The organism is Streptomyces longispororuber, from assembly GCF_014656095.1.
Classification (GTDB): domain Bacteria; phylum Actinomycetota; class Actinomycetes; order Streptomycetales; family Streptomycetaceae; genus Streptomyces; species Streptomyces longispororuber.
On record NZ_BNBT01000020.1, the window covers coordinates 1 to 56152 of the forward strand.

The following is a 56152-nucleotide window of genomic DNA, read 5'->3' on the forward strand; positions in this document are numbered from 1 at the left end:
GTGACGGCGCCGACCAGGTGACGGCGATCTCCCCGGCCGGGGCCACCGGGTCGCGGGCCCGGCTGCGGCAGGGGCGGCGCGGCGTACGACGGCGGCGGCAGGCGGTGGGCGCGGGCGCCGGGGTCACGGCCATCGCCGCGCTGCTCGGTGCCATGCAGCTCGCCGACGACTCCCCCGACTCCTCCGACAAGGGCTCGGCGGTGGCGCTGAAGTCGGACGAGTCCTCGCTGGCGCCGTCGGCCGAGGACGGGTCGAGCCCGTCGGCGTCGGCCTCCGCGTCGCCCTCGAAGTCCAAGAAGTCCGATAGGTCGGACAAGTCCGAGAAGTCGAAGAAGGCGGAGAAGGGCCCGAAGGGCGACAAGGGCGAGAAGGCGAAGAAGTCCGAGCCGGCCGAGGGTCCCTCGCGCGCGGACCGGAAGAAGGCGGGGAAGCCCGCGCGGCCCGCCCCCGCCACGACGTCCACCGCGCCCCGCCCCACCCGGAAGGCGCCCGTCCCCGCGGCACCGTCCGGGTCGAAGGCCCGGCAGGTCCTGAGCCTGGTGAACGCCGAACGGGCCAAGGCCGGATGCGGTCCGCTCACGCACAACAGCAAGCTCGCCACCGCCGCGCAGCGGCACTCGGCGGACATGCGGGCGCGCAACTACTTCGACCACACGTCGCCCGACGGCACCGACCCCGGTCGGCGGATCACGGCGGCGGGCTACAAGTGGAGCACCTACGGCGAGAACATCGCCCGGGGCCAGCAGTCCGCCGCCGCGGTGATGAAGTCCTGGATGAACAGCGACGGCCACCGCGCGAACATCCTCAACTGCTCCTTCAAGGAGCTCGGCGTGGGGATCGAGGAGGGTTCCGGGGGGCCTTGGTGGACGCAGAACTTCGGGGCGCGCTGACCGGACGGCCTCGCTGACCGGCCGGGCCCGACCGACCGGCCGGGCCTGGCCGACGGACTGGGCCCGGTCGACGTGCTGGGCCCGGCCGACGTGCTGGGCCCGGCCGACGTGCTGGGCCCGGCCGACGGGCTGGGCCCGGCCGACCGGTCGGCCTCGGTGAACGGACGACTTCGCCGACCGGCGGGCCTGCTGACCGGCAGGCCTCGCTGACCGGCAGGGCCGCACCCCTGGCAGGGCCGCACCCCCGGCAAGGCCGCACCCCCGGCAGGGCGCGGGCGTCGCCCCGGCCGCACCGCTCCACCGCACCAGGCAGAACCGTCCCGAAAGGCTGTTGACTCCCCAGAGGTACCGGGCGGAGGGTACCGCTGAACGGCTTGTCATGTTCTTGTCCACCCCCATCAGGCAAGAGGTGACCCTTGTTCCTCCGTCGTCCGCACCCCTCGCGCTCCGCGCTCCCGCGCACCGCGCCCCCGCGCCGCGCCCGAGCGCGCCGTGTCCCGGCCCGCCGCCTCGGCCTCCTCGCGGCACTCGTGGGCCTCGCCGTCCCCGCCCTGGCCACCGGCGGCCCCGCCCAGGCGGCCCCCGAGCCCACGCGCCGTCCGCCCCTCGTGCAGCCCATCGACCCGCAGCGCTGGCAGAACCCCGACGACATGACGTGGGCCGACCACCGGTCCGTGCCCGGCACCGACTGGGCGAACCCCGACCTGAAGCCCACGCAGCGCACCTTCAAGGGCGCCCTGGTGCTCCTCGACTACCCCGACGAGGAGTTCACGGTCAGCAAACCGGCTGGATCCAGCCTCTTCGGCAATCCGCAGCCGAGCGCCTCCGGCGTGCCGCGCTCCCGACTGCCCGCCTTCTACCGGGACCTGCTCAACAAGCCCGGCAAGCTGAACCACGGCCACACCATCAACGAGTACTGGATGGAGGACTCCGGCGGCCGCATCGGCGTCGACCTGACCGCGTTCGGCGTCTACCGCATGCCGCACAAGTCCTTCCAGTACGGCATCGAGGACCAGATGAACCCGGGCGCGTGTCCGCTCCGCGCGAGCTGCGGCAAGGACATCCGCGCCGACGGCAAGGCCGCCTGGACCGCCGACGTGGGCGGCGGCGAGACCGCCAAGTACGACTTCGTCTTCTTCCTCACCGCCGGGCAGGACGAGTCGTCCGTGTGGCAGGAGTTCGGGCAGATGAAGTTCGCCTCGCCGCAGGCCGTGCCGCCCGCCTGGGGCCCGCCCTCGCCCATCGCCTCCGGCGCCAACTGGGCGGAGACCCGGTACGTGCCGTGGACCTCATGGGCGGCGGCGGCCCGCATCTGGCCCAACGCCACGTCCGGCTCCTCGACGCAGGCCGAGAGCTCCGGGATGGGCGTGTACGCGCACGAACTCAGCCACATCCTGGGGATCGGCGACAACTACAACAACCCGTACGCCAAGCCGCTGCGCCGCGCCTACACCGGCATCTGGAGCATGCTCTCGCGCGGCTCCTTCAACGGACCCGGCGGCCCGCACACCCGCTGGCAGATCCCGGCCACCAACGGCGGGTCCATGGGCTCCCAGCACATCCTGCGCGACAAGCTCAAGCTCGGCATCGTCGACGAGAAGAACGTGCTGCGCCTGGACCGCGACGCGCTCAAGGACTCCGGCACGGTCGTGGCCCGCGTGACGGCGCGGTCGGCGCCGCCCGGCGCGAAGGGGCTGAGCGGCGTCAACATCGCCATGGGCCGCGACCTGTCCCCCGCCTGCTCCCCGGACCGGGACCCGCTGTGCGACGGCGGCGGCTACGAGAACTACACCGTCGAGGTCGTGGACCGCATGGGCATGGACTCCTTCACGCCCGACCACGGGGTGCTGCTGGCCAAGACCAAGAACCAGGACCGGGCGCCGTTCGCGTGGGTGGTCGACGCGCACCCCGAGGACATCGACATGGTCGACTTCAAGCGGCCCGACGGCACCCTCCAGAAGATCACCATGGGTGACTACCGGCAGCTCAGCGACGCCCTGCTGCACGCCGGAGCCGACTCCGGCAGCTCGTACGAGTACGTCGACAGGGCCAACCGGCTGCACTTCTACGTCCTCGACATCGACCGCCGCCGCGACGGGGTGCTCTCGTACACCCTCGCCGTCAAGTCGCTCGACGGCGCGGGCCCGCAGCGCCGGGGCGTCGCGCTCGACCGCGGGCACGCCACGGGCACGGCCGAACGCCGGGCCGTGTGCTCCTTCGACCTCACCAACACCGGGCGCGGGGCGCCGTCGGGCTCCGGGCACCCCGAGAAGGTGGACCGCTACCTGCGCTCCGACGTCTACCGCCTCTCCGCCCAGGCGTCCGGGCACGGCTGGTCCGCCTGGCTGCCCAACCGCCTCGCCACCGCACGGGCCGGCCACTCCGCGGAGGTCGACGTCGCCGTGAGCGCGCGGCGCGACGCCGACCGGCACGGCCGGGTGACGCTCACCGCCCGGTCGGAGAGCGACCCGCGCAAGTCCGCGAAGGCCGTCTGCACGCTGAAGAAGCGCGGCCACCACTAGAGCCGCGTCCGCCGGGCCCCGGCCGACGCCGCGCGGCCCGGCACGCCCACCCGCCGCTTCGACCGGGGCGTCCCGCGCGACGCACCGCGACGCGGCGGCCCTCGTACCGGATCGACGTCCGGTACGAGGGCCGCCGCGGCACGAGGCCACCCCGCGCGGCCGCCCGCGCACACCTCTCGGCGGCCGCGCGGACGCCTCACGAGGCCGTCCGCGGGCGTCTCACGGGGCCGTCGCAGAACGGCCGACCGCACGCATTGACAGGTACACCACACGCTCCTAGCGTGCCCCACCGACAGGAAGGGTTCCTAACTGCCAGGGCCGTCGATCCCCTCCCCCACGCCCCCACGTACCGATCGATCCCCCACTCCCTGGAGGACACCGTGTCATTCACCCGACGCCACCCGTCCCGTACGTCCAGCGTGCTGGTGGCCGCGGCCACCGCCCTCGCGCTCGGTGCCGCCCTGCCCGCGGCCGACGCGGCTCCGGCCCCCGAGCCGGGCACCCCCGAGCCCGGCAAGGTCACCGCCCTCACGAGCGGCGCCGACGTGCCGTGGGGCCTGGCGTTCCTGCCGGACGGATCGGGGGTCTACACCGAGCGCAACACCGCCAACGTCTACCGCCTGACCAAGTCCGGCCAGCGCACGCTCCTCGGCAAGGTCCCGCAGTCCCAGGCCACGGGCGGCGAGGGCGGCCTGATGGGCCTGGAGGTCTCGCCGACCTTCGCCACCGACCACTACCTGTACTTCCTGCACACCTCCACCGAGGGCAACCGCATCGCCCGTATGAAGCTGGAGAACGACAGGCTCAGCGGGTACACCGTGCTCCTCAGGGGCATGGCCAAGAACCGCTACCACAACGGCGGCCGGCTGCGGTTCGGCCCCGACGGCAAGCTGTACGCCGGCATGGGCGACGCGCAGAACACCTCGCTGGCGCAGGACCGCACCTCCCTCAACGGCAAGATCCTGCGCATCAACCCGGACGGCTCGATCCCCGCGGACAACCCCTTCGGCAACGCCGTGTGGTCCATCGGCCACCGCAATCCGCAGGGCCTTGACTTCGACTCGCAGGGCCGCCTGTGGCAGGCGGAGTTCGGCAACAACGTCATGGACGAGGTCAACCTGGTCCATAAGGGCGGCAACTACGGCTGGCCGAACTGCGAGGGAACCAACGGCAGTTGCGCCGGGTACATCGCGCCGAAGAAGACCTGGCCGGTGTCCGCGGGCTCGCCCAGCGGCCTGACGGTCGTCAACGACCACGTGTTCGTGGCGACCACGCGGGGCCAGCGCCTGTACCGCATGCGCATCGACGCCGGCTCCAACCTGGTCGACGAGAGGACGTACTTCTCGGGCACGTACGGCCGTCTGCGCACCCCGGAGGTCGACCGTGACGGCGACATCTGGCTGACCACGTCCGCGGACCGGGACACCACGCCGGGCAACGACCGGGTCCTGCTGGTCGACGTCGTGTACTCGGGCACCGCCCGGCCCACGGGCACGGCCGCCCCGCGCTGACCGTCGGCGCACACGCCCCGGGGACGCGGTCGACCCCGTCCCCCCTGCCGCGCCGCCGGGGCGTGCAGCGGAGCCCGGCCCTTCCGGCCCCGGGGCGGACGACGGCATCAGGGCCACCAGCGCACCACGTCCTCGACCGCGCTGACGCACTCCTGGGCGGCCGCCATGCCGCCGTGGTGGCCCACGTGCGGCGCGGCGGCCCGCACCACCGCGAGCAGACCGGGCCGGGTGAGGTCCGCGAGGAGTTCGCGTACCGGGGGGAGGCCGTTCGCGGTGCTCCCGTTCCACGACACCGCGTGCGGAGCCGCCGAGGGGGAGTCCAGCGCCGCGGCGACCGCGTGGGCCCTGTGCACGGGCCGGTACCGGGCCTCCTCGACGAGGGCCCGGAGGAACGGCTGGTCCGCGTGGGCCGCCACGGCGGTGAAGTCCTCCCCCGGCAGCTTGAGTCGCTCGGGCAGCAGCGCGGCCCCCGCCGCCAGGGCGCGGGCGCGCTGCCGCTCCGACAGGGAGGGGAGCATCCTGGCGAGGAGGTCGTACGGCCACTGAGCCCGTTCCAGCCGGGGCAGGACGGCGTCGAGGAGCCCGTCACGTTCGGGTGCGGTCATCACCTGGGCGAGCGCGCCGACGGCGTGGGCGTCCACCCGCGTGGCGGAGCGGAGGTCGGCGAGGACCTGGCGGACGACACGCGCGCGGTCGGGCCCGGTGAGCCGGTGCGCCAGCGCGGCCAGCGGAAGGGCCCGTACCGCCTCGTGCCGCCGCTCGGCCGCTGACGACATCGCGGCGACGGCCTTCGCGGGTACGTGCGGTGCGAGCAGGGCGATGCACTGGGCGATCTCGTGCTCCCCGCCGCGCCGGAGCCCCTTGTACGCGGCCTTCTGCGGCTTCTTCAGGAGCCGGTGGCCCGTGCGGCCCGGCGGTGCCAGCGCGGCCCAGACGTCGAGGCCCTCCCAGCCCCGGCCCGGGGTCCAGCGGGCGGCGTCCACCAGCCGGTCGCGGACCTCCCGGTCGGTGAGGACGGGCCGTACCGCGCGCAGCCTGTCGAGGAAGCCGTGGTCGCCGGGTTCGCCTCTCGCGGGGACGAGGTCGGCGGCGCGGCGCAGCACCTCGTCGTGTTCCCTGGCCGGGAGCGCGGCGGCCAGGGTGATCAGCGGGCCGGCCCGGTCCTGCGGGGCGAGCGACGTCAGGAGCTCCTCGACGCGGCGGCGCAGGCGGGGCCGCTCACCCGTGGGGACCTGGCCCGCCAGCGCGGCGAGCGCGGCCGCCTGGGGCAGGTGGTCGTGGATCCGCCCGGCGGCGCGCAGGGCGTGGCACAGCTCCTCCTCGTGCCCGGCGCCGACGGCGAGGGCGTCGAGCGCGGCGTCCCGGTACTCCTGGTCCGCCTTGTCGTGGCCGACGCCCGCCACCAGCTCGAACGCCCGCAGGCGGGTCCGGTGGTCCAGGTGCGGGGCGACCTCGATGAGGATGTCCGCGCGCCGTCGGCCGTGGTGTCGGGCGGCGATCGCGAGGGCCTCCTCGCGCAGCCGTACGCCCGCGTGCCCCGGCCCGCGGCCGGCCAGCAGGGCGAGCGGCCCCGCCCGTTCGGTCTCCGCCAGGTCCCGGACCAGGTCCTCCACCCGGGAGGTGTGCTCCTCGTCGACGTGGCCGGCCAGCGCACGGAGCGTCTCCCCGCGTCGGTGGTCGTCGGCGGAGCCCCGGGCGGGCAGCGTCCGGAGCACCTCGGCGACCAGGTCCGGCCGGTGCCGATCCGGGACCGCGGGCAGCAGCGCGGCCAGCGCCCCGGCCCTGGCGCCGGGGTGGTGGACCGGGGAGAGGGAGCGGGCCGTCGCGAGCGCCCGGTCCACCGGTGGCCCGGACAGGAACCCGCCGATCCCGGCGAGCATCCCGGTGATCCCCCAGTGCCGCTGCTCGGCGATCCGGTCCAGCACGGTGTCCAGCACCCGGGTGCGGCGGGAGGCGTCCAGGGCCGTCAGCAGCGCCCGGATCGGGCCGGTGTCGGGCACGGGGCGAGCGGCCGTGACGGTGACCAGCCCCAGGCCGTCGTGCATCAGCGCGAACAGCTCGGCCGTGACGTGTGCGGCCACCCGGTCCGGGTGGAGGTCCTCGGCGGCCAGGCGCAGCGCGAGCGCCCGGTGCGTGAGTCCCCATCCGGGCGCCTGCGGGGGCCGGCCGTCGACGGCGGGGAGGATCCGCTCCAGGGCGGCCCGCGGGACGTGGGGCAGCAGCGCGGTCAGCGCGGCGGCGGTGTGCCGCTCGTCGTCGCCCGCCGCCAGCACCGCGTCCACGGCGGCGTCGAGGTCCGCCTCGCCCGGGCAGCCCGCGAGCGTGCCGAGGACCAGCGTCCGCCCGGGGGTCGAGGGGTCGAGCCCGCGGCGCAGATGTTCCGCGGCGATCGCGGCCCGGCGCGGTCCGGGCAGGCGGGGCAGCAGCTCGCCCGCCACCGTGTACGCCCGCGGGGTGTCCAGGGGCTGGAGCAGGTCCCACGCGGCCACGGCGTCCTCCCCGGACAGGCAGGGGCCGCCGTCGTCGCGCCGCGCCCGCACCAGCGCGGCGAGGAGGTTGAGCGGGGTTCGCGGATCGCGCACCGCCTGGACGCGGTCGAGGGCCTTCGCGGGGTCCCATACGCGTTCCTCGACCAGCCTGCACAGCACGGCCTGCGTGACGTTGGCGTCGCTCGCCCGGACGATCGACGCCACGCCGGCGTCCATGAGCGCGTACCGGACCTCCCGGCCGATCGACGTGGCGCGCCTGCCGCGGGCCAGGTCGTGGTCGGTCGTGCGGGCCGCCAGCCGGCGCGCGAGGGCCACGTCGTTCCGGTACGCGCCCAGGGAGTCGTGCCGCTCGTGGGCGGCGAACCAGATGTTCGTGGGGGCGCCGGGCCCGTCCCCCGGGAGCACGGCCTCGGCCGCGAGCAGTCGGTGGAGCGCCTCGGTCTTTCCGGCGGTCTCCAGGTGCCGGGCGAGGTTGCGCAGCCCGTAGCCGCCGTCCATCCGGCCCAGCTCGGCCGGGTGCGCCGCCAGGGCGCGCGGGAAGTCGTCCCAGGTGCCGAACAGCGCCAGCACGTAGCGGTCGACGATCCGGTGCCGTGCCCGGTCGACCGCGTCCCGGAGCAGGTCGAGCCGCGGCTCGTCGCCGGTCATGGCGCGGTCCGGGAGCCGGCCCGTGAAGTAGTCGCGCACGCTGCCGTGGTCGGGGGCGTAGCGGGTGGCCTCCCCGTCGCCCTCGGTCACGACGAACTGCCGGAGCCGTCCCGCCACCATGGCCCGCAGCTCGCGCCGGTGCCGGGCGGTGTCCTCGATGCCCGCCAGCGCCACCACGGTGTCCAGCGGCAGCGGCTCCTCGGCGCAGGCGAGGGTGCTCAGCGCCGGCAGGGCCAGGTCGAGCTCCTCGGGTGTCAGCTCGTCGAGCTTGTGGCTGTAGTGGGTCCACAGGCGCCCGGGCAGCGTGGGCAGGGCCTCGGGCCGGATCAGCCCGGCGCGGAGCTCGTCGAGCAGGTGCCGCAGCAGGATCCACAGGCCCGCGCAGTGCCGTGCGAGCACCTCGCGGAACGCGGCGGGCGGCATGGGCCTGATCCGGTCGCGCAGCACCTCGTCGGACTCCAGGGCCCGGTCGATGTGGCGGCGCATGTCGTCCAGGGACTGCTCGGCATGCGCGCCGATGTGGACGTGGTCGCGCGGGGGCCTGCGGCCGTGCAGGGGGAAGCCGTCGGCGAGGGTGGCGATCACGTAGGCGTTGTCGGGCAGCTCGTCGGGCAGGCCGAGGGGCATCGGCCGGTGCTCGTCAGCGAGTTCGAGGCCGTCGACGAGCAGCACCGCCTTCCGTCCCCGCTGCCTCGCCGCCTCGGCGGCCGCGCACAGGACCCTGCGGAAGGCGACCGGGTGGCCGGCCCCGACGAGGTCGCCGAGGTCGCCGGACTCCTCCAGGCCGTACCGTGCGGCCAGTTGGCCGCCGAGGCTGCGCAGCGCGTCCTCGGTCCTGCGGCGGCTACTGTGGCCCGCGGTGAAGTGGTGCGGATGGCCGCGGTCCGCGGCGAGCCGGGCGATCAGCGTGGTCTTGCCCACCCCGGTCCCGCCCTCGACGAAGAAGTAGCCGCGCGGCCGGTCCGCGACGAAGGCGTCGATCCGGTCGGTCAGCCAGGGCCGCTCGGTGAACGGGGTGCCGTCCAGCCGGTCGAACACGTCGCCGTACGCGCCGTGGCCGCCGGGGCGGTTCCGCGGTGGGGACGGCGTCCCCTGCCGGCCGCGCGATCGCTGGGCCCGGCCGACCAGGTCCAGCCAGGCCCGCTTGTCCGGTGTCTCCCCGGCCCAGTCGCTCCATAGGCGCACCAGTTGCCACACGGTCTGCTCGCTGCCCTCGGCGGGGACCTGTGCCTTGGCGAATTCCTCGGGGATCCAGGCGCTGATCCGCTGGCCGTTGAAGTCCGGGTGGTCGTACGGCGGTCGCGCCAGGGCCTTCTCCACGGCGCGTTGCGAGAAGGGCTCGCCCCTCGCCTTCCGGGCCGTGGTGGCTCTCTGCCGCAGTACGCGCAGCGCGTCGTAGAGCGCGCGGGCGTCCCTCGTCATGCGTCGGCTCCCTCGTTGCTGCCCGTGCCGGGGACGTGCCCGTTGCGGGCACCGGCCGGGCAGGCGCTGAGCAGCAACGTAGGAGAGTTCCGCCCGGTGTGCCCGGTGTCCTGGCATGCCCGTGGGCACCGCCGACAAGGTGGCGCCCACACCCCGGCAGCGGGCCGGGCGCCACAGAGGGGGCTCCTCGTGCGGAACGCCAGGAACACCACGATCCGGCGGCTCGGCCGCACTGCCGCGCACGGCGCGGTCCGCGGTTTCGCGACGGCGGCCGGGGCCGCGGTCGTCACTTTGTTCACCTGGTGGGTACGGAACCGGTGAGGGGACGTTGTCGGCCGGGCGCCGTGTCCGTCAGCGCTGCGGCGCCGGGAACGCCACCGGGCTGCGCAGGCCCGCGCGGTTCACCGCGCGGACGCCGAAGAACACGTTGTCCTTGGACAGGTCGACGGTGTGGCGGGTGGTGTCGCCGACCGGCGTGGCGTGGGTCCACTCCGGCGAGGTCGTCTCGCGCCACACGACCTCGTAGCCCGCCAGGTCCGGCTCGGTGCCCCGCTCCCAGACCAGTTCCGTCTCGTTGGTCAGCGCCGCCGTCAGGATCCTGGCGCCGCGCGGGGTGCCCGGCGCCTGGGCCAGGCTCCACAGGGTCGCGGCGTTCACCCGGGCGACGCGCGCGATGAACGGGAAGTCGCAGAACTCGGGCAGGTCCCCGTACTGCTTGCCGTCGACGACGCGGACGTCCTGGTGCTGGTGGGCGTAGTCCTCGGCGGGCTCGGTGAACCGGGCGGCCGGGTAGGCGCGTTCGAGGAACGGGATGTGGTCGCCGCCGCGCAGGTAGCGGTCGCGGCGGTGGATCACGCGGACCTCCATCCCGGTCGCACGGGGGTCGGCGACGTCCCGGACGAACCGGGCGAGCTGACGTGCGGGCGAGTCGTTCTCGCCGCCGACGGAGCGCCGGACCTCGGCTTCCTGCGGGGTCTCGGAGGTGGGCACGCCCTCGGCGAACAGCCGGATCGTGTGCGGGTCGCGGGTGCCGTCGTCGGCGGTGGAGCTGCCCACGATGTCGTTGGTGAACATCCCCTGGACGTCGGCCCGCCGCTCCTTGTAGCTCTGCGCGAGGTGGGCGGCGCCGTACAGGCCCTGCTCCTCGCCCGCGACGGCGGCGAAGACCAGGGTCGCGCCGGTCCTGCGGGTGGCCATGACGCGGGCCAGTTCCATGACGACGGCGACCCCGGAGGCGTCGTCGTCGGCGCCCGGGGCGTCGCTGGTGTGGTCCATGACGTCGCTGACGCGGGAGTCGTAGTGCCCGGAGACCACGTACAGACGGTCGGGGGACGTCGTGCCGCGCAGGGTGGCGACGACGTTCGAGATCCTGGTCGGCGCCGGGATGCGGGGGCCCGGCTGCTGCACGTAGGACTGGAGCTCGACGGTCATCCGGCCGCCGGACGCCCGGGCGTACTCCCGCAGGCGCGCGAGGATCCAGTCGCGGGCCGCGCCGATGCCGCGCTCGGGGTCGTCCTGCGCGGAGAGGGTGTGCCGGGTGCCGAAGGCGACCAGGCGCCGCACGGTCGCCTCGATGCGGCGGTGGTCGATCTCCCGCAGCAGGGCGCGCAGTTCGCGCGGGGGCCGCTGCGGCGCGAGCCGGACCCGCTCGCCCGCCGCGGCCGCGCCGGTGGACTGGACGGCGACGGCCGCGGCCGCCGTGGCCGCCGCGCCGGTGAGGAGGGTACGCCGAGGGGTGCCCGTCGGATTCACCATGCCGCCATCGTCATGCACGCAACAACCGCCCCGCAAGATGCGCGCCGCCCCGGGCGCCCGGCCCGTGTTCACGGGGGCACGGGAGGGCGCGCCCGGGCCGTCCCAAGGCCCCCGGGTCCCGCGGGGGCCGCCTCAGGGCTTGCGCGCCACGCCGCCGAAGTCGTCGACCTCGGCGGGCGGGCGGGCCGCGCCCGGCGCCGGGCGCCAGCGGGAGACGGACACCACGCCGGGCTCCAGGAGCTCCAGGCCGTCGAAGAAGCGGGCGAGCTGCTCCGGGCTGCGGTTGACGCGCGGGTTGTCGCCCGCCTCGTTCCACTGCCGGATCATCTCGCGCATCCCCTCGGGGTCGAGCACCTCGGTGTCGTCGCACAGCACGAGGTGGCTGCCCGACGGCAGGGCGTCCACCAGGCGGCCGACGAGCGCGTAGACGGAGTCGTCCGTCACGTGGGCGGTGATGCCGAGCAGCAGCAGGGCCACGGGCCGGGTGAAGTCCAGGGTGGCGGCGGCCTGTTCCAGGATGGTGCCGGGGTCGCGCAGGTCCGCGTCGATGTACCCGGTCGCGCCCTCGGGGGTGCTGGTGAGCAGCGCCTCGGCGTGGGAGAGCACGATCGGGTCGTGGTCGACGTAGACGATGCGTGACTCCGGGGCGAGGCGCTGGGCGACCTCGTGGGTGTTGTCCGCGGTGGGCAGCCCCGTGCCGACGTCCAGGAACTGGCGGATGCCCGCCTCGCGCACGAGGAACTCCACCGCACGCACGAGGAAGGCCCGCTGGGCGCGCGCGATGTCCACGATCCCCGGGTTGGCCGCGCGGATCCGGTCCCCCACCTCGCGGTCGACGGCGTAGCAGTCCTTGCCGCCCAGCCAGTGGTTCCAGATGCGGGCGGAGTGCGGCACGCTGCTGTTGACGCGTGCGGCGTCGTACGGCATGAGGGCTCCTGGGAGTCGACCGGCGAGGGTGGATCAGGAGGGCCGGCGCGGCGGCCCCCGCGGCCCTTGCGGGACCGCCGGAACCGGCCCGCTCCGCGCGCGGCTCAGGATACGTGTCCCGGTTCCCGGCCGGGGGTGTCCTTCCCCAGACCGCGGCGGATCGCGATCTCCACGGGGGCGTACGCGCCGTCGGACCGCTCCAGGTCGTACGGCGCGGCCGGCAGCAGCGGCGGCTGGGCCATGAAGCGCGGGCGCGTCCCGTGGTGCGGCTGCGCCGCGTGCACCAGGAACGGATGGCACAGGTAGACGTCGCCCGGGGATCCGGTGGCGAGGGCGAGCGGCCGGTGGTCGGAGGCCGCCACGAGAGCGGGCGCGAGGGCGAGGCCGCTCGCCCCGTCCTCCCCGTACGGCGCGAGGACCTTCGGGGCGTCGAGGTGCGAGCCGACCCGGATCCGGGTCGGGGCGTCCTCCTCGCCGACCTCGCTGAACAGGAACAGCATCAGCAGCGCCCGGCCCCGGGAGCGCAGGTTCGTGAAGGACCAGCTCTCGCCCTCCGGGAGGTAGCTGCCCTCGATGTGCCAGCCCGCGTCGTCCGGCTCCTCCGCGTGCGGGAAGCGCAGCGGGAACGTGCCCAGGGAGTAGCGCGGCTCCCAGCGTCCGGGGCCGACGAGCAGGTCGTACGCGTGGTGCAGGGCCGGGGAGTTGGGGGCGGCGGCGAACGGCCCCTGTGCCATGCCGCCCACCCAGTGCACGGGCCGTGTCCACGTCGCGGGGTCGTTGGGGTCGCAGCCCATCTCCCGCCACAGCAGGCGCGCGCAGTCCGCGGCCACGCGCGGCGCGACCGCGCCCTCCACCTTCACGAAGCCGTCGCGGAGGAAACGGGATACCAAGGTCGTGTCGTCCATGCGGCCATCGTGCTCCGGCACCGGCCCCGGCCACCCGACATCCTCCGCACCGCCTTTGTCGGGTGCGGGGCGCGTCCAGCACCCGGGTGGGGTGCCGTGGCCGGGCAGCCGGGCCCGGCCATGGGGTTCTCTTTCTTCCCATAAGCATAGAAACACCCGAAAGCGGCTACACGCCATGAGGGCCCGCACCCCTCTCTCGCCACCTGCCCCCGGTGGGCGGCGAGGTCCGCGAGGGCGGGCCTCCGCACGTCGTCGGCAGGAGGACTCCATGAACCAGCCCCCGCAGCAGCAGACCCCGCCCGGCGCCACCGGCCCGATGCGCCCACGGCCCGACCACGGCGAGGAGACGTACCGCGGCTCCGGACGCCTCGCGGGCAAGGCCGCCGTGATCACCGGCGGCGACAGCGGGATCGGACGGGCCGTGGCCATCGCCTTCGCCCGCGAGGGCGCGGACGTCCTGATCTCCTACCTCGACGAGCACGAGGACGCCCGCGAGACGGCGCAGTGGGTCGAGCGGGCCGGCCGCAAGGCGGTGCTCGTCCCCGGCGACCTCGCCGACCCGGCGCACTGCCGCGCGGTGGTGCGCACGGCGGCGGAGACCTTCGGCCGCATCGACGTCCTCGTGTCCAACGCGGCGTACCAGATGACCCGCGAGGCGCTGGAGGACATCCCCGACGAGGAGTGGGACCACACGCTCGCGACCAACCTCAGCGCGCTGTTCCACCTGTGCAAGGCCGCCGTCCCGCACATGCGGCCGGGCGCGTCGGTCATCGCCACCACCTCCGTCAACTCCGACATGCCGCCCCCGCAGCTCCTGCCGTACGACGTCACCAAGGCCGGCATCGCGAACTTCGTCGGGGCCGCGTCGCAGCTCCTCGCGGAGAAGGGCATCCGGGTCAACAGCGTCGCGCCGGGCCCGATCTGGACGCCGCTCATCCCCTCGACCATGCCGGAGGACCAGGTGGAGGGGTTCGGGAAGGACGTACCGCTCGGCCGGCCCGGCCAGCCCGCCGAGGTGGCGCCGGTGTACGTCCTGCTCGCCTCCGACGAGGGCAGCTACGTGTCCGGGGCCCGCATCGCGGTCACCGGCGGCCAGCCCGTCCTGTAGGGGCGCGCCATGGACTGGTATCCCCTGCGGCTGACCACACCGGTCAAACAGCACGTCTTCGGCGGCCGGGCCGTCCCCGACCGGCTCGGGCGCACCGGCCTGCCCCCGGGGCGGATCGCCGAGACGTGGGAGGTCAGCGACGTGGACGGCGACGGCGCGCGTGTGCGCGAGGGGCCGCTGGGCGGGGTGTCGCTGCGCGAGCTGACGGAACGCGACCCGCAGGGCCTGGTGGGCCGGGGGTGGCGGGGGCCGCGCTTCCCGCTGCTGACGAAGTTCATCGACGCGGCGGCGCCCCTGCCCGTGCATCTGCACCCCGACGACCGTGCCGCGCGCGGCCAGGGCGAGCCGAACGGCAAGACCGAGGCCTGGCACATCCTCGACGCCGAGCCCGGCGCCACCGCTCTGGTGGGCGTCCGCGAGGGCGTGTCCCGGGACGAGCTGCGCGACGCCCTGCTGGAGCAGGACTTCGACGCCGTGATGCGCCGTCTGCCGGTCCGCGCCGGGCAGACGCTGTACGTCCCGGCGGGCACCCTGCACAGCTTCGGCCCCGGCACCCTCGTCTACGAGATCGAGCAGACGTCCGACCTCCAGGAACACGCGATGCGCCACCGCATGGAGGACGGGTCCGCCCTTACCGACCAGGAGTGGCGCGCCAACATCGACGCCCTTCTGGAGCGCTGGAAGCCCGACCGGCGGCCGGATTTCGTCCCGGGCCTGCGCCTGCCCGTGGCCGACGGCGTCGACCGGGTGGTCCTGTGCGCCGGCCCCTACTTCGCGCTGGAACGCTGGCGGGTGCGGAGCGGGGCCGCGCTCGACCACGCCTTCGACACCGCCCACGTCGTGAGCAACGCGGGCGCCCCGGCCGCCCTCACCTGCGCCGGCCGGACGGTGGAGCTGGACCGGGCGCAGACCGTGCTGCTGCCGGCCGCCCTCGGCGGGGTGCGCGTCCACGGCCCCGCCGATGTGCTCGTCGGCTACCTGCCCGACCTCGACCACGACATCCGCGAGCCCCTGGCCCGCGCCGGGTACGGGCCGTCGGCGGTGGCCACGCTGGGCGAAGGGCTCGGCTGACGCAGGCCCGCACCCGGGGGCAACCAGGCGGAATCGGCCAAGATTCGATCGCGACTTGGACAAGGTCTCGGTTTGGTCTCGAACTCGTACGCGCTGAACGCCCCGCCGCGCCCGCTCCGTACTCACGCATCGAAAGCTCCCGACAGATGACGGAACGAAGGAGATCGCGATGCTCGGCAGGACCCGCAAGACCACCACCCTGTTCGTCACCCTCGCGGCAGGGGGTGCCCTGGCACTGACGGCGTGTGGCGGCGACGGCTCGGGCTCCGGCAAGGCGTCCGGGGCGAAGGCGCCCGCCGCACCCTCGGCGTCCTCGTCCGGGCAGCCGGGCGCCCAGGGCGGGGCGGACTCCATGGACCTCACCCTCCGGTCCGGCACGGCGCGGCAGAACAACGCGCCCCGCATGACGGGTGACTGGGCCAATCCACCGGGCAAGCCTGCCAGCCGGTCCGTGCAGCGCTCGTGGGTGCAGCTCTCGGCGTCCAGGGCAGGGAACCTCGATCCGGTGGTCGTCAACGGGGCCGGGTTCACCCTCTACCGGTTCGACAAGGACACGGCCTCCCCGTCGAAGTCCACCTGCGCCGGCGCGTGCGCCACGACCTGGCCGCCGGTCCTCGTGAACCCGGGCGGCAAGGTCTTCGTCGACGGGGTGCGGCCGTCGGACGTCGGTGTCGTCGCGCGGGCCGACGGCACGCGCCAAATCACCGTCGGCGGCTGGCCCGTCTACCGGTTCAGCAAGGACCTCAAGCCGGGCGACACCAACGGCCAGGGCGTCGGCGGCACCTGGTTCGGCGTCGCCCCGAACGGGCAGAAGGCCGGGCAGCGGGGCGGCGGGGCCGAGACCGGCGGCGGGCAGCAGGGCGGCCCGGCCACCAGCGCCATCCTCTTCGACGAGCCCAACTTCTCCGACGACGGGCCCTCGCAGGGCGTCGCCGGCCGGGGCTGCCAGAACGTCGCCCGCCCGAAGGTGACCTCCTCCGTCTCCGCGGACGGCTCGCTGCAACTGTGGTCCGGCCGCAACTGCACCGGCCAGTCCAAGACCATCAAGGGCAGTGTGGCCGACCTGTCCAGGATCGGCTTCGACAACAAGCTCAGCTCGGTCAGGTTCGGCTGATCCACCGACCACCTTCCGCAGGCCGGGTCCCGCCACACCGACCCCCGTTCGGGACCCGGCCGACCGCCGCCGCCGGGCGCGGCCGTCCCCCGCGGCCGGCCCGGCGGTGGCGCCCCGTACGCGCGGGCCGCGGCCGCTGATACGTGGCTCGACTACGCCCTCACGGGAGCCGGGTGGGGCGGGTGCAATGGGCTTGTCCGGGCGGAGCGCCGGTATCCGCCCCCGCAGGGAGGAGACCCACCATGACAGCGGACGTCCACGGCGGCACGGCTCCGACCCCCGACGAGGTCGGGGCGATGTACGACAAGTACGGCGACATGCTGGCGATGACACTCGGGTCCAGCGCCGTGCACATCGGCATGTACGTGCCCCACGGGGCGCACACCCGCGTGACCAGCCTGGTCGGCCTGGCCGACGCCGCGCAGGACCGGCAGACGGAGTTCCTCGTCGAGGCGCTGGACCCGGCGCCCGGCTCGCGCGTCCTCGACATCGGCTGCGGGACCGGCGCCCCGGCCCTGCGGCTCGCGGAGCGCACCGGGTGCCACGTCACCGGCATCACGGTGAGCCGGAGCCAGCTCGCCCGCTGCCAGGAGCGGCGCCCGGACCATCCCGCCGGGGAGCGGGTCGAGTTCGCGTACGGCAACGCCATGGCGCTGGAGTACCCGGACGCGTCGTTCGACGCCGCCTGGTCGATCGACTGCGTGCCCCACCTGTCCGACCGCGCCAAGGGCCTGCGGGAGGCGTGGCGCGTCCTGCGGCCGGGCGGGCGCTTCCTGTTCACCGAGTTCACGCTGCGCGGCACGCCCACCGAGGCGGAAGCGGGGGCGTACACCACGCTCTGGGCGTGTCCGCCGATACGGCCGCTGACCACGCTGGTGGGCGAGATCGCGGAGGCGGGCTTCCAGCTCGCGCGGACGCAGGACATGACCAGCAACGCGGCGCTGTGCGGCGAGCTGATGAGCGTGCTGTACCAGGACCGGCGGGACGAGATCGAGGAGCGCTACGGCAAGGAGGCGCTCGCCCACACCGACCCCCTCATGGAGCCCTACCGCTCCTTCACCCGCAAGCACGTGGACTACCACCTCCTGGTCCTGCGCAAGCCCGAGGACTGAGGCACACAGCGAACACCGCGGTGGGCCGGGGCCCGGCCGCGAGGGCCCCTGCTCCGCGCTCGGGTCCGGTCTCGTCCGCCGCCCCGTCCCGGAAACGGCTCCGGCCCGCCTCCGTTCGTCGCGGGGGCGGGCCGGGGTCGGCGTGGGGTTCGAGGGCGGGGTCAGGCGGGTTCCTCCGCCTCCACCGGCTTCGGGATGAGGAAGGACGCCGCGAACGCCGCCGCGATGAGGACGACCCCGGCGACCATGCCGGCGGAGTAGCCCGCCGCCGAGGTCTTGTCCGCCGGCGCGGCCGCGGTCTGCACCGCGTACAGGACGGCGAAGCTCAGCCCCGCGCCGAGGTTGAACGCGCCCGCGTTCAGGCCGGGCAGGAAGCCCGGGTTTTCCTTCGGCGACAGCACGATGCCGAGGCCGTTGAGGACGATGTTGGCGATGCCCGCGTACGTGACGCCGATCAGGACCGAGGAGACGAGCAGCAGCGGCCGCGAGTCGGCCTGGAGCGTGAGGAGCATCAGGGCGACCGTCCCCGCGGAGCCGACGAGGCCGAAGCGCAGGACCTTGCCGTAGCCGTGGGTGGCGGCGAGGCGGCCCGCGAGGGGGCCCATGGCCAGGCCCGCGAGGGCGTACGGCGTCAGGGTCCACCAGGCGGACTCCTCGGCGGTCATGCCGAAGCCCGCGTCCGCGTTCTGCGCGAACGCCGGAATCATGCCGTTCATGACGGCGAAGACGCCGGTCATGGTGAGCACGGTGGTCAGGAGCAGCGCCCACGTGGAGCGCTGCCGCAGGTGCCGGGTGGCCACCAGCGGGTGGCCGCTGCGGTCCTCGGCGCGCCAGAACAGGGCGAAGGCGGCCGCGGCGACGACGGCGAGACCGGCCACGAGGGGCCAGTTCGCGGCGCCGAGCTTGCCGGCCTCGTTGAGGGCGATCAGGGCCGCGCCGACGGACACGACGAGGAGGGCCACGCCGGGCCAGTCCATGCGGGTGTCGCCCGCGGTGGCGGCCGTCGACTCGGGCGTGAGCGTGGCCACGAGCAGCGCGGCCAGACCGGCGACGACGGCCATCACCCAGAACACGGACTGGAAGCCGTAGTGGTCGGCGAGGGAGCCGCCCGCGATGGAGTCGACGCCCGCGATGCCGCCGTTGACGGCGGTGATGACGCCGAGCAGGGTGCCGTACCGCTTGGGCTCGTGCACCTCGTTGCGGAGCATGATCAGGCACAGCGGGACCGTCGGCCCGGACACGCCCTGGATGACGCGGCCCGCGAACAGCATCGGCACGCTCTGCGCGAGCGCGGCCACGACGCAGCCCACGGCCATCATCACCATCATCGCGGCCAGCACCCGGCGGCGGCCGACGAGGTCGCCGAGGCGGGGCAGGAACAGCGAGAACAGCGCGGCCGAGGTGAAGAACGCCGTCTGCGTCAGGCCGACCTCGGCGGCGGTGGCGTCGAGGGAGTCCTCGACGCTCCTGAGGGCGGGGCTGAGCATGCTCGCGTTGAGCTGGAAGGCGAAGCACGCCGCGAGCAGCGCGGCGACCAGCACCCAGACGCGGACGGGGCGGCCCGGCGCCGCCGGGGACGCGGCGGGTCCGGTGAGGGAGGCGTTCACGCGGGCACCTCGCCGATGCGCTCCAGGGCGTCGACGACCAGGTCCCAGAACCGGCCGTGGTCCAGGTCGACGGCGACCTGGGTACGGCAGTCCGCGGGGGCGGGGGCGCGGAAGTCGGCCACGGTCATGCCGAGGGTGAGGGTGCCGGTCAGCTCGATGTCCACGGGGGCCTTGCGCACGGTCATGACGTCGGGGTCGATGACGTACGCGACCGCGCACGGGTCGTGCACCGGCGGGTGTTCGAAGCCTTGCTCCTTGAGGTACATGGCGCCGAAGAAGTCGAGGAGTTCGTTCACGAACGCGGCGGGCCGGGTGCCGACGGCGGCGATGCGCCGGACGACCTCGGGGGTGGCGAGCGCCTGGTGGGTCAGGTCGAGGCCGACCATGGTGACGGGCCAGCGCTCGTTGAAGACGATGTGCGCGGCCTCGGGGTCGATCTTGATGTTGAACTCGGCGACGGCGCTCCAGTTGCCGGTGTGGTAGCCGCCGCCCATCAGGACGACCTCGCGGACGCGCTCGGCGATGCGGGGCTCCTTGCGCACGGCGAGGGCGATGTTGGTCAGGCCCGCCGTGGGGACGATGGTGATCTCGCCGGGCTCGTGGGACATCACCGTGTCGATGATGAGGTCGACGGCGTGGCGGCCGTCGAGCTCCAGGACCGGCTCGGGCAGGACGGGGCCGTCCAGGCCGCTCTCCCCGTGGATGGTGTGGGCGACCTCGATGTCGCGCACCAGCGGGCGGGGGCAGCCTGCCGCGAAGGGCACGCCGGTGATGTTCGCGATGCGGGCCACCGACAGGGCGTTGCGGGTGACCTTCTCCAGGGTCTGGTTGCCGACGACGGTGGTGACCGCGACCAGTTCGACGTCCGGATTGCCGTGCGCCAGCAGCATGGCGATCGCGTCGTCATGCCCCGGGTCACAGTCGAGGATGATCTTTCTGGCCATTCGCGGAACCTCTTTGTTCGGCTGAGGTGTCGCTGTGCGACGACACCTCGGAAAACGTTCTCCGAAGACTTTGTGCACGGCTGCGCATTATGTCAATGATTCGGAACACACCCGTCCGTTCCGACATCCACCGCTGTGACCTGCTGGTACGTGGCTCTTCGCGCGCGGCGGGCACCGCGGAGGACCTCTCTGCCGCCCCTGGACGGCCGTACCGCCGCTGATAACGTTCTCCGGAACGTACGAAGGGGGTGGCGCGGCCATGGGCGATGCCACGCTCCGGGACGTGGCCCGGGCCGCCGGCTGCTCGGTCGCCACCGTCTCCCGGGTGCTCGCCGGGACCCGGCCCGTGGGCGCCGAGACCGCGCACCGCGTCCGCGAGGCCGCGGCCCGGCTCGGCTACCGGCCCAACCAGGCGGCCCGCGCGCTGCGCAGCCGCGCCACGGGCACCGTCGGCCTCGTCCTGCCGCAGATCACGAACCCCTTCTACCCGGCCCTCGTCCGCGAGCTGACGCACGCGCTGCACGCGGAGGGCCGCGCGGTGCTGCTCGCGGACTGCGACGACGACCCGGTGGCGGAGGCGGAGCGCATCGACGACCTGCTGAGCCGTCGCGTCGACGCGCTCCTGGTGATCCCGGCCGACGAGCGGCGCAGCCGGGAGGCGGTGGCCGCGGCGGCGGAGCGGGTGCCGCTGGTCCTGCTGGACCGGCGCTGCGGTCCTGGGGTCGCCGACTCCGTGGCCGTGGACAACGCCGCGGGCACGGCCCTCGTCCTGGACCACCTCGCCGCCGCCGGGCGCCGGCGCCCGTGCTTCGTGGGCGCGCACGGCTCGGCGTCGGCCGCGGCCGAGCTGCGCGCGGCGTACGCGGCCGGGGCCGGGGCGCTCGATCCCCGGGCGCCGGAGCGGGTGGCGCTCGGCGACTTCTCCGTGGCGTGGGGCCGGGCCGCCGTCGACCAGGTCCTGCCGACCCGCCCGGACGCGCTGGTGTGCGCCAACGACCTCATCGCGATCGGCGCGCTGCAGCGGCTGCACGAGCGGGGCGTGGACGTGCCGGGCGAGGTCGCCGTCACCGGCTTCGACGACATCCCGATGGCGGAACTGGCGTCGCCCGGTGTCACCACGGTCCGCCAGCCGGTCGCCGAACTGGCCGCCGAGGCCACGCAGTTGCTCACCCGCCGCCTCGGCGGCGACGGCGCGGGGCCGCGGCGCACGATACGGCTGGCGCCGGAGCTGGTGGTCCGCGGCTCCAGCGGGGCCCGCGACCGGGGCCGGGTCTAACGCGGCTCGCCTCCGGTGGCACGCCGGAGGATCCCGGCGACGACGGCGGACTTCGCGTCGGCGTAGTTCTGCGTGTAGTCCCAGGTGCGCGCGGCCAGTTCCCACTTGGTGCGGGCGTACAGGTCACGCTCGCCGGGGTGCGTGCGCAGCCGGTCGCGGAACGGCAGCATCCGCGCGGTCCCGGGGCAGTCGGGCGGGAAGACGTGGAGGTTGGCGGAGTCGGCGCCGGGGCCGGGGGCTCGCCTGCGCAGCACGCGGTGCTCGTACCAGGCGGGTTCCCGGAGGGCGAGCCGGTGGCCGAGCCGCTCCGGGACCGGTACGTACGCGGCCTCGTCGGCGGGGTCGGGGACGGTGAGCACCAGGTCGAGGACCGGTTGGGCGAGCAGCCCCGGCTCGGCGGTCGCGCCGATGGTGGCCGCCTCGATCTCCTCGGCGGTCATGGGCGCCTGCTGCCCGGCGGCCGGGGACAGGCACTCTTCGGCGGCCGCCGGCACGGCCTGGTGCCGTTCCCCGCGCTGACTTCCCTGTCCGGGCATGGCGGCTCCTCGTGTCGGCCTGCCTGTCGACACATTGCTCGGTCGGCTCAGTGCTTGGTCGACTCAGTGCTCGGTCGATTCAGAGGCTTGGTCGGTTCCGTGACAGGTCGACTCATGCACAGGTCGGCTCGTCGGTTCGCCGATTGGCTGAGAAGTCGACTCGTCGACCGTCAACTGCCCCTGTTGACGCGGGAACCAGCCTGCCGTCAAGGACGTGCCACCGCGGCCGCGGGTGCCTTCCGCCGTACGCCGTCGAGCGTGTGGGCGTACGCCGTCAGGCACCTGCACCCCACGCACGTACGCCCACGGCGTCAGTCGTGCAGGACCACCAGGACGAACGCCGCCGAGAGCGTGCCCAGGGCCACGGCCGCGAGGCCGCGCGCGTAGCGGTGGTCGCGCAGGCCCGGCAGCAGGTGGTCGGCGGCGATGCGGCCGGGGCCGGTGAGGGCCAGGCAGACGGCGGCGGCGAGGAGCACCAGGTCGTACTCGACGCCCTCGGGGGAGAAGAAGCCGCCGTCCCACTTCACGGCGGTGGCGTTGACCATGATGCCGATGATGCCCGCGCCCGCGAGGGGGGTGAGCAGCCCCAGGACGAGACCGAGGCCGCAGAACGTCTCGGTGAGGGCGGCGACCCAGGCCATCGCCCTGGCGGCCTTGTAGCCGTCCGCGGCGAAGAAGGCCGTGGTGCCGTCGATGCCGCTCCCGTCGAACCAGCCGAAGAGCTTCTGCGTGCCGTGCGTGGCCATCGTCAGGCCCACCGCGAGCCGCAGGGCCAGGAGGCCGAGGTCGAGGCCGGGTTGGAGGGCGGGGGCCGGGGAGGCGGGGGCTGCGGGGTCCGCCCGGTGCGACGCGGGGTCGGTGGACGCGGTCGGCTGCCCGGCGGGGCTCGAAGGGCGGTAGGGGGACGACATGCTGGATGCCTCCTCGATGTGGGGGACGGAGGACCGCACGGCGAGCGGGCACGCGTGCGCGTCCGCCGGTGCCCTCGGATGATAGGTCCAGACCAAGCCCCGCCATAGACGGCAACCAGCCTCATCCGCCCCACCGCGACCTCACACAGGGCGCCGCATGCACACCCGGGGCCACCGGTCCAGGCCGTGGGCGGCCTCCCCCGCCCGCACCGCCCTCAACTCGGGCCCGGCCGCCGCCTCGTCGAGGATCGTGAAGCCGCAGCGGGCGTAGTACGGCGCGTTCCACGGGACCTCGGCGAAGGTGGTGAGGGTGAGGGCCGGGAGCCCGCGTGCGCGCGCGACGCCGGCCGCGTGCTCGATGAGCGCGCGGCCGACGCCGCGGCGCGCGTGGTCGGGGTGCACGGAGACCTGCTCGACGTGCAGGTTCCCGTCGACGGGGTCGGCGAGGAGGTACGCCACGGGCCGGCCGGGGTCGTCGTCGGCAGCGGCGACCCACGCGCGACCGGCCCGCTGGTAGCGCGCGAGGTCGTCCAGGGCGGGCGGCTCGTCGTCGGCTATCTCGGGCATGCCGATGTCGCGGAAACAGCGGCCCGCGGCCCTTTCGACGTCCTGGAGCACGGGCAGGTCGGTGGGGCGGGCCTCTCGGATCTGCATGATCCGATTGTTCCGGCCCCGGAGGACGCGCGCCCGTCTTTTTCGGCGGGCCCGCCCCAGGTCTTCGGGGTGGGCAGGCCCCGGGTGTTCGGGGCGGGCAGGCCCCGGGCCTTCCGGGGGGGCAGGCCCCGGGCGCTCGCCGCCACCTCCGTACACCCGTACACGGGTGGGGCCCGGCCGGGCCCCACCCGTGCCGTCACTCGTCGGCGACGGTGATGGCCTGGACGGGGCAGGCGCGCGCCGCCTCCCGCACCATCGGGTCGCCCGCGCCGTCCAGCCCGCCGGGCAGGACCTCGCTGAAGCCGTCGTCGTCCTGGGTGAAGACGCGAGGGGCGGTGAGGACGCACTGGCCCGCTCCGATGCAGCGGTCCGTGTCGATGGCGATGCGCATCAGGCGCGCCCCCAGGTGACGGGCAGCTCGATGAGCCCCTGGATGGTGTCGCCGGGTTTGATCGGGATCTGGTCCGGCGGCACGGCGAGCCGGAGGTCGGGGACGCGGGCGAAGAGGGAGGTGAAGGCGATCTCCAGTTCCAGGCGGGCGAGGTTCTGCCCCAGGCACTGGTGGATGCCGAAGCCGAACGCGAGGTGGTGCCGCGCGTTCCTGCGGATGTCCAGCTCGTCCGGGTCCGGGTAGACGGCGGTGTCGCGGTTGACGGCCGACGCCGCGAGGAACACGCCCTCGTCGGCGCGGATGGTCTGCCCGGCCACCTCGATGTCGGCGGTGGCGACCCGCTGGAGGCCGTCGGCGATGGACAGGAAGCGCAGCAGCTCCTCCACGGCGTCGGGGACGAGCCGGGGCTCGGCCCGCAGGGCGGCGAGCTGGTCGGGGTGTTCGAGCAGGGTGAAGGTGCCCAGCGAGATCATGTTGGCGGTCGTCTCGTGGCCGGCGACGAGCAGCACCAGCGCGATCCGCGCCAGTTCGTCCCGGTCGAGCTCGCCCGTGCGCAGCCGTTCCCGCACGAGGTCGTCAAGCATGCCTCCACCGCCCTCGGCGACGTCGCCGGCAGCGGCACCGCCCGGGACGGTCTCACCGTCCGCGGGGCCGTCGGCCATGGCGCCACGGGCGGTGTCATCGGCGGCGGCCTCGCTCTTCCGGTCGACCAGGGCACCGAGGTACGCCATCAGCGCCTTCCGCGCCTCCTCGGCCTCGTCGGCGGTCTTGCCGCGCAGCAGGCGGCGCGAAGCCTCCTCGAAGAACTCGTGGTCGGCGTACGGCACCCCGAGCAGTTCGCAGATCACCATGGACGGCACCGGCAGCGCGAACGCGGCCACCAGGTCGGCCGGCGGCCCCTGCTCGAGCATGGCGTCGAGGAGCTGGTCGACGATGTGCTGGACGCGGGGCCGCATCGCGGCCACCTGCTTCACGCCGAACGGCGGGATCAGCATGCGGCGCTGCCTGTTGTGCTCGGGGTCGTCCACGCCGAGGAGCGCGGTCCGCACCCGGCGGGCGATCTCGAACCGGGGTGCGAGCGAGGGGAAGGCCGGATTCTGCCGGTCGGTGGAGAGCCGGGGGTCCCTGAGCAGCGCCTTGGCCTCGGCGTGCCCGGTGACGAGCCACGCCTCGGTGTCGTCGTACAGGGTGATGCGGCTGAGCGGGCCCTGCTCGCTCAGCGGGCGGTAGCCGGCGGGCGGGTGGTAGGGACAGGTACGGTCCTGAGGGAAGGGAGCGGCTGGTGACATGCGGATCTCCGGTTCTCCGGCGGGCGTACGGATCTGCCAGTCCCCCGAGGCGGTCCGTCCCTCCACTTCATGCCCTATGCAGCTATTCGGACCACGCACGCTTCGGCCAATGTCGCCCCGCATGTCCCTGGAGGACGGATTGAGGCCGAAAACGACACCACCGGAACGCGCCATGCCGCGCGAGCCGCAGGCATATCCGCGCCACTCCCCCGCGTACACGTGCCACGCGACGGTACGAATTGGCTGGTTCTCGGCGGCGAGGCCCCCTCCGGGCAGGCGAACGCGTGAGCGGGCACGACGGGCGCACCACCCTCGTCGTACCCGCTGACCGTTGCGCCCGGAATCCGCCGTCGGCGCCCGGCTGTTCAGTGCGAGGTCACTGCCCGGCCCCCCGCGGCAGGCCGATGTACTCCCCCATCGCCGCGGCGCCGTAGGAGAACACCGCGGTGGGGTCGGGGGCGATGTCCATGATGTGGCTGTTGACCTCGAAGCCCACCATGCCGTGGAGCTGGGTCCACACCACGAACATGCGGGCCATCACGCTCCTCGGCAGGCCTTCGAGGAGTCCGGCGGCGAGGGCGTCGACGTTCTGGCGCATCCCGTCGCTGAGGGGCTCCTCGCCGGGGCGGTCGCCGGTGAGCTCGCCCGCCTTGTGCGCGTCGCGCAGGACGGCCACCATCGAGAGCACGATCCGGGCGACCGCCTCCAGGGTCTCCGGCGGCGCCGTGTACCCGGGCACCGGGCGGCCCCAGAGCAGGACGTACTCCTCGGGGTGGGCCATGGCCCACTCGCGGATGCCGAGCCAGATGGCGACCCAGCGGCGCAGCGGGTCCGCGCCCTCCGCGAGGGCGGCCGCGGCGGCGGCCTCCGTGCTGTCCGCGAGTGAGGTGTAGGCGCCCAGGACCATGGCGGACAGCAGCGCGTCCCCGTCGGGGTAGTGCCGCTCCGCCTCCCGCGGGTCGACACCGGCGTCCCGGGCGACCGCACCGGGGTCCAGGTGGACCTTGTGCCGTTCCGTGAGGCGCCGTAACGCCTCCTCCTTCAGCCGCTCGACCACGGCGTCCCCTGCGTGCTGTGCCTCGGTGGAAGTCATGATCCGAACCCTCGCAGATACCGGAGGCGCTGTCGACGTCCTGCGGGGCGGGGCGAGGAGCGCGCCCCCGGCACCGCGCCGGACGCCAACTGCCGCCTTGCGCACGTCAGTTGCGGGTGCCGGGCGAGGTCGTCACCGGCGTCCGCACCACGACCCGTTCCGCGGGCTCCACCGCGGCTCCACCGCCGCTCGAGTCGGGCTCCGGCGGCGGCGCGGTGGGCGTCTCAGCGCGGTGCGGACGGGGCGGCGGCGTACCGGGGCGCCGCGAGGCCCTTGAGGTCGCGGACGTACCAGTTGTGGCAGGCGCCGTCGGCGTCCCGCACCTGCTTCATGTACGTGAAGCCCGCCCGCACCGCCACCGCCTCCGACGCGGCGTTGCCGGGGTCCACGCGGATCACGCCGACGCGCGCGCCCGCGGACGCCGTGTAGCGGCAGACGAGGTCGACCGCGCGGGTCGCGAGGCCCCGCCCCCGCCACGCCGGGTACAGGCCGTAGGCGATGTTGGCCGCGCCGGGGGCGAGGCCCCGCATGGCGAGCCGGACGTCGATGGTGCCCGCCAGCGTCGGGCCGTCCCCGGCGCGCACGCCGAAGGCGCGCAGGGAGCCCCCGGTGGCCCACTGGTCCGCGCAGTGGCGTACGTACTCCTCCGTGCTCTCGCGGGTGCTGGGCTCGCCGTTGAGCCAGCGCACCAGGAGGTCGTCCTCGCCTGCCAGGTGCGCGTCGACGTCATCCAGGGTGAGGGGGGTCAGGGTGACCACGCCGTCCGACAGCTCGATGTTTCGCACGGGGCGACTGTTTCCCCTCCCCGACGGGTGGGCAACCGAATATCGGTTCACCGGACAGCGGAGCGCGGGCCCGCGGGTGCGGGCCCGCGCTCCGTGGCGTGGCTCGGCAGGCGCGTACCCCGGTGGAGACCTCAGGACGAGGTGACGTACTCCCGCAGGTGGCGCGCGGTCAGCGTGTCGCCGTGCGCGACCAGGTCGGCGGGGGTGCCGGTGAACACCACCTCGCCGCCGTCGTGTCCGCCGCCCGGACCGAGGTCGATGATCCAGTCGGCGTGGGCCATCACGGCCTGGTGGTGTTCGATGACGACGACCGAGTTACCGTCGTCGACGAGGCGGTCGAGCAGCGCGAGCAGTTGGTCCACGTCGGCCAGGTGCAGCCCGGTCGTCGGCTCGTCCAGGACGTACGTGGAGGACTTCTCGGCCATGTGGATCGCGAGCTTCAGGCGCTGCCGCTCGCCTCCGGAGAGCGTGTTGAGCGGCTGGCCGAGGCGCAGGTAGCTCAGCCCGACGTCCTTGAGGCGGCCGAGCACCGTGTGCGGCTGCCCGGAGGGAAAGAAGTCGTACGCCTCCGCCACCGACATGCCCAGGACCTCGCTGATGTTCTTGCCGCGCAGCGTGTACGTGAGCACCTCGGGCGTGAACCGCTTGCCCTCGCACTCCTCGCACACCGACGCGACCTGCACGGTCGCGAGGTCGGTGTGGACGAGGCCGATGCCGTTGCACTTCGGGCAGGCGCCCGCCGAATTGGCGCTGAACAGCGCCGCCTTCACGCCGTTGGCCTTGGCGAACGCCGTGCGGATCGGGCCCAGGAGGTTCGTGTACGTCGCCGGGTTCGAGCGGCGGGAGCCGCGGATCGGCGCCTGGTCGGCGACCACGACGCCGTCCCGCCCGGACAGGTAGCCGTGGATCAGGGAACTCTTGCCCGAGCCCGCGACCCCGGTGACGACGGTGAGCACCCCGAGCGGTACGTCGACGTCGACGCCCTTCAGGTTGTGCAGGTCGGCGCCCTTGACGGACAACTGGCCGGTGGGCGTGCGGACGTGCGGGCGCAGCGCCACCCGGTGGCCGAGGTGGCGTCCGGTGAGGGTGCCGGAGCGGCGCAGCCCCTCGACGTCGCCGGAGTAGCAGATCTCGCCGCCCGCCTCGCCGGCGCCGGGACCGAGGTCGACGACGTGGTCGGCGATCGCCACGACCTCCGGCTTGTGCTCGACCACCAGGACGGTGTTGCCCTTGTCGCGCAGCCGGAGCAGCAGGTCGTTCATGCGCCGGATGTCGTGCGGGTGCAGGCCGACGGTCGGTTCGTCGAAGACGTACGTGACGTCCGTGATGCTGGAGCCGAGGTGGCGCACCATCTTCACGCGCTGCGCCTCGCCGCCGGACAGCGTCCCGGAGGGCCGGTCCAGGCTGAGGTAGCCGAGGCCGATCTCGGTCAGCGAATCGAGCAGGTCCCGCAGGGAGGCGAGCAGCGGCGCCACGCTCGGCGCGTCGATGCCGCGGACGAACGCGGCCAGGTCGCTGATCTGCATCGCCGCGCACTGGGCGATGTTCCGTCCGTCGATCTTCGAGGCGAGCGCGGTCCGGGTCAGCCGGGTGCCCTCGCACAGGGGACACCGGGTGAAGACGACGGCCCGCTCGAGGAAGCTCCGGATGTGCGGTTGCAGCGCGTCCCGGTCCTTGGCCAGCCAGCTCCGCCGCATCTTCGTGACGAGGCCCTCGTACGTGAAGCCGTTCGAGCCGACCTTCACCTTGACGGGCTCCTTGTGCAGCAGGTCGTCCCACTCCCGGTCGGTGAAGTCGCGCAGCTTCTTGTCGGGGTCGTGGAAGCCGGATCCCACCACGACCTGCCAGCTCCACGAGTCCACCGCGTAGTACGGCACGGTGATGGCGCCCTCGTTGAGCGAGAGGTCCCGGTCCACCAACTGGTCCACGTCGACGGCGGATACCTCGCCCGTCCCCTCGCACTCCGGGCACATGCCGTCGGGCAGGTTGAAGCTGAACGCCCCCGGGGAGCCGATGTGCGGCTCGCCGATACGGCTGAAGACGATCCGCAGCATCGTGTACGCGTCCGTGGCAGTGCCCACCGTGGAGCGCGCGTTGGCCCCCATCCGCTCCTGGTCGACGACGATCGCCGCGCTGAGGTTGCGCAGTTCGTCGACGTCGGGGCGGCCGAGGCTCGGCATGAACGACTGGACGAACGCGGTGTACGTCTCGTTGATGAGCCGCTGCGACTCGGCGGCGATCGTGCCGAAGACCAGCGAGGACTTGCCGGACCCGGAGACTCCGGTGAACACGGTCAGCCGTCGCTTCGGCAGGTCGAGCGAGACGTCCTTCAGGTTGTTCTCGCGGGCGCCGCGGACCTGGATCACGGTGTGACTGTCGGCGGGGGTGACGTTCACGGATGCTCCTCGCGCACTTGTTCGACAAGGAGGCACAGCGTACATCGTACTCAGTACGATGGGGGCGGCTTCGCGGAAGTCCGTACCGGGGCAGGCGTGCGCCAGAGCATCACGCCCCGAATGCACAGAAAGGGTTCCTCTCCCCCATGCGTCAGCCCTTCAGGTGAATGCCCGAATGATCCGGGGGCCGCAGGGGGAGCCTGGCCGTGCCCGCCGACCCGTCACGGGCCGCCAACTCCCAGCGCCGCAAAGGTACTTATGTTCCGAAAACTCGTCCTGACGGCCGTGGCCGCGGCCGCCGCCCTCACCCCCGCACTCGCCACCGCGGCCCCGGCCGCCGCGGCCGGACCCGACGTCGCGCGCGGCCCCGGCGAAGTGTGCTTCTGGACCCAGCCGGGCCAGCACGGCACGGGCTTCTGCTACCGGCCTCCGGGCTACCGGGACCTGCCCGAGTCCCACCACGACAAGACGGCGTCGTTCCGATCGGACGTGAACCAGAACATCTACGCGATCGACTGGGGCCGGCACGACTGCTACTACCGCCTCATCCGGCCCTACGACTTCAGCGACAACTGGTCGTGGGGGTCGCGGATCGACGGGGTGTCCGACAAGACGGAGGGCTGCCAGGCGGCCTGACCGGCCGGGCGAGCACGGACGCGCCGGTGGCTTCGCGCCGCCCGCGTCGAACCGCGCGGTTCGCGCGGCCCGCGCCGTCCGGGGCGTCGGTGCCGCTCCCGTAGCTCTCGCAGACCTCACAGCGCCCGCGGTCCCCGCAGCACACACCACACACGCCGTACGCCCCGTACACGCTGTACACCCGTACACGCGGCAACCCGAATCCAGAACCTCGTACCGACCGGAAAGGTCTCCACCGCCCATGACCGCACAGCCCGTCAAGCGCACCTTCCTCGCGGCCGTTGCCGCCGCCCTCCTGATGACCGGCAGCCTCGCGGCGGCCGCCCCGGCCGGTGCCGCCGACTGCCCGAGTGGCCACTTCTGCGCCTGGGAGCACGCCAACTACGACGGCCAGCGCGCCAACTGGTCCGGCGACGACGGCTGGTGGGAGAGCTATATCGCCGACGAGGACTCCTCCTGGGCCAACCACGGCATCTCGGGCCCCGGTGTCAAGGACCACGTCAAGGTGTACTCCCGCGCTCACCAGGGCGGCCACATGACCATCTGCCTCACGCCCGGCCAAGAGGTCCACTACAACGGCGCCGCCAACGACAACGGTGACTCCCACACCTGGGCCATGAGCTGCTGACCGGCATACGACCGCACGGGCCCGCCGCCCTCCGGAGTGCGGGCCCGTCTGCTACGCCTTCCGTACGGCGGTCATGGGCCCGGCCCGCGACCGCCGTACGGCCCGCCTCACTTCCGCAGCCAGTAGCTGACGGTCTCCCGCCACTGCTCCAGCAGGGCGCGGTCCCCGATGACCTCGGCGCCCTCGGCGGGCACCGCCTCGCGCCCGTACAGGAGCAGCAGCAGGGCGGCGGCCGGGCCGCGCACCGCGACCGCGGCCTTCTCGTGGGCGCGCCGGGTGGTGATGGCGTCGCCCGTGAGGTCGACCAGCCACTCCCCCGCCCCCGGCTCGACGTCGGTCGCGTGGAAGTGGACGGTGCGGCCCGGGCCGAGCAGCGCGCGCAGGTGCTCGGGGGACTCGTAGACCTGCGGCAGGACGGTGAACTCCATCCACTCGTCCACCCCGGCCTGGGCGGTCCCCGGGTCGAGCACGTACGTGCCGCCGACGGCGGCGACCGCGTCCGCGCGGTGCAGGACCACCTCGAACAGCATGCGGCGCGCCCAGAACACCGGTGTGCCGCCCGGCGCCGGCGTCCACACCGCCGCCTCCGGCCCCGCCGCCCGCAGGGTGCCTGCCAGCAGCGCCGCGCCCTCGGCCACCCAGTCGCCGAGGGCCGCGGCGTCGGCGGTGTCGTCCCCGGCGACGTCGTCGACCTGGTCGTGGGAGACCGGTCCGGCCGACCGGGTGCGGACGACGCGCTCGGCCCAGCGGTGCGCGCCGCCGACGTGCCGCAGCAGGTTGCCGAGGCTCCAGCCGGGGCAGGTCGGCACGGGCGCGGCGAGGTCGGCGGCTGTGACGTGCTTCCTCAACTGATCGGCCTGCGCGACGATTTCGGAGGCGTAGCGCTCAAGAGTCACATGGCTCATGGCCTCACGGTAGATCACGGGCCCCCGCGCCCGCGCGGGCATTACCGGCGGGGCGGGCCGAGGGTCGGCCGAGCAGCACCACGGCCGCGCGGGTGGCACGGCGGTCGCGCGGTCACCACGGCCGCGCAGGTGGCGCGGGGCCCGCGCAGGCATGACGCCCGTGCGCCCACCGCCTCCTCCCGCGGCGTATGCCGTACGGGCGTCACGGCGCCGTCGCCAGGAACTGGGTCGCCGCCAGCTCCCCGTACAGCGGGTCCCCCGCGACCAGTTCGTCGTGGGTGCCCATGGCCCGTACGCGGCCCGCGTCCATCACCACGATGCGGTCGGCGAGCGTGACCGTCGACAGGCGGTGCGCCACGACCAGGACCGTGACGTCGCGGGCCACCTCGGCGACGACGTCGCGCAGCGCGAGCTCGTTCACGGCGTCGAGCTGGGAGGTGGCCTCGTCGAGGAGCAGCAGGCGCGGCCGGCGCAGCAGCGCGCGGGCGATGGCCACGCGCTGGCGCTCACCGCCGGAGAGCTTGGAGCCGCGGTGGCCGACCACGGTGTCGAGGCCCTCGGGCAGCCGCTCGACGAGGGTGTCGAGGCGGGCCCGGGCGAGGACGTCGCGCAGGTCGTCCTCGGTGGCGTCCGGGGCGGCGAACACGAGGTTCTCGCGGAGCGTGCCCGCGAGCACCGGCGCGTCCTGCTCGACGTAGCCGATGGCGGCGCGCAGGTCGGCGAGGGGCCACTCCCGGACGTCCTGGCCGTCGACGAGGACCCGGCCGCCGGTCGGCTCGTAGAACCGCTCGACGAGTCCGAACACGGTGGTCTTGCCCGCGCCGGACGGGCCGACGAACGCGGTCATGCCGGGGCTCGGGACGGTGAAGCTCACGCCGTCGTGGACGAGCGGCAGCCCGGGCTGGTAGCGGAAGGTCACGTCCTCGAAGGCCACGGACGCGGGCGCGCGCTCCGCCGCGGGCGCGGGCGGTGACGGCGCGGCGAGTTCCTCGGTCTCCATCCGCTCGGCCCGCACGATGCGGGCGACGGCGGCGGACCCGACCTGGTACTGGGTGATCGCGTCGACGAGCCGGCTCACCGGGTCGATCAGGTAGAACAGGAGCATCAGGAACGCCACCAGGGTCGCGACGGAGATCGCGTCGGAGGCGACGCGCGCGCCGCCGACACCGAGCACCGCGAGGAACGCCACCTGGACGGCGAATCCCATCGAACTCCACGCCACGGCCTGCCACTTGGCCGACTTCACACCGTGCCGCCACGCCTCCTGGGCGGCGGCCGACACGGCGGCCGTCTCGCGCTGCTCGGCGCCGGATGCCTTCAGCGTACGGAAGGCGCCGAAGGCCCGTTCCAGGGCGGTGGAGATCTCGCCGACGGCCTCCTGGGACCGCTCGGTCGCCTTGGAGATCTTCGGCATGACGAAGGCGGTGGCGGCCCCGATGAGCGCGATCACGCCCAGGGTCACGCCGAGCAGCACCGGGTCCATGTAGGCCATCATCACGATCGTCGCGACGATGGTGAGGGCGCCGGAGAACGCCGACACGACGGCCTGCGTGGTGACCGCCTGGAGCAGCGTGGTGTCGGAGGTGACGCGCGACATCAGATCGCCCGGCTGGACGCGTTCGAGCTCGCCGACCTTCAGGCGCAGCAGGCGCCGGATGAGCGAGCGCCGGGAGTCGAGGACGACGGACTGCGCGGTGCGCTCCAGGATGTAGCCGCCGATGGACTCGACGGCGGTGCCGACGACGAGCAGGACGGACAGGACGACGAGGATCGAGGTGATCGACTCGTCGTCGGACAGGCGGTTGACGAGCGCCTCGACGGCCACCGGCTGCGCGACGGCCGCGGCCGCGCCGATCAGCGTGAACAGGCCGCCCAGCGCCACGACGCCGCGGTGCGGCCGCACATGACGGTAGAGGACGCTCCAGGTCTCCCTGGCGGACAGGCGTTCGTCCTTCTTTCCGGCGGCCGACAGGCGTTCGTCCTTCGCCCGGGCGGCGTACAGGCCTTCGTCCGTCGCCCCGGCGGGCGGGTGCCCGTCCGTCTCCCCCGCGGGCGGGTGCCCGTCCGTTCCCCCCGCAGGCGGGCGTTCGTCCGTTCCCCCCGCGGGCGGGCGTCCGTCCTCGGCCTCTCCCTGCGCGGGTTCCCCCGTGGTCACGGGTGCGGCCGTGGGTATCGGCCGGTCCTTGCCCTGGTGTTCGGTCACGTTCTGCTCAGCCCTGGTCTGCTCGGTCGGTTCTCTCGGCGTGCGGTCGCCCGGCGACGGCCGGGTCCGGTGTCGGTCACACGTGGCAGGACGCAGCGGAGAGCGCCTCACCTGACACTTCGGGGCGAACTTCCGACCGGTGCGCCGCCCCGGTGGTCGTCCGCGCGCGGGGTCAACCCGTGGGCTCCGCGCGCATGGAGTCCACGGCGGCCCTGGCCGCGGTCACGAAGGCGGCGATCGCCGGGTGGGCGCCGCCGCCCGCGCGGAAGGCGACCTTCGAGCGGCGGTACAGCGGCAACCTGGTCAGCACCACGCCCGCGGGGCACCCGTCGGTGGCCATCTCCGGTACGAGTCCGGCGCCCTGCCCCGTGGCGGCCAGGCCGAGCACCGTGCGGAAGTCGTTGACCTGGTGGCGGATGCGGGGCTGGAACCCGGCCGCCTGGCAGGCGCGCACGGCCATCGCGTGCCCGGTCGTGCCGTCCCGCGCGGTGATCCACGGGGTACCGGCGAAGGGCCCGAGCAGCTCGCCCAGCGATCCACCGCGGCCCGCGGCCCCGGCCGCCGCGGGGGTGACCAGGTACATGGGCTCCTCAAGAAGAGGCACCTCGTCCACCGTGGTGTCCGGAGTCGCCGGTACGAAGTCGTAGTCGTGGACGAGGGCCACGTCGAGCTCGCCCGCCCGCAGGCCGTCGGAGACGCGCGCCGAGTCGATCTCCTGGACCATCGGTTCGAGCTTGGGGTGGTGTCGCGTCAGCTCGGCCAGCGCGGCGGGCACGATGGTGTGGCCGCCGGAGGGGAAGGTCCCGATCCGCAGCGGCCCGCCGATGCCCTCCCGGGCTCCGGCCAGCTCGGCGACCGCGAGTTCGAGGCGTTCGAGGACGGCGTCGGCGTGCGTCACGAGGGACCGGCCCGCGGGCGTGAGGACCACCCGCCTGCCGCTGCGCTCCAGCAAGGGCACCCCCGCCTCCCGCTCCAGCACGCCCAACTGCTGGGAGACCGCGGACGCGGTGAAGGTCAGCGCCTCGGCCACGGCGGCGATGGTGCCGCGCCGGTGGAGTTCGCGCAGCAGGTGGAGACGGCGTACATCGAGCATCAGTTCAGCTTACGTGTGGGGGTAGAAATCAGAAATGGATCTACAGGGTGTGGTGGGCCAGGGTGGACGGCATGAAGCCCGAACCTGAGTTCACCGGTCTGTACGTCCCCCTGGTCACTCCGTTCACGGACGATCTGCGCCTGGACCCCGACGCGCTGGCCCGCCTCGCCGACGAGGCGCTGGCGGCCGGGGCCTCCGGTCTGGTCGCCCTCGGCACCACCGCGGAGGCCGCCACGCTGACCCCGGAGGAGCAGCGGACCGTGGTGCGCGTGTGCGCGGCGGTCTGCCGGGAGCACGGCGCCCCGCTGGTCGTCGGGGTCGGCACCGCCGACACCGCCGCCGCCCTCGCGTCGCTGCGCGCCCTGGCGGACACCGGTGGCGTCGCCGCGGCACTGGTCCCGGCGCCGCCCTACGTCCGGCCCGGCGAGGCGGGCACCGTGGCGCACTTCACGGCGCTGGCCGAGGGCGGTGGCGTACCGCTGATCGTGTACGACATCCCGTACCGCACCGGGCAGGCGCTCGGCCCGGGCACGGTCGCCGCGCTCGGCCGCCTGCCGGGGGTCGTGGGGACGAAGCACGCGACGGGTGCGCTCGACGCGGCCACGATGGAGCTGCTGGACTGCGCCCCGCCCGGCTTCGCCGTCCTCGGCGGTGACGACGCCGTCATCTCCCCGCTCCTCGCGGCGGGCGCCCACGGCGGGATCATCGCGTCCGCCAACCTCCGCACCGCCGACCACGCCGAGCTGATCGCGTTGTGGCGGCACGGCTCGGGCACCTCCGCGCGCCCGCTGGGGGCCGAGCTGGCCCGGTTGTCCGCCGCCCTGTTCGCCGAGCCCAACCCGACGGTCATCAAGGGCGTGCTGCACGCACAGCGGCGCATCCCCAGCCCCGCCGTGCGGCTGCCGCTCCTGGCGGCCTCCGCCGACGCGGTGCGCCGCGCCGCCCTCCTCGCCACCGTACCCGTGCTCGCGGTGCAGCGGTGACCGCGCGGGCTCACCGCCTCCCGCGGGCCGCCAGGGCCCCGCGGATGCCGTACGCGGCGGCGCCCGCGGCCAGGACCGCGGCCCCGGAGACCACCGAGGACGGCGGCAGGGCGAAGGCCAGGAGCAGGCAGCCGGCCAGACCGACGACGGGGACGACGCGCGGCGGGCGGCCCTCGGCGGGGGTGAGCGTCCAGGCGGCGGCGTTGGCGACGGCGTAGTAGGCGAGCACGCCGAAGGACGAGAAGCCGATGGCGCCACGCACGTCCACCGTGGCCGCGAGCACCGCGACGACGGCGCCGACCGCGAGTTCGGCGCGGTGCGGCACCCTGAACCTCGGGTGCACGGCGGCCAGGGCGCCCGGCAGGTGCCGGTCGCGGGCCATCGCCAGGGTCGTCCGCGACACCCCGAGGATCAGCGCGAGCAGCGAGCCGAGCGCGGCCACGGCGGCGCCCGCCCGCACCACCGGCGCCAGCCACTCCGCGCCCGCGGCCCGCGCCGTGTCCGCCAGCGGCGCGGTGGAGCCGGCCAGGTCCGCCGGGCCCAGCACCACCAGGACGGTGACGGCGACGGCGGCGTAGACGCACAGCGTGATGCCCAGCGCGAGCGGCACGGCCCGCGGGATGGTGCGGGCGGGGTCGCGCACCTCCTCGCCCAGGGTGGCGATCCGCGCGTAGCCGGCGAAGGCGAAGAACAGCAGGCCCGCCGCCTGGAGGACCCCGCCGAAGCCGGCGTCGGCCCCGGCGTCCAGGCGCGCGGCGTCCGCCGCGCCGGAGGTGAGGCCGACGACCACCACGGCGGCGAGCACCGCGAGGACGACCGCGACGACGGCGCGGGTGAACAGGGCGGACTTCTGGACGCCCGCGTAGTTGACCGCGGTCAGCGCCACCACCGCGGCGACCGCCACCGCGTGCGCGTGGTCCGGCCAGGCGTACGCGCCGACGGTGAGGGCCATCGCGGCGCAGGAGGCGGTCTTGCCGACGACGAACGCCCAGCCCGCCAGGTGGCCCCAGAACTCCCCGAGCCGCTCGCGGCCGTAGACGTAGGTGCCGCCCGAGGCCGGGTAGCGGGCCGCGAGCCGGGCTGAGGAGGTCGCGTTGCAGTACGCGACGGCGGCGGCCAGGGCCAGGCCGGGCAGCAGTGCGGAGCCGGCCGCGTCGGCGGCCGGGGCGAGCGCGGCGAAGATGCCCGCGCCGATCATCGCGCCCAGGCCGATCGTCACCGCGTCGGACAGCCCCAGGTGCCGCCGCAACGCGTCCGGGTCCCCGGCCGCGGTCGATGCCCTGCTGTTCATCAGCTCACCCCTTGGCGGCACGGCGACGCCTCTCGCCGTGTCCCGCCCTGCCTCGACGGCCTCACGACGGCCCGCGACCGCCTCCGACGTCGCCAGACGATACGCGCTCACGCCCTCCCGGTGCCGCCCGGGACCCGGTCAGCTCAGGCGTGGCCGCAGCTCCCCGACGCGCAGCAGCCGGGCGAGGAGGAGGTAGCCGAGGGCCATCGCGGCGGCGCCCGCGGCGAGCGCGAGGGCGGTCCGCGCGGTGCCCGCGGCGGTGTCGTCCGCCAGGGCCCGCGCCACCGCCCAGGCCAGCGCCCCGGCGGGTGCCGCGGCGAGGGCGAGCTTGCCGTAGGTGCGCAGCAGCCGGGTGCCGTCCATGCGGCCGCCGAGCCGCCTGCGCAGCAGACACGCCGTCAGCAGCAGTCCCACCGCGTACGAGAGGGTGTACGCGCCCGCCATGCCGACGACCGCCCAGCGGGCCGGGAGCAGGTGGTGGCAGGCGGTGGCCAGGGCGATGTTGACGGCGGCGATCCACGCGGCCGTCCAGAACGGGGTGCGGGTGTCCTCGAAGGCGTAGAAGCCGCGCAGCAGCACGTACTGGGCGGAGAACGGGACGAGGCCGAGGCCGAAGGCCTGGAGCATCTGGCCGAGCGGCTGCGCGGAGGCGGCGTCGGCGGCGCCGTGCCCGAACAGCAGCGTCGCGGTCTGCGGGCCGAGGGCGAGGAAGAAGAACCCGGCGGGCACGAGGACGGCGCCGGTCGTGCGCAGCGCCCGGGACAGCTCCCCGCGCAGGTCGTCCGTGCGGCCCTGCGCCGCCGCCGTGCTCAGGCGCGGCAGCAGCGCGGTGACCAGCGACACGGTCACGATGGACTGCGGCAGCAGCCAGATGGTCTGCGCGTACGAGTACGCCGTGTGGCCCGCGCCCGCCGTGGGCAGTCGCTGATCGGCGGCGTTGGCGTAGTTCGTGACGACGGTCAGGGCGACCTGGTTGACGAGGACGAACAGCAGCGTCCAGCGGGCCGCCCGGACGCTCTCGCGCAGCCCCGACCCGCGCCAGTCGAAGCGTGGCCGGAAGCGGAAGCCCGCCGCGCGGACGTACGGGACCAGGGCGAGGGCCTGGAGGGCGATGCCGCAGGTGGTGCCGAGCCCCAGGAGCCGCACCTGGGCCGCCGAGACGTCTCCCACGGTGTCGGGGGCGGTCATCAGGCCGAGGTAGGCGGCGAACATCCCGATGAGGACGAGGTTGTTGAGGACCGGCGTCCACATCATGGCACCGAACCGCTCGCGGGCGTTGAGGACCTGCCCCAGCATGCCGAACATGCCGTAGAAGAAGATCTGCGGCAGCAGGAAGCGCGCGAAGACGACGGTGAGCTCGAACGCCTCGTAGTTGTCCGGGGTGTCGCGCATGTAGAGGCCGACGATCTCCGGTGCCGCCCACACGGCGAGCACCGTCCCCGCGGCGAGCAGGCACAGCACGAGGGTGACCAGCCGCTGCTCGTAGGCCCGGCCGCCGTCGGGGTGCGTGGTCCGGGCGCGGACGAGCTGCGGCACGAGCACGGCGTTGAGCGCGCCGCCGATGAGCAGGGTGTACAGGCCGGTGGGCACGGTGTTGGCCGTGTTGTACGTACTGGCCAGCAGGCCGGTGCCGAGCGCCGCGCCCTGGAGGACCTGGCGGATCAGGCCGGTCGCCCGGGACACCAGGGTGCCCCCGGCCATCAGGAGCGAGGAGCGGGCGAGGCCGCCCTTCGCCCCCGAGCCGCCGGCGCCCCCGGCTCTCCCGGTGCGCCCGGCTCTGTGGGCTCCGCGGGCCGTTGTGGCCGCGTCGGCTCCCCCGGGGCGCGCGTGTCCCTGCGACGTCCCGGCCCCGCGGGATGTCCTGGCCTTCCTGGTCCCCTTGGGCGCCGCGTGCCTGCCGCGCTTGCCCCGCGTGGTGTTGATCCCCTCCGTCATCTCGTCAACCTACCCGGCGCCGGTCAACGGAGGCGCGCCTGGAAGGTGGTGACACCGGTCTCGCCCACGCGGCCGCCGGCCGTCCCCGAGGGGAGCGGCCGACGGCCGGTCCCCTGCTTACTGCTGGGGGATCTCGCCGTGGGTGCTCAGCGCCTCCAGGGTCGCGGGCAGGGTCTGGGTGACCCGCTCGGCGACGTCGTCCGTGCTGGTGCCGAGGAGCGCGGCGACGCGGCCGACGGTGTCACCCAGGGCCTTGCCGACCTCGTCGGCGGTCAGCGGCTGGTTCTCGCCCGAGCCGAGCCAGGAGTCGACCTTGTCACCGAGGCCGGCCTGACGCAGCTCCTCTATCGCGGCAGTGGCGGTGCTGCCGTCGTAGAGAGTCGCGATGATGAACTGCTCGAGGGGCGTCGCCGGCGTGTCGATGGCAGCCATGTTTCTCCCATGTGTAGCAATCACGTGTGTCATCGGTTCCGAGGCGCGGCGGGCGGCGGGGCCTGGCGTCGCCAGGCGTGTCCGCGCCGCGGCGCCTCCGTGAGACCAGACGTGGGTGTGGTGCCGGAGGGTTGCCCGCTGCCGCCAAGTTGATGTGAACAGTGGGTGAAGGCAGGTGAGTTGGCCGTTCACCTGCGCCTTCATGGCTCAACTCGGCGGGTGTCAGGCGACGTTCCCCTCAGTCGACATGAGGCGGCGTGCAACTCGGTTGTCGAGTGGTGGTGTTCGGCTCGACCGGCATTAGGCGCGGCGTTCGGCTCGGGCGTCAGGCGCGGAACTCCTCGGTGCGCTCCGGGCTCGCGGCCGCCAGTGCCTTGGTGACCTCGGCGACGCCCGCCCGCAGGCCGTAGACGGGCGTGCCGGGCTGCTGGCGCCAGGACTCGTCGACGGAGCCCGCGTCGACGGTGTCGAAGCCGAGTTCGTCGATCAGGTCGCGGACGACGCGCTTGGCCGCCGCGTCGTCCCCGGCGACGGGCAGCGCCATGCGGCCGGGGTCGCCCGCGGGCAGCGGCTTGTCGAGGATGTCCTGGGCGTAGGTGCCGTTGAACGCCTTCACGACGGGGTGCCCGAGGTGCTGCTGGGTCCAGCGGCTCTCGGTGAGGCCGTTCTCGATGGCCTCGATCCTGCCGTCGCGCTGCTTCGGGTAGTAGTTGCCGGTGTCGATGACGGCGAACCCGTCGGCGGCCTCGTCGAACAGGCCCGCCGGCAGGTCCGGGACGTTCTTGAGCGGGATCGTCACGACGACGACCTGGGCGCCGCGGGCCGCCTCGGCGACCGTGACGGGGGTGGCGCCGGTCTCCTCGGCGAGGGCGGTCAGCGTCTGCGGGCCGCGCGAGTTCGCCACGGACACGTCGTGGCCGAGGGCGGTCAGGCGGCGGGTGAGGTTGCCGCCGATGTGGCCCGCGCCGATGATGCCGATCTTCATGGAGTCCTCCGCAGCCGGGTGCGCCGGGACCGGGTGCCGTCGGCGCATGTGTGTCTGCAACTGCCGGGGCGGCGCGTCTATTTCCCATCCGACTTGCCGTGATCTCGCTTCTGGCCTGGTGCGACACGCCGCAGCGGCGGACGGACGCCCGGTGCTGCGTATTCCCGTCGGGCCATCGGATGTCCGATGGCTGCCACGTGTTTCCCTATTGGTTTCCTATGGCGGGTGCGGCCTACGGTCACGGCATGTCGAAGATTCTTTTCGTGATGACCGGCGCCGCGCACTGGACTCTCGCCGACGGAACGCTCCACCCCACCGGGTTCTGGGCGGAGGAGGCGGTCGTACCGTACGCGGCGCTGAAGGAGGCGGGCCACGAGGTCGTGGTCGCCACGCCGGGGGGCGTCGTACCGCCCGTGGACCGAGGCAGCCTGGCGCCGGAGGCCAACGGCGGGCAGGAGGGGGCCGACGGTGTCGCGGCCGCGCTCGCCGCCTTCCACGAGCTCGCGGCCCCCGTCCGGCTGGAGGACGTCGACCTGGACGACTACGCCGCCGTGTTCTGCCCCGGCGGCCACGGCCCGATGGAGGACCTGGCCGTCGACGCCGTCTCCGGGGCGCTGCTGGCCCGCGCCCTGGAGTCGGGCAAGCCCCTCGCGACCGTGTGCCACGCCACGGCCGCGCTGCTCGCCGCCACGGCGGCGGACGGCACCAACGCCTTCGCGGGCTACCGCCTCACCGGCTTCACCAACGCCGAGGAGACCGGGGCCGGGCTCGCGGACAAGGCCCCGTGGCTCCTCCAGGACCGCCTGGTCGCGGCGGGCGCCGCCTTCGAGGAGGGCGAGCCGTGGGCCCCGCACGTGGTCGTGGACCGGAACCTGATCACGGGCCAGAACCCGGCGTCCTCCGGGCCGGTGGCGGCGGAGCTCGTACGACGGCTCGCGTGACGCACAGCCCGGTGGCGGCGCCCACGGCCCTCCTCCCTCCCGGGTGGCGGCGCCACGGCCCTCCCCCCTCCCGGGTGGCGGCGCCCACGGCCCCGCCGCGCCGTGTCGGGCCGTGCCCGGTCGTCCCGTGCCCTGTCCTGTCCGACGTGACGCCCCGTCCCACCAGGGCGTACGAGGTGGCGGCGGACGCTGCCGGGGCGGGGCCGCGTCGCCCCGGGCGCCGTCCAGCGCATAGGTTCGGTGGCACACACCTGGTGGCATCCACCAGGTGTCATCCGTGTGTCACCCGTACGCAGTGAACGTCGTGAAAGGACCGCTCCATGAGCACCCCGAACACCTCGCGCCCCGCCGACGCCTCGGGCTCGTTCGCCCTCGGCGGCGACCTGCCCGTCAACCGCCTCGGGTACGGCGCCATGCAGCTCACCGGGCCCGGCGTCTGGGGCGAGCCGAAGGACCGGGACGAGGCCCTGCGGGTCCTGCGCCGCGCCGTCGAACTCGGCGTGACGTTCATCGACACCGCCGACTCCTACGGCCCCTTCGTCAACGAGGTCCTCATCAAGGAGGCACTGCACCCGTACGCCGACGACCTGGTCATCGCGACCAAGGCCGGGCTGACCCGCTCGGGCCCGGACGACTGGCGCGCGGTGGGCCGGCCCGAGTACCTGCGCCAGCAGGCCGAGTTGAGCCTGCGGCACCTCGGTGTGGAGCGCATCGACCTGTTCCAGCTCCACCGCATCGACGCGCAGGTGCCGCTCGCCGATCAGCTCGGCGAGCTCGTGCTGCTCCAGAAGGAGGGCAAGATCCGGCACATAGGCCTGTCCGAGGTGACGGTCGAGCAGCTCGAGCAGGCCCGCGAGATCGCCGACATCGTCTCCGTGCAGAACAAGTACAACCTGGCCGACCGCTCCGCCGAGGACGTCCTGGAGTACGCCGAGCGCGAGAACATCGCGTTCATCCCGTGGTACCCGATGGCCACCGGCGAACTCGCCCGCCCGGGCGGCCCGCTCGACGCCGCCGCCAAGGAGCACGGCGCGACCGCGTCGCAGCTCGCGCTCGCCTGGCTGCTGCGCCGCTCGCCGGTGATGCTGCCCATCCCGGGGACCTCCCGCGTGGCGCACCTGGAGCAGAACACGGCGGCCGCCGGGATCACACTGACGGACGCCCAGTTCGAGGCGCTGGCGGCCGCGGTCTGACCCGGCCGCCCGGGCCGCGCCGGAGCCGCCCGGCTCCGGCTCCGGCCCCGGCTGGACCCGGCCCGGCGCTCACCCTTCTCGGTGGGCGCCGGGCCGCGCGCACGCCACCGGCACCGCGAGGGCCGCGACCAGGCCCCCGGCCGACATCACCGCCGCCGTGGACGCCCGGTCCACCACCGCCCCGCCCGCCAGGGCGCCCAGCGAGATGGTCGCCTGGAAGGAGGCGGTGAACAGCACCGAGGCCGCCTCCGGCGCACCGGGGGCCGCCCCGGCGAACCAGGTCTGCGAGCACACCGGCACGGCACCGTAGGCGGCTCCCCACACGACGAGCAGCACGACCGCACCGCCCGGCCACCGCCCCGCCCAGGGCAGCAGCAGCGTGGCGAGGGCGATCAGCCCCGCGGCGCAGGCGAAGGCCGCGCGCGGGGCGCGGGCCGCCGCCGCGCGGGCGGCGAAGTTGACGCCGACCCCGGCGGCCCCGTACACCAGCAGGAACACCGTCACGAGGCCCGGGCCGGCCCCTGTCACCTCGTCCAGGAAGGGCGCGACGTACGTGTAGGCGCCGAAGTGCGCGAGGACGACGAGGAACGTCATGACGAGCGCCAGGCGGACCCGCGGGCGCCGCAGCAGCCCGCTCAGGACCGCCGGGCGGAGGGGTTCGGCCGGCGGCAGCGGCGGCAGGACCGCGAGCAGCGCCGCCCCCGCGGCCACGGCCAGGGCCCCCAGGAGCGCGAACGCGGTCCGCCATCCGGCGACGTCCCCGACGAGGGTGCCGAGGGGCACGCCGAGCACCGAGCCCAGCGGTACCGCGGAGAAGACGACCGCCTTGGCCCGGCCGGCCGACTCCCCCGGCACCAGGCGCTCGGCCAGTCCGGCGGCGATCGGCCAGAAGCCGCCGATGGCGACCCCGACCGCGACGCGCGACACCAGCACGAGCCAGTAGGCGGGCGCCGCCGCGGCGAGGACGTTCGCCGCCGCGAGCAGCAGCATGAGGGCGCCGAGCAGCGCCCGCCGGTCGACGCGCGCGGTGGCCGTCGTGACGACGGGCGCGGCGAGCGCGGCCAGGAGCCCCGGCATGGTCATCGTCAGCCCGGCCGTGCCGTCCGTGACCGCGAAGTCGTCCCGGATGGCGGGGAGCAGGCCGATGGGCAGGATCTCCACCGTCACGAGGGCGAAGATCCCCGTCGTGACCGAGGCGACGGCGAGCCACCGCCCCCGTGGCGGCCGACCGGCCGGGATGGAGGGCGCCGGGGCGGTGGCGGGAGGCGAGAGGGGCATGGTTCCGTCCTGGGCGTGGTGGGGTGTCCGGGGGTGCCGCGGTGCTGGTCCGCCGGCGGCGGTACCGAGTCCACCAGGGGCGCCGCGCCCCGGTCTGGCAGCTACGCGACGGCATGGTCGGGCCGGAGGCACGCCACCCGTGCGAGGTCCGACGCGCGCCGACGACGAGCACCCCGGGGGCTGTGGGCCGCCGCCCGCTGACGCGGGGCCGCGGGTGCGGGAGGGCCGCCCGGAAAACGCCGGGCCCCCGCGTGGGGCGGCTGTTAGCATCGCCGCATGATCACGTTCGAGTGCCGCCGCGCCATGATGCCCCGTCGACGGGGCTGCTGACACCGGACGTTCATGTTTCCGAGGCCCCGAGTCGGGGCCTCGTTCCGTACGCAGCGGTTCCGGAGCCCCGCCTCACTCCTGGAGGTTCCGATGACCCCACGCCGTACGTACGTCACGACGACGATCCCCTACGTCAACGCCCGCCCGCACCTGGGCTTCGCCCTCGAACTCGTGCAGGCCGACGTGCTCGCCCGCCACCGGCGCCAGCGGGGCGACGAGGTGCGCCTGCTGAGCGGGACGGACGACAACTCACTGAAGAACGTCCTGGCCGCCGAGGCGCGGAACGTGCCGGTGGCGGAGTTCGTCGACCGCAACGCGCGGGCCTTCGCGGCGCTCGGCACCCCGCTCGCCCTGTCCCTCGACGACTTCATCCGCACCAGCGCCGACCCGCGCCACCGCGTCGGCGTGGAGTGGCTGTGGCGCCGGTGCGCGGCTGCCGGGGACCTGTACCGCAAGCACTACGAAGGCCTGTACTGCGTCGGCTGCGAGCAGTTCCTCACCCCCGCCGAACTCGTCGCCGGCCGCTGCGCCGAGCACGGCACCGCGCCGCAGCCCGTCGCGGAGGAGAACTGGTTCTTCCGGCTTTCCCGGTACGCGGACCGGCTGTACGAGCTGATCTCGTCGGGCGCGCTGCGCGTCGAACCGGCCGCGCGCCGCAACGAGGTGCTCGCCCTCGTCGCGGGCGGCCTGCACGACTTCTCCGTGTCCCGCTCGCACACCCGGGCCCGCGGCTGGGGCATCCCCGTCCCAGACGACCCCGGCCAGGTCGTGTACGTGTGGTGGGACGCCCTCGGCAACTACGTCACCAGCCTCGGCCTCGGCACCGACGACCCCGCCTACGGCCGCTGGTGGGAGGGGAGCACCCGCCGCTGTCACGTCGTCGGCAAGGGCGTCGTCCGCTTCCACGCCGTGTACTGGCCCGCCATGCTCCTGTCGGCGGGGCTGCCGCTGCCCACGGACGTCCTCGTCCACGACTACCTCACCGTCGACGGCCGCAAGATCAGCAAGTCCGGCGGGGCGACCGTCGACCCGGTGGAGCTGGTCGCCGCGTACGGCACGGACCCGGTGCGCTGGTGGCTGCTGCGGGACGTGCCGCGGGTCGGTGACGCGGACTTCACGCGGGAGCGGCTCGTCGCGCGGGCCGACGCCGACTTCGCCGGAGGGCTCGGGAACCTCGTCAACCGGGTCGTGACGATGGCCCACCGGTTCCGGGACGGCCGGCTGCGGCGTGCCGAACCGGCGGCCGGGGGCGGGGGGCGACCCTCTGTCGAGGCCGCAACCGTGGTGGGGACCGAGCGCCTCGCCGCTGCCTGCCACCGCGTCCGGGGCGACGTCGACGCGGCTCTGGAGGACTTCGACTTCCGCCGGGCCACGGCCGCGGTGTGGCGCGTCGTGGAGGAGGCCAACCGCTGTATCGACGTGACGCGCCCCTGGGAGCTGGCCAAGGCCGAGCGGGCGGGTGACCCCCGGGCGGGTGCCCGTCTCGACGCGGTCCTCACCGCCCTGGTCGACGCGTGCCGGGTACTCGCCGAGGAACTGGGTCCGTTCGTGCCGGAGTCCGCCGCCAGGATCGCCGCGCAGTGCGCCGGGACCGACGAGATCGACGGGGCCGACGGGGCCGACGGACGGCTCCCGGCGGCACGGCCGCTGTTCGCGCGGCTCGGCGACGCGGCGGGGTGACCTCCGGGGAGGCGTGCGGGGCGTGCCGCGGGCTGGGCGGGCCGTGGGGTGTGGGGGCAGGGGCGCGCCGCGGGCTGGGCGGGCCGTGAGGGACGGGCGTCGCGGGGCGTGGGCGTCGCGGAGGGCGCGTGGCCCCGCGTGGCAGGAAAGGTGGGTTTCTCGTCATTGCCGCCATGCCGGGCCCGGCACAAGAATCCCTGGCATGACGCGAGACGGCACGAACCCGCAGACGGCACCGGCTGGTCCGACGAGCACCGACACGGACGCCCCCTCGGACACCGCCTGGGGCGCCCTCCGGGAACTCGGCTTCCCGGAGAGCGCCTTGGCGCTGGAGGCCGTCCGGTACGTCCGGTCCCTCGAAGCACCGGCGCTCTTCCACCACAGCATGCGCACCTACCTGTACGGCCGCCACATCGGCGAGCGGCAGGGCCTGGTGCCCGGCCGCGACTACGACGACGAACTGTTCTTCCTGGGCTCGGTCCTGCACGACCTGGGCCTGACCGAGGAGGGCGACCGCGACCAGCGCTTCGACGTCGACGGGGCGGACGTGGCTGCGGAGTTCCTGACCCGGCACGGCGTGGCGGCGGACCGGGTGGAGGTCGTGTGGGACGCGATCGCGCTGCACACCTCCGAGGGCATCGCCTCGCGCAAGCGGCCGGAGATCGCCCTGGTGAGCGCGGGCACCCGGCTGGACATCGCGGGCGACGCCGGGCAGCTCCCGCCCGGGTACGCCGACCGTGTGCACGCGGTGCTCCCGCGCCTGCACGCGGCGCCCGTGCTGCGCGCCGCGATCGTCTCCCAGGCCCTCGCCAAGCCGGGCAAGGCCCCGCTGTACAGCCTGCCCGGCGAGCTCACGCGCCAGTGGACCGGGGCGCCGGCGCCGACGTGGGAGCAGGTGACACAGGCCCCCGGCTGGAATGACTACGAGGGCTACGAGGGCTAGGCTCGGCCGCCCGACCCCGCGAGGAGGCGGACGGACGATGTGGCCACGGGTCGACGGCATGCGCTCCCTGGAGCTGGGCGCGCCCGGCGAGCTGCGCGAGGAGCTCAACGCCTTGGTGCTGTCCGGCGCCAAGACCACGACGACGGGCCTCCTGGAGGACTACGCCCAGGAGACCGAGGGCCTGGAGTTCGTCGGCGAACGCCTCGCCGTCCTGGACGACGACGGCCGGTCCGTCGCCACGGTCGAGATCACCGCGGTGGAGGTCACGGACTTCGCCGAGGTCACGTGGGAACACGCCGACGGCGAGGGGGAGGGCTTCACCACCCTGGCCGATTGGCGCGCGGCCCACCACCGCTACTGGGACGACCTGGGCGCAGCGGTCCGCGACGACACGCGTGTGGTCTGCCTGACGTTCCGGCTGGTCTGAGGTCAGGCAGGCCCCGGCCGCTTCGCCCTGCGGTGGTGCGCCACCCGTTCGCGCGTCGCGCACCGGCGCGAGCAGTAGCGCCGCGCAGTGCCGGGGCCGACCGCCAGGTACACGTGGGCGCAGCTCGGCGACGCGCACAGGCCGCCGGGCGGCCGCTGGCGGTCCCAGAGCAGGACGGTCAGGGCCATGCACGACGAGGCGAGGAACCACTCCCCCCAGGGCGCCGCGTCGTCGCTGTCGAGGTGCGGGTGCCAGGGTGTCCCGCCGCCGTGCGAGGTGAGCCGGAGCGGGCCGCAGCCAGCGGCCAGGAGCCGGTTGAGGCGGTGCGCGGCGGTGTCGGTGTCGGGCGCGGCGAAGACCTCGCGCAGGGACACGGCGGCGGCACGCATCTCCTCCACGCCGTCGGCCGAGAGGTGCAGCGGGTCCGTCTCGCCGTACTCGCGCAGCACCGCCTCGACCGCCGCCACCGTCGGCGCCGCGTCGCAGAGGACGTTGACGAGGGCGGCGGTGCGCCGGGCGGTACGCAGCACGGAGTGCCGGGTCGACCACTCGTCGGCACCCGGCCCGTCCTGACGGGCACTGCTCGACTGCCCCGCGTCGCGCCCGTGCTCCCGCCCGTCTCCGAGCCCCGCTTCATGCTCGTACTCGTGCTCGTGCTCGTACTCGTGCTCGTGCTTGCTCAGGGTTCCCCCTCGGGTCCGCTCTCGCGCCTTGTTCCACGAGTGAGCGGCGAGCGCGCTCTCGTGCTCCTGCCCGTGCTCCTCCGTGTGCTCCGTCGCGCGCCCCGCCGTGGAGCGACGCACGCGCGCACACTGTAACGCCCTTCCCTACTTTTTACGTTACCTCGTAACGTCCCCCGCATGATGAAGCGTTACCGCATGGTGGCCTACCTGGGCGGCGCGGCGGCCGCGAGGACCGGGGACGAGATGTCGGGGCCCGCGCTGCTGCTGGCCGGGCTCGCGGCCACCGGATCGGCGGCGACCGGATCCGCGCTGTTGTCCGGGATCACGCTGTCCGCCGCCCTGGGCGGCCCCGTCTTCGGCGCGATGCTCGACCGGTCCGCGCGGCCCGGGCGGCTGCTCGCCGGTGCGGTCGCCGCCTACGCGGCCGCGCTCCTGGCCGTCCTGCTGGGCCTCGGCCGCGTGCCCCTGCCGCTGGTCGTCGCCACGGCCGTGCTCGGCGGGCTGCTCGGGCCCGCGCTCGCCGGCGGCTGGACGTCCCAACTGCCCCGCGTGGTGGCTTCGGAGGCCCTGCCGCGCGCCAACGCCCTCGACGCGCTGACCTACAACGCCGCCGGTCTGGCGGGCCCGGCCCTCGCGGGTCTCGTGGCCCTGTTGGCCGGCCCTGCGGCGGGGGTGGTGGCGTCCCTCGCGTTGATCCTGCTCGCGCTGCCGGCGGCCTGGGCGCTTCCCGGCCGTCCGGCGGCGACACCCGACGGCCCCGCCTCCTCGGTCCTCGCCGACCTGGCCTCCGGCTTCGTCGCCATCGGCAGCACCCGGCCCCTGGCGCGGGCGACGCTGACGTCCGTCGTGTCGTACGTCGGCGTCGGCATGCTGGTGGCCTGTACTCCCCTGCTCGGCGAGGAGGCGTGGGGCTCGTCCCACGCCGGTACGTTCCTGCTGACAGCCCTGGCGGCGGCCTCGCTGACGGCCAACGCCCTGCTCGCCCGGCGGCCCGAGCTGCTGCGGCCCGACGCCACCGTCCTCGCGAGCACGCTCGTCCTGGCCGCAGCGCTCCTCCTGGCGGCGACGGCCGCGCCCGTGCCGCTGGCCGCCGCGATGGTGGTCGCGGGGGCCGGGGCGGGGCCCCAGCTCACCGCGCTGTTCGCCGTGCGGCACCGCGAGGCCCCGGAGCGGCTGCGCGGCCAGGTCTTCACCACGGGCGCCAGCTTGAAGATCACGGGGTACGCGGTCGGCGCGGGCCTCGGCGGCCCGCTGGCCACCTGGTCGCTGCCCGGCGCCCTGCTCGTGGCCGCCGGGTGCGAGGTGCTGGCCGCGGCGGGCTACTTGGCCTGCACGGCGCCGTCCCGGCCCGCCGACGGACCGTCACACGGGCCGCCGGACGGAGCGCCGCCGACACCCGCCCCTGAGAGGCGGCACCCATGAGAGGCAGCATCCCTGAGAGGCAGCACGCCTGAGAGGCAGCATCCCTGAGAGGCGGCACGCCTGAGAGGCAGCACACCTGAGAGGCAGCACACCTGAGAGGCGGCGCCCACCGCCGCGCCTGCCGGCGCACGGGGCGACCGCCCTCACCACCCCTGCTGCCACACGCCGTCCGGGTCCCGTCGCATCCGCCCCGCCAGCACGGCCGGGGTGCACCCGGCGAAGGCCCGTACGTCCCGGTGCAAATGGGACTGGTCGGCGTACCCGCAGGACTCGGCCGTCTCGGCGGCGCCCGTGCCCGTGGACAGGGCGCGTACGGCACGGTCGAAGCGGACCAGCATCGCGGCGCGCTTGGGCGTCAGGCCGACCTGGGCGGTGAACCGTGACCAGAGCCGCTTGCGGCTCCAGCCGCACGCCGCCGCGAGGTCGTCGACCCGTACCCGGCCGCGCCGGGCCACGATGGCCGACCAGGACGCGGCGACCTCGGCCGTCATCCGCGGGGCCGCGTCCCAGCGGCGGGCGAGGAACGCGTCGACCAGGGCGAGGCGGTCCTCCCAGCGCGCGCACGTAGCCATCCGCTCCCGCAGATGCGTCTCGGGGCGCCCCCACAGGTCCCGCAGTCCGACGACCGCGCCGTCCAGGTCGGCCGGGGCGGTGCCGAGCAGGGAGTAGGCCGCCACCGGCGACATGCGCACCTCGACGCAGCTCACCCGCTCGCCCCGGATGCGCGCGCCCGCCGGTGCGAGACCGGCGACGAGGCCCTCCAGTCCGCGCCGCCCGTCGGACGTCTCGACGGCCAGAGGGTCTCCGCCGAAGGTGAGGACGAGGGTCAGCCGCGGCTGCGGGAGCACGCGCATGTCGACGCCGGCCGCCCCCGTGTCGCGGTACCCCACCACCTCCACGCCGCGCAGGAGCCTTGCCCCGCCCGGCCGTACGACCTCCCACGCCCCTGCGCGCTCCCGCCGGAGCCGGTCCGCTGCCACGCCCACCAGCGTACGTCCGGGCACCCGGGCCCCGCGGATGCCTGGGTCCACACGGTCGCCGGCGGCTTCTTCCCGTGGGCCGCGACACGTCTCACCGAGGACAGCGAGGGCGCACGGCGCGCACTGCCGGAGCACTGGGGTACGGGGTTCCTCCCCGCGTGAATCAGCGTGCCTTGGTGAGCCCCCGCGGCGATGAGTCGCAGCGCGCGCCGGAGTCATTAATCGTACTAGGGGGGTGCCGCAGCGAGCGGCGCCGCAGAACAGCGACCCGGAGGTGCGCCATGTGTGCCCATCAGCCGCCGTGCCCATCCGCCGACGGATCCGACCGGGATGCCGCGCGCGTCGTCAGCGCCCACCCCGAGCAGGGTTGGAGCCTGCTGTGCAACGGCACGATCGTCTTCGACGACACCGGTGAACTCCTGCCCGACGGGCGCGTGGTGCCCCCGCTGCGTCCGCTCGCGCCCCGGCCCCCGAAGCTGACGATAGCCAGGCACCGGATGCTTCAGGTGCCCGACCGCTCCGACGGACGAGCCGCGGCCGGAGGTCCTGCGGCATCAGGTGAGGCGTTCCGCGACGCGCAGCCGGTAGAGAGGCACGCGCGAGGCGCTTGAGGGGCAATTGTCAGACCCGTGCGCGAGAGTGGGTGTCGCACCGTCACACACAGGACTCACGGGTTGAGGAGCCACGCGACATGACCGGCACGACGTATCCCGAACTGGCGGCCGCGCAGGCCTGCTTGCGGCTGCTGCACACCGCGCGCGCCGCGCTGTCCGACCCCGTGGCGCCGGGCGCCGCGCTGCTGCTCGCCGGGCCGATCGCGGAGGCCGACGAGGCCCTGCGCAAGGCGGGCCTCGCGGGCAACGAGGCGGCGCTGCTCGACCGCGTCTACGACCTCGCGCCGCTGCCCGCCCCGCGCGCGGAGCGCCTGCGGTGAGCGCCGCCGAGGACGCGCGTGCCGGGGCGGCGGGAGCCCGGGGCACGGGGACGGATGACGGGGACACGGCGAAGAGCAACGCCACGTACGGCAGGAAGCCGTTCAAACGCTCCAAGAGCCACTTCGCGGACCGGATCACGGCCGACGCCCGGGACGGCTGGCCGGTGGAGGCGGGGCGCTACCGCCTGGTGGTCAGCCGCGCCTGCCCGTGGGCGAGCCGCGCGCTGGTCTCCCGCCGACTGCTCGGCCTGGAGGACGCGATCTCGCTGGCGGTCACGGACCCGATCCAGGACGACCGGAGCTGGCGCTTCACCCTCGACCCGGACGACCGGGACCCGGTCCTCGGCATCCGCTACCTGAGCGAGGCGTACGACGCCCGGGAGACCGGCTACCCGGGCGGGGTGAGCGTGCCCGCCCTCGTGGACACGGGCAGCGGCAAGCTCGTCACGAACGACTACCAGCAGCTCACGCTGGACCTGGCCACGGAGTGGACGTCCCTGCACCGGCCGGGCGCGCCCGACCTGTACCCCGAGCCGCTGCGCGACGAGATCGACACCGTGATGGACGGCATCTACCGCGACGTCAACAACGGCGTGTACCGCGCGGGGTTCGCCGCCGGGCAGAGCGAGTACGAGTCCGCGTGCCGGGACGTGTTCCGGCGCCTGGAGGAGACCTCGGCGCGGCTGGAGCGCCGCCGCTACCTCGTCGGCGACACGATCACCGAGGCCGACATCCGGCTGTTCACGACCCTGGTGCGCTTCGACGCCGTCTACCACGGCCACTTCAAGTGCAACGTACGGAAGCTGACCGAGGACCCGGTGCTGTGGGCGTACGCCCGGGACCTGTTCCAGACGCCGGGCTTCGGCGACACGGTCGACTTCGACCACATCAAGCGGCACTACTACCAGGTGCACACGGGCATCAACCCCACGGCTGTCGTACCGCTCGGGCCGGACCTCTCCGGCTGGCTGACCCCGCACCACCGCGAGCAGTTGGGCGGACGCCCGTTCGGCGAGGGGACGGCACCGGGGCCGGTCCCGCAGGGTGAGGAGGTGCCGCCGGAGGGACGGCCGGAGCGGCGGCGGTGACGTGCCGGGGCGGGACCGGGGCCGGGACGCCCTCCGCCACCCCGCCGTGACGAAGTCCCCCCGGCCCCCGTCGCCTCACCCGCGCTCCAGGCTCTCCACGGCCTTGAGGGCCTGCCCGGCCGCGTCCTCCGTGGCCATCGCGCGGGCGACGGCCCGGGCGGCGGACGCGTACGCGGGGTCGCGGACCGCGCGGGTGAGCGCGTCGGCGAGGCCGTCCGCGGTGAGCCTCCGGAACGGGACGGGGCCGGGCGCGGCGCCGACCGCTGTCAGGCGCGCCGCCCAGAAGGGCTGGTCGGCGGTGACGGGCACGGGGACGGCCGGGACCCCGGCGCGCAGCCCCGCCGCCGTGGTCCCCGCGCCCGCGTGGTGCACCACGGCCGCCAGCCGCGGGAACAGCAGGGCGTGCGGCACCTCACCGATCGTCAGGACCTGGTCGCTCGCGGCCCGGAGCCCGGCCCGGCCGGACTGCAGGACGCCCCGGAGGCCTGCCCGGCGCAGGGCCGCCACGGCGAGTTCGCCCAGCCGCTCCCCCTCACCCGCCGCCATGCTGCCGAAGCCGATGAACACGGGGGGCGGGCCGTCGGCCAGGAACTCCTCGACGGCCGGTGGCAGCCGGGCGTCGGCGGCCAGGTGCGGCCACCAGTTGCCCACGACGTCGAGCCCGGCGCGCCAGTCGGCGGGACGGGCCACGACCGCCGCGGAGAAGCCGTACAGGACGGGCCAGTGTGCTCGTTCCCGACGGGCGCGGACCGTGGCCGGGGCGGCGGCGGGCAGGTCGAGCCGGGCCCGCAGGTCCCGGACCGCGTCGGCGTAGACCCGGTCGACCATGCGCAGGGAGAAGCGCCCCGCCGTCCGGTTGCCCCAGCCGCCGAGGGAGCGCGCGCCGCTCACCACGGGGGCGAAGGCCCGGGTGGGGTGGGCGGGCTGGAGGTAGGCGCCGAGCGCCGGCACGTCCATGGCTTCCGCGAGCTGCCATCCGAGGGGCGCCGTGGTGGCGGACAGGACGAGCGCGTCGGCCCCTTCCCCGGCCACGTCGACGAGCCCGGCGCCGAGCTCCCGTACGAACGCGGTCGCGGTGCGCAGCAGCTCCTTGCGCCCGCCGGCCGCCGTCGGTCCCCGTCGGCCGGGGTCGCCGGGCAGAGCGCGGAACCGGAGGCCGGAAGCGCGTACGAGCGGGGCGAACGTGTCGTGGGCGGCGAGCGTGACGTCATGGCCCGCCGCGCGCAGACGGGCGCCGAGGCCCGTGTACGGGGCGACATCACCGTACGAACCGGCCGTGGTGATCAGGATCTTCATCGGTGTCCTCGGGGTGCGGCGTGTCCTCGGGGTGCGGCGTGCCCTGGGGATGCGGGACGGGTTTCCTCGGCATCGGCCCTGGGGGTGCGCGCCCGGGTACGCGCCCCGGCCACAGGGGTACGCGACCGAGTACGGGCCTCCACGGGGTCCGACGGGGCGACACCGTCAACCTCAGGTCCAGGGTGAGACTTCGGCTCGTGGACGCCGTGCGCGGCGGCGTTCGCGCGCACGGCCTCCGCCAGGTACGCGGCGAGTCCGGGCCGCTGCTGCGGCTCCGGTACGAGCAGGGCGAAGGCGCGCGGGTCGGCCACGAAGTCGGCGGCGACGCGCAGGTGCGTGTCGGGCGGGCAGTCGGTGAACCAGCGCTCGATGTGGTTCCGGTGCCGTTCGGCGAGGGCCGTGGCCGTCGGCCCGTCGGCGGGCTCGCCGGCGTCGAAGGCCGCGAGCACCTCCTCGCGCCAGGCCGCGGCCTCGGCCATGATGCGGGCCCAGTCCTCCTTGGTGTGCTCGGAGGCGCGGGCCATGGCCTGCCGGTGGGCGGCGCTCCCCTGCCACTTGAGTCCGGCCTCGGTGGCGTAGCTGAGGTCGAAGGTGAGGTCGCCGAACACCTCGGACCGCTCGCGCGGGCTGAGCCGCACGCCGGTCCGCTGCACCTCCATCGCCCGCTCGGTGACCTCCACCAGCCGCTCCAGCTCGGCGATCCGCGCACGCAGGGCCGCGCGCCGGGCCCGGAGCCGGTCCAGGGCGTCGGCCCCCGGGTCCGCGAGGATCTCCGCGATCTCGTCGAGCGCGAAGCCCAGCTCCCGGTAGAACAGGATCTGCTGGAGGCGCGCCAGGTCGGCGTCGCCGTAGAGCCGGTAGCCGCCGGGGCTGCGCTCGCTCGGCGTGAGCAGTCCGGCGCGGTCGTAGTGGTGCAGGGTCCGGACCGTGACCCCGGCGAAGCCGGCCACCTGCCCGACGGTGTAACTCATGGCGTTCACCCTTTCGTCGACGCCCAGCCTGCGGCCTGACGTGACGTGAGGGTCAACCGGGGGCCGGACGCGGTGTCCGCGGGCGACCACGTGATGGCCAACCGCCGCCACGGCGGCCCCGGCACATGTCTGCGCCCCTTCGCCCAGGGCGAAGGGGCGCAGGGGCGAAGTGCCTCCGGGCACGGGTGCGCCGCAGGAGGGAACCCGCCCGGCCGGTGAACCCGCCCGGCCGCGGGCGCCGCGCGGACGGCCTGGACGCTGCCGGTCCGCGCGGGCAGGGGTCAGCAGCGGATCGAGGACGCAGTGTCGTTCTCGTTCCCCGGAAGGTTGACGCGGAAGCCGTTCCTCATGTCGTGCGAAGCGCCCCGGAAGTGCTCGTGCTCGAACCAGTAGCAGGTGACGCCGGAGTCGTTGGACCACGAGGTCATCTGGTCGTTCATACGGACGTTGTGCAGCGACCAGAGCTCGTCCCCGCGCTCGAAGGCGACGCCGCCGCCCCGGAAGTTGCCGTCCTTGTAGATGCAGAGGCTGCGGGACGGGCAGTTGGACCCGGAGAAGTGGGTGATGGCGGACGGGCCCTTGGAGGGTTCGGCCGTCGCCGGACCGGCGCCGAGACCGACGGTCATCAGCGCGGCGGCCAATAAGGCGGTGCGGAACATGAGTACTCCCCTTCTTGGTGTCGAAGTGAGGTGTGCCGAACGTGCCGAAGTGTGGTGCGGCGTGTTGCGGCGCTGGGTGTTCCGGACCCGCGGGAACGGGCTCGCAGGAACGGGCCTGCGGGAACGGGCCTGCGGAAGCGGGCCTGCGGAAGCGGGCCTGCGGAAGCGGGCTTATGGGAACGGGCCTGCGGGAACGGGCCTGCGGGAACGGGCCTATGGAAAGGTGGCCGGAAAGGGGCCCGGCGCTGCGGTATTCGCGTTCGCTGTGGCGCGTACGGCCGAGAGGCATGCACGGTGCGTCAGCAACCGGAGTCGGCTCACTCGCAGGCTCGCGACGACTGCTGCGCAAACAGTCACCGACACGGGCTGCTCGTACCGTTCTACAACCGACTCGTCCGACGTGGTACGTCCGTACCCCCACGGGAACTGACCGAGTATGACCGGCCTCGCCCCCGACGGCCCGACGCCCGACGTGTCCGAACGACGGCCACGATCACACCACCGGCGCCCGCCGGGCGGCCCGTTCCCTGTCCGTAGAGCGGGGCGAGGTCGGGGCCCCTTGCAGGCGCTCACTCGGCTGCTCGTGAACTGGTGCCCGGAGACCCTGCGCTGGCTGCTCCCCGAGGACGTGGCAACGCTCCGTCGCTTCTGGGCCCAGGTGGAACGTGACCTGCCGTCCCTGCGCGGTCCCTTCGCACAGCACGTCCCCGAGCCCGCGGGGCAGATCATCAGCTTCTCGTCGTTCGCTGCCCTCGTCACCGAATGGGGCGAGGTGGTCACCGAAGCCGCGGAACGCGGGTGGGGCATCATCGGCCTGCAGTGCTGACGTGGCTGCCCGAGCCGGGGTGGCAGCCCCGGCCACGCCGCGGTGCCGGTGGGC

46 protein-coding genes and 2 pseudogenes are annotated in these 56152 nt (G+C 74.6%); 21 read left to right on the forward strand and 27 right to left on the reverse strand.

Annotation, left to right across the window (positions count from 1 at the left end; all coding sequences use genetic code 11):
* From IE330_RS09560 to IE330_RS09570, 3 genes are all read left to right on the forward strand, one after another.
* A partial coding sequence (locus tag IE330_RS09560) for a CAP domain-containing protein (protein ID WP_229925513.1) occupies positions 1-890 on the forward strand: 890 nt, incomplete at its 5' end.
* A 416-nt stretch (positions 891-1306) separates the two neighbouring features.
* A complete protein-coding gene (locus IE330_RS09565; RefSeq protein WP_229925514.1) occupies positions 1307-3412 on the forward strand; it encodes a M6 family metalloprotease domain-containing protein in 2106 nt (701 codons plus the stop codon).
* A 380-nt stretch (positions 3413-3792) separates the two neighbouring features.
* On the forward strand, positions 3793-4923 hold the full coding sequence (locus tag IE330_RS09570; RefSeq protein ID WP_229925515.1) for a PQQ-dependent sugar dehydrogenase: 1131 nt from the start codon (positions 3793-3795) through the stop codon (positions 4921-4923).
* Positions 4924-5030: 107 nt separating this feature from the next.
* Here IE330_RS09570 and IE330_RS09575 read toward each other — a convergent pair whose 3' ends face one another.
* The 4 genes from IE330_RS09575 to IE330_RS09590 all read right to left on the reverse strand — a co-directional run bounded on the left by IE330_RS09575 (position 5031) and on the right by IE330_RS09590 (position 13069).
* Positions 5031-9482 carry a hypothetical protein gene (locus IE330_RS09575; RefSeq protein WP_190135470.1) on the reverse strand — a complete coding sequence of 1484 codons (4452 nt, stop codon included), beginning with the start codon at positions 9480-9482 and terminating at the stop codon, positions 5031-5033.
* A 351-nt stretch (positions 9483-9833) separates the two neighbouring features.
* Positions 9834-11237: a M20/M25/M40 family metallo-hydrolase gene (locus IE330_RS09580; protein ID WP_190135471.1), complete on the reverse strand. Its 1404-nt coding sequence runs from the start codon at positions 11235-11237 to the stop codon at positions 9834-9836.
* A gap of 132 nt (positions 11238-11369) precedes the next feature.
* The gene (locus IE330_RS09585) at positions 11370-12164 is read right to left on the reverse strand and encodes an SAM-dependent methyltransferase (protein ID WP_190135472.1); all 795 of its coding nucleotides are present in this window, start codon (positions 12162-12164) and stop codon (positions 11370-11372) included.
* Between the two features lie 104 nt (positions 12165-12268).
* Entirely contained in the window at positions 12269-13069 is an 801-nt protein-coding gene (locus tag IE330_RS09590; RefSeq protein WP_190135473.1) for a phytanoyl-CoA dioxygenase family protein, read from the reverse strand.
* A gap of 268 nt (positions 13070-13337) precedes the next feature.
* On the opposite strand from IE330_RS09590, the gene IE330_RS09595 reads away from it, so the two are divergent.
* The 4 genes from IE330_RS09595 to IE330_RS09610 all read left to right on the forward strand — a co-directional run bounded on the left by IE330_RS09595 (position 13338) and on the right by IE330_RS09610 (position 17474).
* Positions 13338-14177, forward strand: coding sequence for an SDR family oxidoreductase (locus IE330_RS09595; protein WP_190135474.1), 840 nt, complete (start codon positions 13338-13340; stop codon positions 14175-14177).
* Between the two features lie 9 nt (positions 14178-14186).
* Positions 14187-15248: a class I mannose-6-phosphate isomerase gene (locus IE330_RS09600; RefSeq protein ID WP_190135475.1), complete on the forward strand. Its 1062-nt coding sequence runs from the start codon at positions 14187-14189 to the stop codon at positions 15246-15248.
* Positions 15249-15417: 169 nt separating this feature from the next.
* A complete protein-coding gene (locus IE330_RS09605; RefSeq protein ID WP_190135476.1) occupies positions 15418-16362 on the forward strand; it encodes a hypothetical protein in 945 nt (314 codons plus the stop codon).
* A 242-nt stretch (positions 16363-16604) separates the two neighbouring features.
* Complete coding sequence (locus tag IE330_RS09610) at positions 16605-17474, forward strand: class I SAM-dependent methyltransferase (protein WP_190135477.1); 870 nt, start codon at positions 16605-16607, stop codon at positions 17472-17474.
* Positions 17475-17635: 161 nt separating this feature from the next.
* Here IE330_RS09610 and uriT read toward each other — a convergent pair whose 3' ends face one another.
* Both uriT and uriH read right to left on the reverse strand, forming a co-directional pair.
* Entirely contained in the window at positions 17636-19081 is a 1446-nt protein-coding gene (uriT, locus tag IE330_RS09615) for a uridine transporter UriT (RefSeq protein WP_190135478.1), read from the reverse strand.
* A complete protein-coding gene (gene uriH, locus IE330_RS09620) occupies positions 19078-20025 on the reverse strand; it encodes a uridine-preferring nucleoside hydrolase UriH (RefSeq protein WP_190135479.1) in 948 nt (315 codons plus the stop codon). The genes uriT and uriH overlap by 4 nt, the downstream gene beginning before the upstream one ends.
* Positions 20026-20284: 259 nt before the next feature.
* Here uriH and IE330_RS09625 point away from each other — a divergent pair, with 259 nt between their 5' ends.
* Positions 20285-21301 (forward strand): LacI family DNA-binding transcriptional regulator, encoded by a 1017-nt coding sequence (locus IE330_RS09625; RefSeq protein ID WP_190135480.1) that lies wholly within the window; start codon positions 20285-20287, stop codon positions 21299-21301.
* Here IE330_RS09625 and IE330_RS09630 read toward each other — a convergent pair.
* From IE330_RS09630 to IE330_RS09665, 8 genes are all read right to left on the reverse strand, one after another.
* On the reverse strand, positions 21298-21837 hold the full coding sequence (locus tag IE330_RS09630) for a GrpB family protein (RefSeq protein WP_190135481.1): 540 nt from the start codon (positions 21835-21837) through the stop codon (positions 21298-21300). The two genes, IE330_RS09625 and IE330_RS09630, sit on opposite strands and share 4 nt — an antisense overlap.
* Positions 21838-22148: 311 nt before the next feature.
* Entirely contained in the window at positions 22149-22748 is a 600-nt protein-coding gene (locus IE330_RS09635; RefSeq protein WP_190135482.1) for a DoxX family protein, read from the reverse strand.
* Between the two features lie 141 nt (positions 22749-22889).
* Entirely contained in the window at positions 22890-23402 is a 513-nt protein-coding gene (locus IE330_RS09640) for a GNAT family N-acetyltransferase (RefSeq protein WP_190135483.1), read from the reverse strand.
* A gap of 196 nt (positions 23403-23598) precedes the next feature.
* Positions 23599-23793, reverse strand: coding sequence for a ferredoxin (locus tag IE330_RS09645; RefSeq protein ID WP_190135484.1), 195 nt, complete (start codon positions 23791-23793; stop codon positions 23599-23601).
* Positions 23793-25082: a cytochrome P450 gene (locus IE330_RS09650; protein WP_190135485.1), complete on the reverse strand. Its 1290-nt coding sequence runs from the start codon at positions 25080-25082 to the stop codon at positions 23793-23795. The genes IE330_RS09645 and IE330_RS09650 overlap by 1 nt, the downstream gene beginning before the upstream one ends.
* Positions 25083-25458: 376 nt before the next feature.
* Positions 25459-26175: a TetR-like C-terminal domain-containing protein gene (locus tag IE330_RS09655; protein WP_229925516.1), complete on the reverse strand. Its 717-nt coding sequence runs from the start codon at positions 26173-26175 to the stop codon at positions 25459-25461.
* A 224-nt stretch (positions 26176-26399) separates the two neighbouring features.
* Complete coding sequence (locus IE330_RS09660) at positions 26400-26960, reverse strand: GNAT family N-acetyltransferase (RefSeq protein WP_229925517.1); 561 nt, start codon at positions 26958-26960, stop codon at positions 26400-26402.
* Between the two features lie 131 nt (positions 26961-27091).
* Positions 27092-29356: an ATP-binding cassette domain-containing protein gene (locus IE330_RS09665; RefSeq protein ID WP_229925518.1), complete on the reverse strand. Its 2265-nt coding sequence runs from the start codon at positions 29354-29356 to the stop codon at positions 27092-27094.
* Between the two features lie 258 nt (positions 29357-29614).
* Between IE330_RS09665 and IE330_RS09670 the strand changes: the two genes are divergently transcribed.
* Positions 29615-29992, forward strand: a complete 378-nt coding sequence (locus IE330_RS09670) for a hypothetical protein (RefSeq protein WP_190135487.1) — start codon at positions 29615-29617, stop codon at positions 29990-29992.
* A 241-nt stretch (positions 29993-30233) separates the two neighbouring features.
* Positions 30234-30620, forward strand: coding sequence for a peptidase inhibitor family I36 protein (locus IE330_RS09675; RefSeq protein WP_190135488.1), 387 nt, complete (start codon positions 30234-30236; stop codon positions 30618-30620).
* A 107-nt stretch (positions 30621-30727) separates the two neighbouring features.
* On the opposite strand, the gene IE330_RS09680 is transcribed toward IE330_RS09675, so the two are convergent.
* The 3 genes from IE330_RS09680 to IE330_RS09690 form a co-directional block, all read right to left on the reverse strand.
* Positions 30728-31525, reverse strand: coding sequence for a maleylpyruvate isomerase N-terminal domain-containing protein (locus IE330_RS09680; RefSeq protein ID WP_190135489.1), 798 nt, complete (start codon positions 31523-31525; stop codon positions 30728-30730).
* Positions 31526-31727: 202 nt separating this feature from the next.
* Complete coding sequence (locus tag IE330_RS09685) at positions 31728-33497, reverse strand: ABC transporter ATP-binding protein (RefSeq protein ID WP_229925525.1); 1770 nt, start codon at positions 33495-33497, stop codon at positions 31728-31730.
* A 403-nt stretch (positions 33498-33900) separates the two neighbouring features.
* The gene (locus IE330_RS09690) at positions 33901-34821 is read right to left on the reverse strand and encodes a LysR family transcriptional regulator (protein ID WP_190135490.1); all 921 of its coding nucleotides are present in this window, start codon (positions 34819-34821) and stop codon (positions 33901-33903) included.
* 71 nt (positions 34822-34892) lie between these two features.
* Here IE330_RS09690 and IE330_RS09695 point away from each other — a divergent pair, with 71 nt between their 5' ends.
* Positions 34893-35804 carry a 4-hydroxy-tetrahydrodipicolinate synthase family protein gene (locus tag IE330_RS09695; RefSeq protein WP_190135491.1) on the forward strand — a complete coding sequence of 304 codons (912 nt, stop codon included), beginning with the start codon at positions 34893-34895 and terminating at the stop codon, positions 35802-35804.
* 10 nt (positions 35805-35814) lie between these two features.
* Here IE330_RS09695 and IE330_RS09700 read toward each other — a convergent pair whose 3' ends face one another.
* The 4 genes from IE330_RS09700 to IE330_RS09715 form a co-directional block, all read right to left on the reverse strand.
* Entirely contained in the window at positions 35815-37095 is a 1281-nt protein-coding gene (locus IE330_RS09700) for an APC family permease (RefSeq protein WP_190135492.1), read from the reverse strand.
* 138 nt (positions 37096-37233) lie between these two features.
* Complete coding sequence (murJ, locus tag IE330_RS09705) at positions 37234-38796, reverse strand: murein biosynthesis integral membrane protein MurJ (protein ID WP_229925526.1); 1563 nt, start codon at positions 38794-38796, stop codon at positions 37234-37236.
* 351 nt (positions 38797-39147) lie between these two features.
* On the reverse strand, positions 39148-39462 hold the full coding sequence (locus tag IE330_RS09710; RefSeq protein ID WP_190135494.1) for a YidB family protein: 315 nt from the start codon (positions 39460-39462) through the stop codon (positions 39148-39150).
* Positions 39463-39787: 325 nt separating this feature from the next.
* The gene (locus IE330_RS09715; RefSeq protein WP_190135495.1) at positions 39788-40447 is read right to left on the reverse strand and encodes an NADPH-dependent F420 reductase; all 660 of its coding nucleotides are present in this window, start codon (positions 40445-40447) and stop codon (positions 39788-39790) included.
* Positions 40448-40692: 245 nt separating this feature from the next.
* On the opposite strand from IE330_RS09715, the gene IE330_RS09720 reads away from it, so the two are divergent.
* Together IE330_RS09720 and IE330_RS09725 are read left to right on the forward strand one after the other, a co-directional pair.
* Positions 40693-41388 carry a type 1 glutamine amidotransferase domain-containing protein gene (locus IE330_RS09720; RefSeq protein WP_190135496.1) on the forward strand — a complete coding sequence of 232 codons (696 nt, stop codon included), beginning with the start codon at positions 40693-40695 and terminating at the stop codon, positions 41386-41388.
* A gap of 320 nt (positions 41389-41708) precedes the next feature.
* Positions 41709-42581: an aldo/keto reductase gene (locus IE330_RS09725; protein ID WP_190135497.1), complete on the forward strand. Its 873-nt coding sequence runs from the start codon at positions 41709-41711 to the stop codon at positions 42579-42581.
* Positions 42582-42650: 69 nt separating this feature from the next.
* Here the strand turns inward: IE330_RS09725 and IE330_RS09730 are convergent, their stop codons facing one another.
* A complete protein-coding gene (locus IE330_RS09730; protein WP_190135498.1) occupies positions 42651-43859 on the reverse strand; it encodes an MFS transporter in 1209 nt (402 codons plus the stop codon).
* A 420-nt stretch (positions 43860-44279) separates the two neighbouring features.
* Between IE330_RS09730 and metG the strand changes: the two genes are divergently transcribed.
* From metG to IE330_RS09745, 3 genes are all read left to right on the forward strand, one after another.
* The gene (gene metG, locus IE330_RS09735; RefSeq protein ID WP_190135499.1) at positions 44280-45869 is read left to right on the forward strand and encodes a methionine--tRNA ligase; all 1590 of its coding nucleotides are present in this window, start codon (positions 44280-44282) and stop codon (positions 45867-45869) included.
* A gap of 202 nt (positions 45870-46071) precedes the next feature.
* Positions 46072-46812, forward strand: a complete 741-nt coding sequence (locus tag IE330_RS09740) for an HD domain-containing protein (protein WP_190135500.1) — start codon at positions 46072-46074, stop codon at positions 46810-46812.
* Positions 46813-46849: 37 nt separating this feature from the next.
* Positions 46850-47239, forward strand: a complete 390-nt coding sequence (locus tag IE330_RS09745; protein ID WP_190135501.1) for an ASCH domain-containing protein — start codon at positions 46850-46852, stop codon at positions 47237-47239.
* A 2-nt stretch (positions 47240-47241) separates the two neighbouring features.
* Here IE330_RS09745 and IE330_RS09750 read toward each other — a convergent pair whose 3' ends face one another.
* On the reverse strand, positions 47242-47769 hold the full coding sequence (locus IE330_RS09750; RefSeq protein ID WP_229925527.1) for a CGNR zinc finger domain-containing protein: 528 nt from the start codon (positions 47767-47769) through the stop codon (positions 47242-47244).
* 330 nt (positions 47770-48099) lie between these two features.
* On the opposite strand from IE330_RS09750, the gene IE330_RS09755 reads away from it, so the two are divergent.
* Positions 48100-49344 (forward strand): MFS transporter, encoded by a 1245-nt coding sequence (locus IE330_RS09755; RefSeq protein ID WP_190135502.1) that lies wholly within the window; start codon positions 48100-48102, stop codon positions 49342-49344.
* Positions 49345-49487: 143 nt separating this feature from the next.
* Here IE330_RS09755 and IE330_RS09760 read toward each other — a convergent pair whose 3' ends face one another.
* On the reverse strand, positions 49488-50324 hold the full coding sequence (locus IE330_RS09760) for a helix-turn-helix domain-containing protein (protein ID WP_229925519.1): 837 nt from the start codon (positions 50322-50324) through the stop codon (positions 49488-49490).
* Positions 50325-50605: 281 nt separating this feature from the next.
* Between IE330_RS09760 and IE330_RS38805 the strand changes: the two are divergent.
* The 3 genes and pseudogenes from IE330_RS38805 to IE330_RS09770 form a co-directional block, all read left to right on the forward strand.
* Positions 50606-50785 (forward strand): annotated as a pseudogene (locus IE330_RS38805) (DUF5999 family protein); the annotation flags it as partial.
* Between the two features lie 230 nt (positions 50786-51015).
* Complete coding sequence (locus IE330_RS09765; RefSeq protein ID WP_190135504.1) at positions 51016-51258, forward strand: hypothetical protein; 243 nt, start codon at positions 51016-51018, stop codon at positions 51256-51258.
* Positions 51255-52346 (forward strand): glutathione S-transferase family protein, encoded by a 1092-nt coding sequence (locus tag IE330_RS09770; protein ID WP_229925520.1) that lies wholly within the window; start codon positions 51255-51257, stop codon positions 52344-52346. Before IE330_RS09765 ends, IE330_RS09770 begins: the two co-directional genes overlap by 4 nt.
* A 75-nt stretch (positions 52347-52421) precedes the next feature.
* Here the strand turns inward: IE330_RS09770 and IE330_RS09775 are convergent, their stop codons facing one another.
* From IE330_RS09775 to IE330_RS09785, 3 genes and pseudogenes are all read right to left on the reverse strand, one after another.
* Positions 52422-53642 carry a glycosyltransferase gene (locus tag IE330_RS09775; RefSeq protein WP_190135505.1) on the reverse strand — a complete coding sequence of 407 codons (1221 nt, stop codon included), beginning with the start codon at positions 53640-53642 and terminating at the stop codon, positions 52422-52424.
* 194 nt (positions 53643-53836) lie between these two features.
* Positions 53837-54613: pseudogene (locus IE330_RS09780) on the reverse strand (MerR family transcriptional regulator); the annotation flags it as partial.
* Between the two features lie 281 nt (positions 54614-54894).
* Positions 54895-55272 carry a peptidase inhibitor family I36 protein gene (locus IE330_RS09785; protein ID WP_190135507.1) on the reverse strand — a complete coding sequence of 126 codons (378 nt, stop codon included), beginning with the start codon at positions 55270-55272 and terminating at the stop codon, positions 54895-54897.
* A gap of 559 nt (positions 55273-55831) precedes the next feature.
* On the opposite strand from IE330_RS09785, the gene IE330_RS09790 reads away from it, so the two are divergent.
* Positions 55832-56098 carry a hypothetical protein gene (locus tag IE330_RS09790; RefSeq protein ID WP_190135508.1) on the forward strand — a complete coding sequence of 89 codons (267 nt, stop codon included), beginning with the start codon at positions 55832-55834 and terminating at the stop codon, positions 56096-56098.
* Positions 56099-56152 lie beyond the last annotated feature (54 nt).

Excerpts from the sequence above, each read along its gene's own strand:
- IE330_RS09625 (WP_190135480.1), top strand. The coding sequence starts at position 20,285 with ATGGGCGATGCCACGCTCCGGGACGTGGCCCGGGCCGCCGGCTGCTCG.
- IE330_RS09580 (WP_190135471.1), bottom strand. The coding sequence starts at position 11,237 with ATGGTGAATCCGACGGGCACCCCTCGGCGTACCCTCCTCACCGGCGCG.
- metG (WP_190135499.1), top strand. The coding sequence starts at position 44,280 with ATGACCCCACGCCGTACGTACGTCACGACGACGATCCCCTACGTCAAC.
- IE330_RS09600 (WP_190135475.1), top strand. The coding sequence starts at position 14,187 with ATGGACTGGTATCCCCTGCGGCTGACCACACCGGTCAAACAGCACGTC.
- IE330_RS09630 (WP_190135481.1), bottom strand. The coding sequence starts at position 21,837 with ATGCCCGGACAGGGAAGTCAGCGCGGGGAACGGCACCAGGCCGTGCCG.
- IE330_RS09680 (WP_190135489.1), bottom strand. The coding sequence starts at position 31,525 with ATGAGCCATGTGACTCTTGAGCGCTACGCCTCCGAAATCGTCGCGCAG.
- IE330_RS09785 (WP_190135507.1), bottom strand. The coding sequence starts at position 55,272 with ATGTTCCGCACCGCCTTATTGGCCGCCGCGCTGATGACCGTCGGTCTC.
- IE330_RS09700 (WP_190135492.1), bottom strand. The coding sequence starts at position 37,095 with ATGAACAGCAGGGCATCGACCGCGGCCGGGGACCCGGACGCGTTGCGG.
- IE330_RS09745 (WP_190135501.1), top strand. The coding sequence starts at position 46,850 with ATGTGGCCACGGGTCGACGGCATGCGCTCCCTGGAGCTGGGCGCGCCC.
- IE330_RS09730 (WP_190135498.1), bottom strand. The coding sequence starts at position 43,859 with ATGCCCCTCTCGCCTCCCGCCACCGCCCCGGCGCCCTCCATCCCGGCC.
- IE330_RS09675 (WP_190135488.1), top strand. The coding sequence starts at position 30,234 with ATGACCGCACAGCCCGTCAAGCGCACCTTCCTCGCGGCCGTTGCCGCC.
- IE330_RS09575 (WP_190135470.1), bottom strand. The coding sequence starts at position 9,482 with ATGACGAGGGACGCCCGCGCGCTCTACGACGCGCTGCGCGTACTGCGG.
- IE330_RS09590 (WP_190135473.1), bottom strand. The coding sequence starts at position 13,069 with ATGGACGACACGACCTTGGTATCCCGTTTCCTCCGCGACGGCTTCGTG.
- IE330_RS09645 (WP_190135484.1), bottom strand. The coding sequence starts at position 23,793 with ATGCGCATCGCCATCGACACGGACCGCTGCATCGGAGCGGGCCAGTGC.
- uriH (WP_190135479.1), bottom strand. The coding sequence starts at position 20,025 with ATGGCCAGAAAGATCATCCTCGACTGTGACCCGGGGCATGACGACGCG.
- IE330_RS09775 (WP_190135505.1), bottom strand. The coding sequence starts at position 53,642 with ATGAAGATCCTGATCACCACGGCCGGTTCGTACGGTGATGTCGCCCCG.
- IE330_RS09655 (WP_229925516.1), bottom strand. The coding sequence starts at position 26,175 with ATGACTTCCACCGAGGCACAGCACGCAGGGGACGCCGTGGTCGAGCGG.
- IE330_RS09755 (WP_190135502.1), top strand. The coding sequence starts at position 48,100 with ATGATGAAGCGTTACCGCATGGTGGCCTACCTGGGCGGCGCGGCGGCC.
- IE330_RS09610 (WP_190135477.1), top strand. The coding sequence starts at position 16,605 with ATGACAGCGGACGTCCACGGCGGCACGGCTCCGACCCCCGACGAGGTC.
- IE330_RS09595 (WP_190135474.1), top strand. The coding sequence starts at position 13,338 with ATGAACCAGCCCCCGCAGCAGCAGACCCCGCCCGGCGCCACCGGCCCG.
- IE330_RS09740 (WP_190135500.1), top strand. The coding sequence starts at position 46,072 with ATGACGCGAGACGGCACGAACCCGCAGACGGCACCGGCTGGTCCGACG.
- IE330_RS09720 (WP_190135496.1), top strand. The coding sequence starts at position 40,693 with ATGTCGAAGATTCTTTTCGTGATGACCGGCGCCGCGCACTGGACTCTC.
- IE330_RS09690 (WP_190135490.1), bottom strand. The coding sequence starts at position 34,821 with ATGCTCGATGTACGCCGTCTCCACCTGCTGCGCGAACTCCACCGGCGC.
- IE330_RS09640 (WP_190135483.1), bottom strand. The coding sequence starts at position 23,402 with ATGCAGATCCGAGAGGCCCGCCCCACCGACCTGCCCGTGCTCCAGGAC.
- IE330_RS09715 (WP_190135495.1), bottom strand. The coding sequence starts at position 40,447 with ATGAAGATCGGCATCATCGGCGCGGGCCACATCGGCGGCAACCTCACC.
- murJ (WP_229925526.1), bottom strand. The coding sequence starts at position 38,796 with ATGGCCGGGGGCACCCTGGTGTCCCGGGCGACCGGCCTGATCCGCCAG.
- IE330_RS09710 (WP_190135494.1), bottom strand. The coding sequence starts at position 39,462 with ATGGCTGCCATCGACACGCCGGCGACGCCCCTCGAGCAGTTCATCATC.
- IE330_RS09585 (WP_190135472.1), bottom strand. The coding sequence starts at position 12,164 with ATGCCGTACGACGCCGCACGCGTCAACAGCAGCGTGCCGCACTCCGCC.
- IE330_RS09605 (WP_190135476.1), top strand. The coding sequence starts at position 15,418 with ATGCTCGGCAGGACCCGCAAGACCACCACCCTGTTCGTCACCCTCGCG.
- IE330_RS09765 (WP_190135504.1), top strand. The coding sequence starts at position 51,016 with ATGACCGGCACGACGTATCCCGAACTGGCGGCCGCGCAGGCCTGCTTG.
- IE330_RS09650 (WP_190135485.1), bottom strand. The coding sequence starts at position 25,082 with ATGTCACCAGCCGCTCCCTTCCCTCAGGACCGTACCTGTCCCTACCAC.
- IE330_RS09635 (WP_190135482.1), bottom strand. The coding sequence starts at position 22,748 with ATGTCGTCCCCCTACCGCCCTTCGAGCCCCGCCGGGCAGCCGACCGCG.
- IE330_RS09670 (WP_190135487.1), top strand. The coding sequence starts at position 29,615 with ATGTTCCGAAAACTCGTCCTGACGGCCGTGGCCGCGGCCGCCGCCCTC.
- IE330_RS09725 (WP_190135497.1), top strand. The coding sequence starts at position 41,709 with ATGAGCACCCCGAACACCTCGCGCCCCGCCGACGCCTCGGGCTCGTTC.
- IE330_RS09695 (WP_190135491.1), top strand. The coding sequence starts at position 34,893 with ATGAAGCCCGAACCTGAGTTCACCGGTCTGTACGTCCCCCTGGTCACT.